General features: G+C 72.0%; 48 protein-coding genes, 1 tRNA gene and 1 pseudogene (2 of these 50 running past the window's edge). 32 read left to right on the top strand and 18 right to left on the bottom strand.

Annotation, left to right across the window (positions count from 1 at the left end):
* On the bottom strand, positions 1-581 hold the 5' portion of the coding sequence (locus ACFPP6_RS10785; protein WP_382039561.1) for a phenylalanine 4-monooxygenase. Its footprint begins 343 nt before the window's first position; the window shows 581 of its 924 coding nt (coding positions 1-581); it begins with the start codon at positions 579-581; its stop codon lies off the left edge, out of view.
* A 141-nt stretch (positions 582-722) separates the two neighbouring features.
* Here ACFPP6_RS10785 and ACFPP6_RS10780 point away from each other — a divergent pair, with 141 nt between their 5' ends.
* The 7 genes and pseudogenes from ACFPP6_RS10780 to ACFPP6_RS10750 all read left to right on the top strand — a co-directional run.
* Complete coding sequence (locus ACFPP6_RS10780) at positions 723-998, top strand: DUF1876 domain-containing protein (protein WP_382039558.1); 276 nt, start codon at positions 723-725, stop codon at positions 996-998.
* 282 nt (positions 999-1,280) lie between these two features.
* Positions 1,281-1,688, top strand: coding sequence for a pyrophosphohydrolase domain-containing protein (locus ACFPP6_RS10775; RefSeq protein ID WP_382039555.1), 408 nt, complete (start codon positions 1,281-1,283; stop codon positions 1,686-1,688).
* A gap of 416 nt (positions 1,689-2,104) precedes the next feature.
* On the top strand, positions 2,105-3,130 hold the full coding sequence (sbnA, locus tag ACFPP6_RS10770; protein WP_382039552.1) for a 2,3-diaminopropionate biosynthesis protein SbnA: 1,026 nt from the start codon (positions 2,105-2,107) through the stop codon (positions 3,128-3,130).
* A gap of 2 nt (positions 3,131-3,132) precedes the next feature.
* Complete coding sequence (gene sbnB / locus ACFPP6_RS10765; RefSeq protein WP_382039549.1) at positions 3,133-4,140, top strand: 2,3-diaminopropionate biosynthesis protein SbnB; 1,008 nt, start codon at positions 3,133-3,135, stop codon at positions 4,138-4,140.
* A gap of 131 nt (positions 4,141-4,271) precedes the next feature.
* The gene (locus ACFPP6_RS10760) at positions 4,272-6,215 is read left to right on the top strand and encodes an FAD/NAD(P)-binding protein (RefSeq protein WP_382039546.1); all 1,944 of its coding nucleotides are present in this window, start codon (positions 4,272-4,274) and stop codon (positions 6,213-6,215) included.
* Positions 6,212-7,777, top strand: a complete 1,566-nt coding sequence (locus tag ACFPP6_RS10755; protein ID WP_382039543.1) for an L-lactate permease — start codon at positions 6,212-6,214, stop codon at positions 7,775-7,777. The genes ACFPP6_RS10760 and ACFPP6_RS10755 overlap by 4 nt, the downstream gene beginning before the upstream one ends.
* 31 nt (positions 7,778-7,808) lie before the next feature.
* Positions 7,809-8,747: pseudogene (locus ACFPP6_RS10750) on the top strand (hydroxyacid dehydrogenase); the annotation flags it as partial.
* Between the two features lie 227 nt (positions 8,748-8,974).
* Here ACFPP6_RS10750 and ACFPP6_RS10745 read toward each other — a convergent pair.
* The 3 genes from ACFPP6_RS10745 to ACFPP6_RS10735 all read right to left on the bottom strand — a co-directional run bounded on the left by ACFPP6_RS10745 (position 8,975) and on the right by ACFPP6_RS10735 (position 10,847).
* Positions 8,975-9,048: transfer RNA gene (locus ACFPP6_RS10745), tRNA-Pro, on the bottom strand.
* Between the two features lie 45 nt (positions 9,049-9,093).
* Complete coding sequence (locus tag ACFPP6_RS10740; protein ID WP_382039540.1) at positions 9,094-9,852, bottom strand: Pr6Pr family membrane protein; 759 nt, start codon at positions 9,850-9,852, stop codon at positions 9,094-9,096.
* A 68-nt stretch (positions 9,853-9,920) separates the two neighbouring features.
* Positions 9,921-10,847, bottom strand: coding sequence for a metallophosphoesterase (locus ACFPP6_RS10735; protein ID WP_382039538.1), 927 nt, complete (start codon positions 10,845-10,847; stop codon positions 9,921-9,923).
* 235 nt (positions 10,848-11,082) lie between these two features.
* Here ACFPP6_RS10735 and ACFPP6_RS10730 point away from each other — a divergent pair, with 235 nt between their 5' ends.
* Complete coding sequence (locus tag ACFPP6_RS10730; protein ID WP_382039535.1) at positions 11,083-11,547, top strand: GatB/YqeY domain-containing protein; 465 nt, start codon at positions 11,083-11,085, stop codon at positions 11,545-11,547.
* 111 nt (positions 11,548-11,658) lie between these two features.
* On the opposite strand, the gene ACFPP6_RS10725 is transcribed toward ACFPP6_RS10730, so the two are convergent.
* Positions 11,659-13,890: a transglycosylase domain-containing protein gene (locus ACFPP6_RS10725; protein ID WP_382039533.1), complete on the bottom strand. Its 2,232-nt coding sequence runs from the start codon at positions 13,888-13,890 to the stop codon at positions 11,659-11,661.
* A gap of 384 nt (positions 13,891-14,274) precedes the next feature.
* Here ACFPP6_RS10725 and ACFPP6_RS10720 point away from each other — a divergent pair, with 384 nt between their 5' ends.
* Positions 14,275-14,610, top strand: coding sequence for a WhiB family transcriptional regulator (locus tag ACFPP6_RS10720; protein WP_058045538.1), 336 nt, complete (start codon positions 14,275-14,277; stop codon positions 14,608-14,610).
* Between the two features lie 79 nt (positions 14,611-14,689).
* Here ACFPP6_RS10720 and bagB read toward each other — a convergent pair whose 3' ends face one another.
* Both bagB and bagA read right to left on the bottom strand, forming a co-directional pair.
* Positions 14,690-16,270, bottom strand: a complete 1,581-nt coding sequence (gene bagB / locus ACFPP6_RS10715; RefSeq protein WP_382039529.1) for an ArsA family ATPase — start codon at positions 16,268-16,270, stop codon at positions 14,690-14,692.
* Positions 16,267-17,259 carry an ATPase BagA gene (bagA, locus tag ACFPP6_RS10710; protein ID WP_382039526.1) on the bottom strand — a complete coding sequence of 331 codons (993 nt, stop codon included), beginning with the start codon at positions 17,257-17,259 and terminating at the stop codon, positions 16,267-16,269. Before bagA ends, bagB begins: the two co-directional genes overlap by 4 nt.
* 159 nt (positions 17,260-17,418) lie before the next feature.
* Between bagA and ACFPP6_RS10705 the strand changes: the two genes are divergently transcribed.
* The 4 genes from ACFPP6_RS10705 to ACFPP6_RS10690 all read left to right on the top strand — a co-directional run bounded on the left by ACFPP6_RS10705 (position 17,419) and on the right by ACFPP6_RS10690 (position 19,891).
* Positions 17,419-17,577 (top strand): DUF4177 domain-containing protein, encoded by a 159-nt coding sequence (locus ACFPP6_RS10705; RefSeq protein WP_086785308.1) that lies wholly within the window; start codon positions 17,419-17,421, stop codon positions 17,575-17,577.
* Positions 17,574-18,038, top strand: coding sequence for a RidA family protein (locus tag ACFPP6_RS10700; RefSeq protein WP_058045540.1), 465 nt, complete (start codon positions 17,574-17,576; stop codon positions 18,036-18,038). Before ACFPP6_RS10705 ends, ACFPP6_RS10700 begins: the two co-directional genes overlap by 4 nt.
* Positions 18,039-18,170: 132 nt before the next feature.
* Positions 18,171-19,061 (top strand): NUDIX hydrolase, encoded by an 891-nt coding sequence (locus ACFPP6_RS10695; protein ID WP_382039523.1) that lies wholly within the window; start codon positions 18,171-18,173, stop codon positions 19,059-19,061.
* Complete coding sequence (locus ACFPP6_RS10690) at positions 19,058-19,891, top strand: MBL fold metallo-hydrolase (RefSeq protein WP_382039520.1); 834 nt, start codon at positions 19,058-19,060, stop codon at positions 19,889-19,891. Before ACFPP6_RS10695 ends, ACFPP6_RS10690 begins: the two co-directional genes overlap by 4 nt.
* Positions 19,892-20,094: 203 nt before the next feature.
* On the opposite strand, the gene ACFPP6_RS10685 is transcribed toward ACFPP6_RS10690, so the two are convergent.
* A complete protein-coding gene (locus ACFPP6_RS10685; RefSeq protein WP_030367278.1) occupies positions 20,095-20,769 on the bottom strand; it encodes a Crp/Fnr family transcriptional regulator in 675 nt (224 codons plus the stop codon).
* A gap of 250 nt (positions 20,770-21,019) precedes the next feature.
* Between ACFPP6_RS10685 and nth the strand changes: the two genes are divergently transcribed.
* The 3 genes from nth to ACFPP6_RS10670 all read left to right on the top strand — a co-directional run bounded on the left by nth (position 21,020) and on the right by ACFPP6_RS10670 (position 23,904).
* A complete protein-coding gene (gene nth / locus ACFPP6_RS10680; protein ID WP_382039516.1) occupies positions 21,020-21,943 on the top strand; it encodes an endonuclease III in 924 nt (307 codons plus the stop codon).
* The gene (locus tag ACFPP6_RS10675) at positions 21,940-22,623 is read left to right on the top strand and encodes an NUDIX hydrolase (RefSeq protein WP_382039513.1); all 684 of its coding nucleotides are present in this window, start codon (positions 21,940-21,942) and stop codon (positions 22,621-22,623) included. Before nth ends, ACFPP6_RS10675 begins: the two co-directional genes overlap by 4 nt.
* 81 nt (positions 22,624-22,704) lie before the next feature.
* Positions 22,705-23,904 (top strand): MarP family serine protease, encoded by a 1,200-nt coding sequence (locus tag ACFPP6_RS10670; protein WP_382039510.1) that lies wholly within the window; start codon positions 22,705-22,707, stop codon positions 23,902-23,904.
* 147 nt (positions 23,905-24,051) lie between these two features.
* Here ACFPP6_RS10670 and ACFPP6_RS10665 read toward each other — a convergent pair whose 3' ends face one another.
* The 6 genes from ACFPP6_RS10665 to ACFPP6_RS10640 form a co-directional block, all read right to left on the bottom strand.
* Positions 24,052-24,264: a hypothetical protein gene (locus ACFPP6_RS10665; RefSeq protein ID WP_168093686.1), complete on the bottom strand. Its 213-nt coding sequence runs from the start codon at positions 24,262-24,264 to the stop codon at positions 24,052-24,054.
* 206 nt (positions 24,265-24,470) lie between these two features.
* The gene (locus ACFPP6_RS10660; protein WP_382039505.1) at positions 24,471-25,502 is read right to left on the bottom strand and encodes an alpha/beta fold hydrolase; all 1,032 of its coding nucleotides are present in this window, start codon (positions 25,500-25,502) and stop codon (positions 24,471-24,473) included.
* Positions 25,499-25,966, bottom strand: coding sequence for a phage holin family protein (locus tag ACFPP6_RS10655; protein WP_058045547.1), 468 nt, complete (start codon positions 25,964-25,966; stop codon positions 25,499-25,501). Before ACFPP6_RS10655 ends, ACFPP6_RS10660 begins: the two co-directional genes overlap by 4 nt.
* Before the next feature lie 66 nt (positions 25,967-26,032).
* Positions 26,033-27,430 (bottom strand): Na+/H+ antiporter NhaA, encoded by a 1,398-nt coding sequence (gene nhaA / locus ACFPP6_RS10650; RefSeq protein ID WP_382039503.1) that lies wholly within the window; start codon positions 27,428-27,430, stop codon positions 26,033-26,035.
* 190 nt (positions 27,431-27,620) lie between these two features.
* On the bottom strand, positions 27,621-29,588 hold the full coding sequence (gene acs / locus ACFPP6_RS10645; RefSeq protein WP_382039500.1) for an acetate--CoA ligase: 1,968 nt from the start codon (positions 29,586-29,588) through the stop codon (positions 27,621-27,623).
* A 171-nt stretch (positions 29,589-29,759) separates the two neighbouring features.
* A complete protein-coding gene (locus ACFPP6_RS10640) occupies positions 29,760-32,126 on the bottom strand; it encodes a SulP family inorganic anion transporter (RefSeq protein ID WP_382039498.1) in 2,367 nt (788 codons plus the stop codon).
* Positions 32,127-32,411: 285 nt separating this feature from the next.
* Between ACFPP6_RS10640 and ACFPP6_RS10635 the strand changes: the two genes are divergently transcribed.
* Positions 32,412-33,641 (top strand): polysaccharide deacetylase family protein, encoded by a 1,230-nt coding sequence (locus ACFPP6_RS10635; protein ID WP_382039495.1) that lies wholly within the window; start codon positions 32,412-32,414, stop codon positions 33,639-33,641.
* Here ACFPP6_RS10635 and ACFPP6_RS10630 read toward each other — a convergent pair.
* Positions 33,622-34,611, bottom strand: a complete 990-nt coding sequence (locus ACFPP6_RS10630) for an ATP-binding protein (RefSeq protein WP_382039493.1) — start codon at positions 34,609-34,611, stop codon at positions 33,622-33,624. The two genes, ACFPP6_RS10635 and ACFPP6_RS10630, sit on opposite strands and share 20 nt — an antisense overlap.
* A 101-nt stretch (positions 34,612-34,712) precedes the next feature.
* Between ACFPP6_RS10630 and ACFPP6_RS10625 the strand changes: the two genes are divergently transcribed.
* On the top strand, positions 34,713-35,534 hold the full coding sequence (locus tag ACFPP6_RS10625; RefSeq protein WP_382039491.1) for a Fic family protein: 822 nt from the start codon (positions 34,713-34,715) through the stop codon (positions 35,532-35,534).
* Positions 35,535-35,842: 308 nt separating this feature from the next.
* Here the strand turns inward: ACFPP6_RS10625 and ACFPP6_RS10620 are convergent, their stop codons facing one another.
* A complete protein-coding gene (locus tag ACFPP6_RS10620; RefSeq protein WP_382039488.1) occupies positions 35,843-36,694 on the bottom strand; it encodes an HAD family hydrolase in 852 nt (283 codons plus the stop codon).
* 455 nt (positions 36,695-37,149) lie between these two features.
* On the opposite strand from ACFPP6_RS10620, the gene ssd reads away from it, so the two are divergent.
* From ssd to ACFPP6_RS10585, 7 genes are all read left to right on the top strand, one after another.
* Positions 37,150-38,262, top strand: a complete 1,113-nt coding sequence (gene ssd / locus ACFPP6_RS10615; RefSeq protein ID WP_382039486.1) for a septum site-determining protein Ssd — start codon at positions 37,150-37,152, stop codon at positions 38,260-38,262.
* Positions 38,259-39,416 carry a TadA family conjugal transfer-associated ATPase gene (locus ACFPP6_RS10610; protein WP_382039483.1) on the top strand — a complete coding sequence of 386 codons (1,158 nt, stop codon included), beginning with the start codon at positions 38,259-38,261 and terminating at the stop codon, positions 39,414-39,416. The genes ssd and ACFPP6_RS10610 overlap by 4 nt, the downstream gene beginning before the upstream one ends.
* A 62-nt stretch (positions 39,417-39,478) precedes the next feature.
* Positions 39,479-40,351 (top strand): type II secretion system F family protein, encoded by an 873-nt coding sequence (locus ACFPP6_RS10605; RefSeq protein ID WP_382040128.1) that lies wholly within the window; start codon positions 39,479-39,481, stop codon positions 40,349-40,351.
* Between the two features lie 146 nt (positions 40,352-40,497).
* On the top strand, positions 40,498-41,145 hold the full coding sequence (locus tag ACFPP6_RS10600) for a type II secretion system F family protein (RefSeq protein ID WP_382039480.1): 648 nt from the start codon (positions 40,498-40,500) through the stop codon (positions 41,143-41,145).
* Positions 41,146-41,147: 2 nt separating this feature from the next.
* Positions 41,148-41,492 carry a DUF4244 domain-containing protein gene (locus ACFPP6_RS10595; RefSeq protein ID WP_382039477.1) on the top strand — a complete coding sequence of 115 codons (345 nt, stop codon included), beginning with the start codon at positions 41,148-41,150 and terminating at the stop codon, positions 41,490-41,492.
* Entirely contained in the window at positions 41,479-41,877 is a 399-nt protein-coding gene (locus ACFPP6_RS10590; protein ID WP_382039474.1) for a TadE family type IV pilus minor pilin, read from the top strand. Before ACFPP6_RS10595 ends, ACFPP6_RS10590 begins: the two co-directional genes overlap by 14 nt.
* Before the next feature lie 7 nt (positions 41,878-41,884).
* Positions 41,885-42,253: an Rv3654c family TadE-like protein gene (locus ACFPP6_RS10585; protein ID WP_382039471.1), complete on the top strand. Its 369-nt coding sequence runs from the start codon at positions 41,885-41,887 to the stop codon at positions 42,251-42,253.
* On the opposite strand, the gene ACFPP6_RS10580 is transcribed toward ACFPP6_RS10585, so the two are convergent.
* Positions 42,228-44,672: a DEAD/DEAH box helicase gene (locus ACFPP6_RS10580; RefSeq protein ID WP_382039469.1), complete on the bottom strand. Its 2,445-nt coding sequence runs from the start codon at positions 44,670-44,672 to the stop codon at positions 42,228-42,230. The two genes, ACFPP6_RS10585 and ACFPP6_RS10580, sit on opposite strands and share 26 nt — an antisense overlap.
* Before the next feature lie 54 nt (positions 44,673-44,726).
* On the opposite strand from ACFPP6_RS10580, the gene bldG reads away from it, so the two are divergent.
* The 5 genes from bldG to ACFPP6_RS10555 all read left to right on the top strand — a co-directional run bounded on the left by bldG (position 44,727) and on the right by ACFPP6_RS10555 (position 51,076).
* A complete protein-coding gene (gene bldG, locus ACFPP6_RS10575) occupies positions 44,727-45,068 on the top strand; it encodes an anti-sigma factor antagonist BldG (protein WP_030367299.1) in 342 nt (113 codons plus the stop codon).
* 116 nt (positions 45,069-45,184) lie between these two features.
* Positions 45,185-45,631 (top strand): ATP-binding protein, encoded by a 447-nt coding sequence (locus ACFPP6_RS10570; RefSeq protein WP_382039466.1) that lies wholly within the window; start codon positions 45,185-45,187, stop codon positions 45,629-45,631.
* A 549-nt stretch (positions 45,632-46,180) separates the two neighbouring features.
* Positions 46,181-48,586: a sodium-translocating pyrophosphatase gene (locus ACFPP6_RS10565; protein WP_382039464.1), complete on the top strand. Its 2,406-nt coding sequence runs from the start codon at positions 46,181-46,183 to the stop codon at positions 48,584-48,586.
* Between the two features lie 272 nt (positions 48,587-48,858).
* On the top strand, positions 48,859-49,431 hold the full coding sequence (locus tag ACFPP6_RS10560) for a small secreted protein (protein ID WP_382039461.1): 573 nt from the start codon (positions 48,859-48,861) through the stop codon (positions 49,429-49,431).
* 118 nt (positions 49,432-49,549) lie between these two features.
* The gene (locus ACFPP6_RS10555; protein ID WP_382039458.1) at positions 49,550-51,076 is read left to right on the top strand and encodes a DUF7059 domain-containing protein; all 1,527 of its coding nucleotides are present in this window, start codon (positions 49,550-49,552) and stop codon (positions 51,074-51,076) included.
* Between the two features lie 25 nt (positions 51,077-51,101).
* On the opposite strand, the gene ACFPP6_RS10550 is transcribed toward ACFPP6_RS10555, so the two are convergent.
* Positions 51,102-51,845: a hypothetical protein gene (locus ACFPP6_RS10550; protein WP_382039456.1), complete on the bottom strand. Its 744-nt coding sequence runs from the start codon at positions 51,843-51,845 to the stop codon at positions 51,102-51,104.
* 520 nt (positions 51,846-52,365) lie between these two features.
* Here ACFPP6_RS10550 and topA point away from each other — a divergent pair.
* Positions 52,366-55,227, top strand: coding sequence for a type I DNA topoisomerase (gene topA / locus ACFPP6_RS10545; protein WP_382039454.1), 2,862 nt, complete (start codon positions 52,366-52,368; stop codon positions 55,225-55,227).
* Between the two features lie 236 nt (positions 55,228-55,463).
* A protein-coding gene (gene tmk, locus ACFPP6_RS10540) for a dTMP kinase (RefSeq protein ID WP_382039452.1) crosses the window boundary here: on the top strand, positions 55,464-57,329 show its 5' portion. It continues 1,545 nt past the right edge of the window; the window shows 1,866 of its 3,411 coding nt (coding positions 1-1,866); it begins with the start codon at positions 55,464-55,466; its stop codon lies beyond the right edge, outside the window.

The following is a 57,329-nucleotide window of genomic DNA, read 5'->3' as shown; positions in this document are numbered from 1 at the left end:
ATGACGTCGAGGGCCTCGGGCGTGGTCAGCCGCGTCGCCGTGCGGCCGAACATGCGGTAGAGCTCGGCGAAGCCGGGCGACGCCAGGTGGATGCCGTGGCCGAACACGTCGTGGATCACATCCGGTTCGGGCGTGTACAGCGGCACCGACGGATGGCGGACGAACTGCACGGCGTGGAAGTAGCCGCGCTCCATCGACCCGAGGAAGCGCCGGTTCTCCACGAACCCGCCCGCGAGCGTGAACTCGAACCCCGTGAGCGGCTTCAGCCGTGCCCCGACCTCCGCGTGCTGCGGTACGTGGTCGGCCGGCACGGGGGCCGCCTCCGCGGCGTCCAGCACCTCCCGGCAGGCGTGCGCCCGGTGCGCCCTGCCCAGCGCGCCGTGGACCGTGCGCCACGTCGCGTGCTCGTCCTCGGTGTAGTCCACCGTCGGCGACGGGTCGCCGACACGGTGCCCGCGGGCCAGCTCCACCAGGGTTTTCCGCCGCTGCAGGTACCGGCTGTCGCACCGCCCCGGGTGCTGCGCCGCCGGGCCGAGCCTGCCTCCCGGCGTCACCGGCGTGCGTGACCAGAGTTGACTCATGGAACACAGGGTGCCCAGGGGAGAGCAGAGGGTAACCTCCTCCGCTCGGGTGGGGCCCTGAGATGCGGCGGAGCCCTACCGGTGCCAGCGTGGACAGTGGGCCCAGGTGTGTGCTCTGCGCTCTGGTACAGGAGGTTTGCCATGACGACCAAAACGGCGTGGAACGCCCAGATCGACATCACCGAAGAGGGCCGTAAGGTCACCGCCGATGCCACGCTGATCGGCAAGGGCGGGGAGCGGCAGCTGGTGGGTCATGGCGTCGCCCGGTGCAATCCGGCCGACCAGAACGACCCCGCCATAGGCGACGAACTCGCGGCGGCCCGCGCCCTTTCCGACCTCACCAACAAGCTGCTCGACAACGCGGCCCGCGACATCGAGTCGCACACCCACCAGCCGGTCAAGGGATCGCTCGGCTAGCCCCTGAACCCGGACCGGGCGCTTCGAATCCGGACGTTTCGAATCCGGACGCTTCCCGAATCCAGGCGCTTCCCGAACCCGGATGTTCCCGAACCCGGCCTCCCGGCCGTAGAAACCCGCCCCGGCTCCGCACCGGGGCGGGTTTCTGGATACCGTGACGAAAGGCGGCTCAAGTCCGCACCCGAATTGTCGGCAGTGCGAGGTGAATTGAGAGGCCGTCCGCCCCTGCAGCAGCGTCCGTCCTGGACGTCCGCCGACTCGCCAACTCGTAGGCTCGGGCGGATGAAGCCTTCACCTGCCTCATCAGTGCGCGAGTTCCACCTCGCCTTCGGGCTCGATGCACGTACGATCCCCACAGAGGTCCCCGCCGATCTGGCCGCCCACCGCCAGGAATTGCTGGCCGAAGAGGTGGCCGAAGTCGCCGAGGTCGCCGTCGAAGGCCCGCTCGACAAGCTCGCGCACGAGCTGGCCGACGTCGTCTACGTCGCCTACGGCACGGCCCTCGTGCACGGCATCGACCTGGACGCGGTGATCGCAGAGATCCACCGTTCGAACATGACCAAGCTGGGCCCCGACGGCCAGGCGTCCCGCCGGGCCGACGGAAAGGTGCTCAAGGGAGAGCACTACCGGGCACCGGACGTGTCCGCGGTCCTGCGCAGCCAGGGCTGGCCGGACCGGTCCGGGGGATGACGTCGGCCTGACGCCGTCCTGAGCCGGCCCGGACCCGCACCCCATCACGTACACACGCAACGCACGCCCGTACACCCGCACATACACCCGCACGTACACCAGCCGCTCACAGCGAAGTGACCGGCCGCCCGACCCCGGGCGGCCGGTCGTTTTCGTGGCGCACCGCGCCCGCCCCGGCCCCCTGTCAGGACCAAACGGCCCGACGGGGGTGACGACAAGTCGCCGACGACTTCTCGCCATGGACATCTCATGGTCAACAAGGTCCTACCCGGGCAGAGTTGGACGCAGGGAGTGGCGGCCCGGCCTGCCACCGCGAGACCCCCTTCCCCCGAGCGCCCCAAGGAAAAGGCTCCGGAAAGTTGTCGGGGTGCCGTCGTTTCCCGTGCCCACCCGCGGAAATACGAGGCGATCAATCAATGATCTATCAGAGCACGCACGAGATGATCCTGGACGACGTCTTCCTCGACCTGTCCGGTTTCATTTCGGGGGTCGATGTCCTGCTCAAGCTGGAGGGCTTCAATCCGGCCGGATCCATCAAGATGAAGGCCGCGGTCGGCCTTCTCGAGGACGCGGAGAGCCGCGGGGTCCTGCGCCCCGGAGGCCACGTCATCGAATCCTCCTCCGGCAATCTGGGAATTGCGCTGAGCTCGGTGTGCGCGGCCCGCGGCTACCGCTTCACCTGTGTCGTCGACCCCAACACGTCCGCCCTCAGCATCGCGCTGATGAAGGCCTTCGGCGCACAGGTCGTCTCGGTCGACCAGCGGGACGCCAACGGCGGCTTCCTGCAGTCCCGCATCGACTACATCCACCGGCGGCTCGCCGAGGACCCCGGACTGGTCTGGCCCAACCAGTACGCGAACCCCGCCAACCCCAAGGCGCACTACGAGCGCACGGCGGCCGCCATCGTCAAGCAGGGGCTGGACGTCGACTACCTCTTCGTCGGCGCCGGGACCACCGGGACGCTGATGGGCTGCGTCGCGTACTTCCGGGAGCACTCCCCGCACACCCGCGTGATCGCCGTCGACACCGTCGGCTCGGTCACCTTCGGGAACCCGCCCGGCAGGCGGTACATACCGGGGCTGGGCACCAGCCGCCGGCCCGAGATCTTCGACCCGGAGCAGATCGAGCACACCGTCATGGTCCCCGAGGCCGAGGCCGTGCGCATGTGCCGCCGCCTCGCCGCCCAGCGGGGCATCGTGGCGGGCGGCTCGACGGGGTCGGTGCTGGCCGCCGTCGAAAGCCGGCGGGACGAGATCCCCTCAGGCGCCCGCGTCGTGGCCATCGCGCCCGACTTCGGCGACCGGTACCTCAGCACCATCTACGACGACACATGGGTCCAGGAACGGTTCGGCGCCGACGTCACGGTGCCGAATCAGCGCGGTCACTCTGCCACCACACCGAATCCGATTCCCGGCACCGGCGTGCCGGCCCTGAAGGGATAACAATGTTCGAGTTCAGCGTCATCGGCGGAAAGACCGCCCGCGACATCATCGGCCGCACGCGGCAGCAGATCGTCACGGAGGTGCGCGAGACCTATCTGACCCACCACGCGGGCGAGTCGGTCAACCCCAACAGCTACTTCCTGCGCTTCCCCGACAAGCCCGACAGCCGCATCATCGCCCTGCCCGCCTACCTGGGCGGCAAGACGGACGTGGCCGGCATCAAGTGGATCAGCAGCTTCCCCGGCAACATCGACAAGAGCTTCCCGCGCGCCTCGGCCGCCCTGCTGCTCAACGACTACGAGACCGGCTACCCCTTCGCCTGCCTCGAGGCCTCCCAGATCAGCGCCGCCCGCACCGCCGCCTCCGCGGTCCTGGCCGCGGAGCAGCTGACCGGCGGGCGCACCGCCCGGCGGCTGACCATCGTCGGCGCCGGCATCATCGCCCGCAACATCCTGGAGTTCTTCACCGCCCAGGAGTGGGCCGTGGAGGAGCTGGTCATCCACGACCGGCTGCCCGAGTACAGCAAGGCCTTCGCCGAGTACGCCGGCTCGTCCCTGGGCTACCGGACCACGACCGAGGACGACCTGACGGCCGCCCTGACCGGCTCCGACCTGATCGTCTTCGCCACGACGGCCGGCGAGCCCTACGTCACCGACGCCGCCACCTTCACCGCCGGCCAGGTCGTGCTGAACGTCTCGCTGCGCGACATCGGCCCGGAGATCATCCTCGGTGCGCAGAACATCCTCGACGACATCGGCCACTGCATGACGGCCAACACCTCCCCGCACCTGGCCGAGCAGAAGTACGGGCACCGCGACTTCATCGACGGCACGCTCGCGGAGGTCATCCTCGGCGACGTCGAGCCCGACCGCGACCGTCCGGTGATCTTCTCCCCGTTCGGTCTGGGCGTCCTCGACCTGGCCGTCGGCATGCACGTCTACCGCACGGCGCGGGAGAGCGGCGAGACCGTCGACGTCCCGGACTTCTTCGGCGAGACGCGGCGGTGGTGACGATGACGCTGCCGTCCTCTTCTCCTTCCTCTTCTTCTTCCTCACTCTCTTCTTCTGCTTCCACGGTGACTTCGCCTCTGCCGACCATGTCCACGTCGTCCACGTCGTCCACGTTGTCCACGTCGTCTGGGTTGTCCACGTCGCCCTCCGCCCCCGCTGCCACGGCCCTCGGCGCCTGCATCATCGGCTTCGGCTCCCGCGGCCTCGGCGTCCTGGAGCGGATCGTCACGCTCACCTCGGCCCCCGCATGGGGCGAGCGGCCGTTCACGGTCGACGTCGTCGACCCGCTGTGCGACGCCACGGGCATCCACGACCCGGCCCAGCCCGACTACCTGTTGCTCAACACCACCTGCAACCAGGTCTCGCCGTTCCCGGAGGAGGCCACCGTCGGCGACACCGTCGGCGACCGCGGACCCACCCTCTACGAGTGGGTCCGCGAGCGGGGGCTCCGGCTGGCCGAGGACGGGTACACGCTCGGCCCCGTAGGCCGCGAGATACGCGAGGACGACTACCTTCCCCGCCGCATACTCGGCGAGTACCTCTCCTGGTTCCTGCGGCGGGTCGTGGACCGCGCCCCCGACCACCTGGAGATCCGCTTCCACACGGGCGAGGCCACCGAGCTGACCGTCCTGCCCGACGGCAACCGCCGCATCGTCCTCGACGACGGCGGTGTGCTGACGGCGCCGTTCGTCTTCCTCACCACAGGCCACACCCCGCCGCCCGCCCCGCCCGCGCCGGAGCAGTCGCCAGGGGAGCACCGCAGGGTCCGGGACATCTACCCGCCGAAGAGCCGCTTCGCGGACATCCTGCCCGGACAGACCGTCGCCCTCGGAGGCACGGGACTGTCCGGCATGGACGCCCTCGCCGCGCTCACCCTCGGCCGCGGCGGCCGCTACACCACCGTCGACGGGACCCTGCAGTACGTCCCCAGCGGCTCGGAGCCCAGCATCCTGCTGTACTCCCGCACCGGCCTGCCGTTCCGCGCCCGCCCCAGGGCCAACCGCCAGGGTCCGCTGTACGAGTCACTGGTGCTCACCCCGGAGTCCGTCGACCGCCTGCGGGCCGACGCGCCGGGGGAGGGCATGAGCCTCCACGGCGACCTGCTGCCGCTGGTCCGCACCGAGATGCGCGTCGCGTTCCACCTGCGCTGCGCCGGGCTGCTCGGCGGCGACGAGGCCGAGACGCGGACGGCCGCCACCCTGCGCGAGGCCCTCGCGGCGGGACGGCTGGAGACCGAGCTGGACCGGCTGGACGACGCGCACCGGGAGGACTTCGGCGTCCTGGACCCCGAGGCGCTGCTCTTCCCCGAGACGGGCGAACTCCCCGACAGCGGCGCCTACCAGGACTGGTACGCCGGGCGCATCGCCGCCGACCTGGAGCAGGCGGAGCTGGGCCTGTCCGGCAGCCCGCTCAAGGCGGCGCTGGAAGTGCTGCGCGACCGGCGCGAACTGCTCCGCCGCGCCGTGGACTTCGCGGGCCTGGACGAGAAGTCCCACGAGGAGTTCTACGGTTCCTTCACCGCCGTCCTCAACCGGTCGGTGACCGGACCGCAGCTGGACCGCCACCAGGAGCTGCTCGCCCTGCTCCGGGCCGGCGCCGTCGCCGTCCCCTTCGGCCCCGAGCCGGAACTCGCCTGGGACGCGCAGGAGGAGCGCTGGAGGCTGTCCTCCACGCGGCTGGACACGCCGTACTCCGCCACCGCCGACTGGCTGGTCCACGCCACCTCCGGCCAGCCCGACGTCGAGCGCACCGGCAGCCCGCTGCTCGCGGACCTGGTCCGCAACGGCGCCATCCGCAGGCACCGCCCCGCCGTTGCCAGCAGCAGGGGCGTCGACCTCACCCGCGACCTGCACCCGGTCGGCCGCGACGGCGAGACGGACGAGCGCATGTGGGTGCTCGGCCCGCTGTCCGAAGGCACCACCTTCTACAACCACTACGTGCCGTCGCCGGGCGGCTTCTCACGGGCCCTGATGGACGCCCACCGCAGTGTCACCGCCATGCTCGAAGCAGCGCAGCGCCTGTCCGAACTGCCCCTGACGACTGCAGAGATGGCATCTGCAAAGGTGGCCACGTGAACGCTGCTCTCGCAACCCTCCCCATCCTCGTCACGCTGGGGCTCCTCGCCCTGGGCGTGCGTGCCCTGTACGCAAGCCTGGCGGCCCTGGCGACCGCTCTCGTCATCACGGCCACCTCGTTCCGCACCCCCCTGGGCGACCTCGGCGACGCCCAGCTGCACATGCTGCCGACCATCGTCGAACTGGGCGCGATCCTCTTCGGAGGCATCCTGCTCAGCGAGCTGATGACCCGCACCGGCGCCCAGTCCCGCATGGGCAACTGGATAGGCAGCGCCTGCAGTTCCCCCAGCCGCGCGGTGCTGCTGGTGATGCTCGGCGTGACGCCGTTCGCGGAGTCGCTCACCGGCTTCGGCATCGGCGTCATCGTGGCCATCCCGCTCCTGCGCCAGCTCGGCCTGCCACCGGCGAAGGCCGCCGTGGTCGGCCTGCTGGGCCTGGTCACCGTGCCGTGGGGCTCCCTGGCCCCGGGCAGCCTCGTCGCCGCCGAACTCGGCGACGTCGACTTCCAGCAGCTGGGCATCGACTCCGCCCTGCTGTCCGCGCCCGTCTTCCTCATCTGCGGTGCCGCGACGCTGGTCGTCGCCCTCGGCGTGCGCCGGGCGCTGGCCTCGGCCGGCGACCTGCTGCTGGCCGTGGCAGCGCTCTGGGGCACCGTCTGGGCCGTCAACACCTTCATCGGCGTGCCGCTGGCCGGCGTCCTCGGCGGACTCGTCACCATGGTCGTCCTGCTGGTGGTCTCCCGGATGCTGGAGCGGGACGGCGCGGAGGGCAAGCGCGAGCCCATCGGCCGCACGCTCTCCCCGTACGCCTTCCTCGTCGCCGGCCTCCTGGTGAGCCGGCTGATCCTGGAGTCGGCGGGCGTCAAGGAAGGCTGGTGGACGGTCGTCGCCGGCCCCGGCGGCTGGCTCCTGGTGACCGCCGCCCTCACGCCGAAACTGCTCGGCGCCGGGGAACCCGTCCTGGGCACCGCCGCCGTCGCCGCCCTCGGCCGCTGGTGGCAGGTGACCCTGACGACCGTCGTCTTCCTCACCCTGGGCACCGTGCTCACCGTGACCGGCATGAGCCGGGAGCTCGCCGAGGCCTGCGCCACGATCGGCTCCTCCTACCTCGTGCTCGCCCCCTGGATCGGCGCCGTCGGCGGCTTCCTCGCCGGCTCCAACACCGGTGCCAACGCGATGTTCGCCGCCAGCCAGGCCAACACCGCCGAGGCGCTCGGCTACTCCACCGGGCACCTCGTCGCCGTGCAGAACGTCAGCGCGGCCCTGGCCTCGGGCGCCTCCAGCGCCCGCGTGGTCCTGGCCGCACAGCTGGCGCAGAACGCCCCGGGCCCGGCGGCGCCGCCCAAGGCACCGCAGCCCGCCGGAACGTCCGCACCGTCGTCCTCGCCTTCGGGAACGGCGACCGGGACGATCACCACCCCCGTGGTGCAGACGGCCGCGAACGCGGACACGGAGAGGGAAGCCGACCGCCCCGTGGACACCCGATGGGTCCTGCGCACGGTGCTCTCCGTGCACGCCCTCGTGTTCCTCACGACGGGAGCCATCGCAGTCATCTGGCAGTGAGACCCGAGAGAACCCGACAGAAAGAACGGTCATGACCCACCCCGTTGTGCTGATAGCCGACCAGCTCTCACCCGCAGCAGTCGACGCCCTGGGCGAAGGGGTCGAGATCCGCCACTGCGACGGTACGGACCGCGCCGCCCTCCTGGCGGCCGTCCCGGACGCCGACGCCCTGCTCGTCCGCAGCGGCACCCGCGCCGACGCCGAGGTCATCGCGGCCGGAACCCGTCTCAAGGTCATCGGCCGGGCGGGCGTCGGCCTCGACAACGTCGACGTCGGCGCGGCGACCCGCGCCGGCGTCCTCGTGGTCAACACGCCCACCGCCAACATCGTCAGCGCCGCCGAGCTGACCTGCGCCCTGCTCCTGGCGGCCGCCCGCAACGTCCCGCAGGCCGGCCACTCCCTGAAGCAGGGCTCCTGGGAGCGCAGCCGCTTCACGGGCACCGAGCTCTCGGGCAAGGTGCTCGGCATCGTGGGCCTGGGCCGCATCGGCGCGCTGGTGGCCGAGCGGATGGCGGCGTTCGGCATGGAGATCATCGCCTACGACCCCTACGTGACACCCGCGCGCGCCACGGAGCTCGGCATCGGGACGGCCGGCCTCGACGACCTCCTCACCCGCGCCGACTTCGTCACCGTCCACCTGCCCAGGACGCCCGAGACGATCGGCCTCATCGGCAAGGAGGAACTGGCGAAGGCCAAGCCCACCGCGTACTTCGTCAACGTCGCCCGCGGCGGGATCATCGACGAGACCGCCCTGGCCGACGCCCTCCGCGCCGGCCGCATCGCGGGCGCGGCCCTGGACGTCTTCGAGACCGAGCCCCCCGTGGACTCCCCCCTCCTCGCCCTGGACAACGTGGTGGCCACCCCCCACCTGGGCGCCTCCACCCACGAGGCCCAGGAGAAGGCGGGAACCCAGGTGGCAAGATCAGTGATCCAGGCCCTGACGGGCACCCCGGTCCCGGACGCGGTCAACGCTCCGGAACCCCGCCCCTTCGCGGCCGTGGGCAGCTGAGACCGGGATACGCAGGCACGACGGGTGGGGCCGCTCTCCTTATAGGAGGAGAGCGGCCCCACCCGCCGTACGGCGAATGTGCCCCGGATCACCGCCCATGCGGTCCATGCAGTCCGGGCATGCCAAAAACAGGTCAGGCCTGGTTTCTCTCAGAGAGAGAAACCAGGCCTGACCTGCTGTTTCCGAAGTCGGGGTGGCGGGATTTGAACCCACGACCTCTTCGTCCCGAACGAAGCGCGCTGCCAAGCTGCGCTACACCCCGATGCTCTCCGGTTCCCTGCTTCGCAGGTCTCCGGCGCAACGAGCTCTACTTTAGCGGACCGGAGCCCAGAGGCGAAATCCGATTCCGGGGGCCGCGCAGGTGGGGCCGTATGCGGTCGAGGAGGACCAGGGTGAGGGCCAGTCCGTAGAAGGCCAGGCCGAAGACCACGGCGTTGATGGCGATCCCGTCGTAGCCGTGGAGGTCGATGTCCAGGAAGGGGTACGGGTAGCGGCCGTCGGTGCCGGGGGCGAGGAGGGCGCCTCGGACCAGGGCGAAGGGGAGGTAGAGGAGGGGGTAGACCAGCCACTGCCAGGCGTGGCGCAGCAGGAAGCCGCCGGGCGCCGTGAGCACGAGCCAGTCGAGGGCGGCCGCGAGCGGGGTCACGGTGTGGAGGAGCTGGTTGGCGACCGATTCCAGAGGCGTGCGCTCGCTGGTCATGGAGAAGCCGCTGGAGTCGTTCGAGAGCACGAAATGGAAGACGAGGCCCGTGATGGAGATGAAGAGCAGCGCCGCGCCCGTGATGCGTGGGGGGAGGGCGGGGCGCGCGGTCCAGGCACGGTGGGCGGCCCAGGCGAAGGAGACCGCCACCAGGACGTTGGACTGGATCGTGAAGTAGCTGAAGAGCCGGCCCAGGTCGTCGGAGTCGATCGAGTCCAGGACGATGCCGGTGAGCGCGGCCAGAGCCACGAGCGCGCGGAAGGCCGCCGCGAAGGGGCGGCGGCCGGCCGGGACGATCGCGGACGCGGGAGCGCCCACCGCGCTGGGCGCGCCGCGCCGGGTGGTGGAGGGGGTCGTTTCGGGCATTCCCCCACCGTACGGGTGGGCTCCGGAATCCCGTCGGGCGCAGATCCCCCGACCCGGGCCCGCGCGGCTCAGTCGCGGGCGACGAGGGTGAGGAGGGTGGCCTCCGGGGGGCAGGCGAAGCGGACCGGGGTGTAGCGGTTCGTGCCGCAGCCTGCGGAAACGTGCAGGTAGGAGCGGTGGCCGCCGGCCTTGTGGGTGGAGAGGCCCTTGACCCGCTCGGGGTCGATGTCGCAGTTGGTGACCAGTGCCCCGTAGAAGGGGATGCACAGCTGGCCGCCGTGCGTGTGCCCGGCGAGGATCAGCGGATAGCGGTCGGCGGTGAAGGCGTCGAGCACCCGCAGGTAGGGGGCGTGGACGACGGCCATGGAGAAGTCGGCGTCCTCGCGGGGGCCGCCGGTCACCTCCGCGTACCGGTCGCGCTTGATGTGCGGGTCGTCGAGGCCGGTGAGGGCGATGTCGTAGCCGGCGACCTTGAGGGCGCCGCGGGTGTTGGTGAGGTTCACCCAGCCCGCCGAGTCGAAGCCGTCGCGCAGCTCTTCCCAGGGGTTGTGGATCGCGCCGACCACCGGGGCGTTGCCGTTCAGGCCGTGCTTGCCGCTCGCCCGCTCCAGCAGATAGCGGGCGGGGTTGCGCAGCTTGGGGCCGTAGTAGTCGTTCGAGCCGAAGACGTAGGCGCCCGGGAACTCCATCAGCGGGCCCAGGGCGTCCAGCGTCTCGGGCACGCCCTCCGGGTCGGAGAGGTTGTCGCCGGTGTTGATCACGAAGTCCGGGCGGAGCCCGGCGAGGGACTGCAGCCAGCGCTGCTTCTTGCGCTGCCCGGAGACCATGTGGATGTCGGAGACCTGGAGCACCCGCAGCGGCCGCATCCCGGCCGGCAGCACGGGCACCGTCACCCGCCGCAGCCGGAAGGACCGGACCTCGAAGCCGGCGGCGTAGGCGAGGCCGGCTGCGCCGACCGCCGCGATTCCCAGGGGTACTCCGTATCGAGCGCGCATGGGGTACATGGTCGCAGACCGCCGGCCTCACCCCGTCACGGGCTGTGGATATCTCCCGGACGGCTCGGACCGGCGCCCGGGCCGGACCTGGCCCGGCCCGGGCCGGTGCCGCGGGCCGCATCGGTGGCCGTGTCCCGAACCGATGTCGCGGGCGCCCCGCGGGAGTTGTCGCCGCCCCGCCGCCCCACGGCGTTAATGCGGGGCGCCATCCCCCGCCGAATGCGAAGATTGCGGCATGACCACGCTCAAGTCCACGCTGCACGACGACCTCACCGCCGCCATCAAGGCGCGTGACGAGCTGCGCTCCTCCACCCTCCGCCTCACCCTCTCCGCCGTCGCCTACGAGGAGACCGCGGGCAAGTCCGCCCGTGAGCTCTCCGACGACGAGGTGCTGAAGGTGATCACCCGCGAGGCGAAGAAGCGCCGCGAGGCCGCGGACGCGTTCGACAAGGGCGGCCGCCCCGAGCAGGCCGAGCGGGAGCGCGCGGAGGGCGAGGTGCTCGCCGCCTACCTGCCGAAGCAGCTGTCGGACGAGGAGCTCGCCGCGATCGTCGCCGAGGCCGTGGCCGAGGCCAAGGCCGGCGGTGCCGAGGGGCCGAAGGCCATGGGCGCCGTCATGAAGATCGTGAACCCCAAGGTCGCCGGCCGTGCCGAGGGCAGCCGCGTCGCCACGGAGGTCAAGCGGCTCCTCGCGGGCTGACCGCCGTACCTCTGCACGGACACATGGAAGGGGCGCCCGGACCGATTCGGTCCGGGCGCCCCTTCTCCATTCGCTCACCAGCTGCGGATCACCGGGCATTCGGGCACCGCCTCAGCGGCCGCCGTCCTGGCCCGTCCCCGGCTGGCTGTTCCGCCCGGTGATGCCACCGGTCTTGCCGGTGCCGCCCGGCTTGCCGTTCCCGCCGCCCTGCTTGTTGCCGCCGGTGCCCGGCTTGTTCTTGCGCCCGCTGCCGGTGTTGCCGCCCTTGCCGGAGTCGCCGCGCTCGCCGCCGCCGACCGCCACGGTGTCGAAGGTCGGGGCCTCCTTGCCCTCCAGGGCGCCCGCCATGGCGTCGCGCCAGATCGGGCCGGGGGTGTCGCCGCCGTAGACCTTGTCGTGGTACTGGCCGCCGATGGTGATGTTCTCCATCTCGACGTCCTTGCCCGGGCCGCCGACCCAGACCGCACCGGCCATGTTGGGCGTGTAGCCGACGAACCAGGCGGCCTTGCGGCCGTCCGTCGTACCGGTCTTGCCCGCGCTGTCGCGCCCGTCCAGACCGGCCTCCTTGCCCGTACCGTCCTCGACGACGCCCTTGAGGAGCGTGTTGACCGTGTCGGCGGTCTGCTCGGACATGGCGCGCGAGCACTTGCTCTTCGGGACCGGCAGGCTCTTGCCGTTCGGGCCGGTGGCCGCGTTGATCAGGACGGGCGTGCAGTACGTGCCGCCGTTGGCGAAGGCCGCGTAGGCGGCGGCCATGGTGAGCGGGGACATGCCCTGCGTGCCGAGCGCGATCGAGGGCACCTGGTCCATGTCGGCGCCGGAGGCCGGCTCGAGGCCGAGCTTCGCGGCCATCTTCGTCACCGGGCAGGTACCGATGTCACCGATCATCTGGATGAAGTAGGTGTTGACCGACTTGGCGGTCGCCTCCCGCATCCCGTACGGGCCGACCTCGCTGCGGTTCTCGTTGCTGACGGTCTCGCCGCCGGAGTTCTTCCAGGTGCCCGAGCACGTGTCCACGGAGTCCGGGTAGGGCATCTGGTACGGCGACGAGTACGACTTGTTGGGCGAGATGCCCTCCTCCAGGGCTGCCGCCGCCAGGATCGGCTTGAAGGTGGAGCCGGTCTGGAAGCCGAAGTTCGACCCGCCCCGGTTCTTGTCGGCCGAGAGGTTGATCTGCGTCTGGTGATCGCCGAAGCCGTACGGGCGGGACTGGCCCATGCCGAGCACCTTGCCGGTGCCGGGCTGCACGATCGAGATCGCGGTGGCCACCGGGTCGGACTGGTAGACGTGGTCGGTGATCGACTTCTGGACGGACTTCTGCGTCTGCGGGTCGAGGGTGGTGCGGATCGTCATGCCGCCCTCGTTCCAGCGCTTGGCCCGCGCCTCCTTGGTCTTGCCGAAGGCCGGGTCCTTGAGGAAGACCTCGCGGACGTAGTCGCAGAAGAAGCCGGCGCCGTTCACGGCGGTGATGCAGCCGCTCTTGGGCCGGGTGACCTTGAGCTTGAGGGGCTCGGCCTTGGCGGCCGCGGCCTCCTGTGGGGTCACGACCTTGAGCTCGGCCATGCGCTGCAGCACGGTGTTGCGGCGCTTGGTCGCCTCGTTCGGGGCGTTCACGGGGTCGTAGCGGCTCGGCGACTGCACGATGCCGGCCAGCATCGCCGACTCGGCCAGGGTGAGGTCCTTCGCGCGCTTGCTGAAGTAGCGCTGGGAGGCGGCCTCGACGCCGTAGGACTGCTGCCCGAAGAAGGTGATGTTCAGGTAGTTGTTGAGGATCCGGTCCTTGCCGAGCTCCTTCTCCACCTGGATGGCGTACTTCAGCTCCTTGACCTTGCGGCCGAGGGTCTGCTGGGTGGCCACGGCGACCTTGTCGGGGTCGTCGCCGGCCTCCTCCACGAAGATGTTCTTGATGTACTGCTGGGTGAGCGTGGAGGCGCCCTCGGAGACGCCGCCCGACTGCGCGTTCTTGTTCAGCGCCCGGAGCACGCCCTTGAGGTCGATCGCGCCGTGCTCGTAGAACCGCGCGTCCTCGATGGCGACGATCGCCTTCCGCATGTACGGGGAGATCTCGTTCAGCGGTACGACCGTACGGTCTCTGGAGTAGACCTTGGCGATTTCACCGCCCTCGGCGTCCAGGATTGTGGTGCGCTGGCTGAGCGGTGGGGTCTTCATACTGGCCGGGATCTCGTCGAACCCCTCGACCGACTCCTTGGCCACTAGGCCGAATGCCCCGACGGCAGGCAGGGCCAGGCCCGCCAGAACCGCTCCGGAGAGCACGCTGACACCGAGGAATTTGGCGGCCATCCGGGTCCTGTTGGACCCCTCGCCCGAGCGCTTCTTACCCATGGAGGGAAGCCTACGTTCTCATTCGGCGGACAGACGCCCGTGTGTTCGCCTACGCTGTTTCACGCCAGTCACTGCGGTGTGATTCGGCATCATCTCCGCTCTCACTCTTGTGGGTGATGAGAGGTGTCCGTATTGCCGTCGGTGTCACCCTCTGGGTTATGCGACCCGGGTGACCTGCCCCGATATGACGAGTTGGTCGGTAATGTCGTCCGCTCACTCCGTTGGGTGATCTGCCGCGTACGCATAGTCCGTTCGGGCCATCCAAGATTGGGCCCGAAGGGGGTGTTGCCCCCTGCCCGCCTTCCGTAACGTCCTCAACTGGCAACGGTGAATATGCCGCTGCCGCCGTGGGGGAGCCCCGATTCGGGAGAGGACGGCGCCAGCATGGGCTGGGTAACCGACTGGAGTGCGCAGGCAGCCTGCCGCACTACCGATCCGGATGAACTATTCGTTCAGGGCGCTGCACAGAACAGGGCCAAGGCGGTATGCACCGGGTGCCCGGTGCGCACGGAGTGTCTGGCGGATGCGCTGGACAACCGCGTCGAGTTCGGCGTGTGGGGCGGGATGACCGAGCGCGAGCGCAGGGCGCTGCTGCGGCGCAGGCCGACGGTCACCTCCTGGCGCAGGCTCCTGGAGACCGCCCGCACGGAATACGAGCGCGGGGCGGGCATCCTGTCCCTCGGCGACGACGAGTACGGCGACTACGCCGCCGTCGGGTAGTCCTCGGCCGGACGGCGGACCTTTCCGCAGACGCAGGGCATCCGCAGCCCGCACGTGAGGGGCATCTGCAGCGCTCGGCTCACTCCGCGTCGACGGTGCTCGCTTCGGCGCCCGACGGGCCCGTAGAGGCGCCCTCGGAGGCATCCACGGAGGCGGTGGCGGCAGGCTGGACGGCGAGGCGCTCGCCGATCTCCCGCAGTCCCGCCAGGTCGTGCACATCACCGGGCAGGGCGGCCACTTCCGCCACCGCGACCTCCGGGTGCAGAGCGGTGAAGCGGTCACGCGTGCGCCGCTCGCGGGCGAGCACCTGCATGCGCTCGGCGTGCAGCCGCAGCAGACCGGCCGCGGTCCTCGAAGCGTCGTCGGCTGAAGCATCGTCGGCCGCTGAAGCCGCTGAAGCTACTGAGACCGCTGAAACTGCTGAGGCTGTGTTCGGATCTGTGCCCGGATCTGTGTCCGGATCTCCTGAGGATGCCGGCTGGGGGAGGCCGCTCTCGGGAGGGGACGGGACCGTGGGAGCGCCGGTTCCTGCGACGCGGGCGGTACGTGAGCCAGCTTGCCCGCTCTCACGATCCACAATGCCGCCGTCGGCAAGATTTTCCGATGTTCCTTCCGGGGGTGTGCCCGCAGTCGCGTCCGGGGTCGCCTCCGGCGCCTTCGCAGGCCGCTCGGGGAGCCCTTCCGCCAGGGCCTCGGCCGCGGCGAGCGCCCGGTCCGCCGGGAGCTGATCGGCCGCACTGCCGTGCACCCGGTTGAGGACGAGCCCCGCCAGCGGCATCCGTTCCGCGGCCAGCCGCTCCACGAAGTACGCCGCCTCGCGCAGCGCGTCCCGCTCCGGCGCCGCGACGACAAGGAAGGCCGTACCGGGGGCCTGCAGCAGCCGGTACGTGGCATCCGCGCGCGTGCGGAAGCCGCCGAACATGGTGTCCATGGCCGCCACGAACGTCTGCACGTCCCGCAGGAGCTGGGCCCCCATCAGCTTGTTCAGCGGCCCGCTCATCACGGACATGCCGACGCCCAGGAACTTCATCCCGGCCCGCCCGCCGAGCTTCGCCGGAGCGACCAGCAGCTTGATGAGCTTGCCGTCCAGGAACGACCCGAGGCGCCCGGGAGCGTCCAGGAAGTCGAGCGCGGAGCGGCTCGGCGGGGTGTCCACGACGATCAGGTCCCACTCGTCGCGGGAGCGCAGCTGGCCGAGCTTCTCCATGGCCATGTACTCCTGCGTGCCCGCGAAGCCGGCCGACAGGGACTGGTAGAAGGGGTTCTCGAGGATCGCCCGGGCGCGCTCCTTGTCGGAGTGGGCCTCCACGATCTCGTCGAAGGTCCGCTTCATGTCGAGCATCATGGCGTGCAGCTCGCCGCCGGCGGACGTGTCGATGCCGGGCACCCGGCGGGGCACGTTGTCGAGCTCCTCGATGCCCATCGACTGCGCCAGCCTGCGCGCCGGGTCGATCGTCAGCACGACGACCTTCCTGCCGCGCTCCGCCGCCCGCAGGCCGATGGCCGCCGCAGTGGTCGTCTTGCCGACGCCGCCGGAGCCGCAGCACACGACGATGCGCGTGCGGGGATTGTCCAGGACGGGGTCGACGGCGAGGACGGACGCGGCGTCCAGGCCCTTACGCGGGGCCGGCACCTGGGCTGCTGCCAACGGGGCTGTCAACGGGCCACTCCTTGCTTCCGCAGTTCGCGCGCCATGCGGTACAGCCCCGCCAGGTCAACGCCGTCGCCGAGCAGTTCCAGTTCGTACGTGGGGAGGCCGAGCTCCGCTATGCCGGCGCGGCCGCGGTGCTCCAGGGCGAGCCGCTCGATGTGCTCGCGGGCCTCGGCCAGCAGGGGATCGACGAGCTGCTCGGCGAGGCCGGGGTTGCGCGCGCCGCCGAAGCCGGTGCGCTCCAGGGAGTGCGACAGGGCGTGGGCCACGGCGGCCCGCTGTCCGTTCGCGGCGGCCTCGACGGCCGCGGCGTCCAGGATCTCCGGCCGCACCATGTTGATGACGACGCCGCCCACGGGGAGGCCCGCCGCGCGGAGCTCCGCGATGCCGTCGCACGTCTCCTGGACGGGCATCTCCTCCAGCAGCGTCACGAAGTGCACCGCCGTCTCGGGCGACTTGAGCACCCGCATGACGGCCTGCGCCTGGTTGTGGATCGGGCCGATCCGGGCGAGGCCGGCCACCTCGTCGTTCACGTTGAGGAAGCGGGTGACGCGGCCGGTGGGCGGGGCGTCCATGACGACGTGGTCGTAGACGAAGCGCCCCGTGCGGTCCTTGCGGCGCACCGCCTCGCAGGCCTTGCCGGTGAGCAGGACGTCGCGCAGCCCGGGCGCGATGGTTGTCGCAAAATCGATGGCGCCGAGCTTCCTCAGCGCCCGGCCGGCGCTGCCGAGCTTGTAGAACATCTGGAGGTAGTCGAGCAGAGCCCGCTCGGCGTCGATGGCCAGGGCGAACACCTCGCCCCCGCCCGGAGCCACCGCGATCTTGCGCTCCTCGTAGGGCAGCGCTTCCGTCTCGAACAGCTGGGCAATGCCCTGCCGGCCTTCCACCTCCACCAGGAGAGTGCGTTTGCCCTCGGCGGCGAGGGCAAGCGCGAGTGCCGCGGCGACCGTGGTCTTGCCGGTTCCGCCCTTGCCGCTGACGACATGGAGCCTGCTCATGATTCGGAGCCTAATTCCTTTGCGACGGCCTTGTGGCGGCAGGTGGCGACATGAGGCTGTTCGAACGGTGGGGGTGCGCGGTGCCCGGCCGCGCCCGCATGGACGACCCCGTGGACGGGCCCGGCGGGGGCTGTCGGCGCGAGGCATTACAGTCGGCCTATGACCAAATGGGAATACGCCACCGTGCCGCTGCTCGTGCACGCGACCAAGCAGATCCTGGACACCTGGGGCGAGGACGGCTGGGAGCTCGTCCAGGTCGTGCCGGGGCCGAACAACCCCGAGCAGCTGGTGGCCTACCTCAAGCGGCCGAAGCCGTGAGCGCCGTCGAGAGCCGGCTCGCCGAGCTCGGCCTGACCCTGCCGGACGTCGTGCCGCCGATCGCCGCCTACCAGCCGGCCGTGCGGTCCGGGGCGTACGTGTACACGGCGGGCCAGCTGCCCATGGTCAAGGGCTCCATCCCCGTGACGGGCAAGGTCGGTGCCGAGGTCAGCGCCGAGCAGGCCAAGGAGCTCGCGGCGACCTGCGCGCTCAACGCCCTGGCCGCCGTCAAGTCGGTCATCGGTGACCTGGACCGGATCGTGCGCGTGGTGAAGGTCGTCGGCTTCGTCGCGTCCGCCCCCGACTTCACCGCCCAGCCGGGTGTCCTCAACGGCGCCAGCGAGCTGCTCGGCGAGGTGCTCGGCGAGAAGGGCGTGCACGCCCGCTCCGCCGTGGGCGTCGCGGTGCTGCCGCTGGACGCGCCGGTCGAGGTCGAGATCGTGGTCGAGGTCCGGGACTGATCCGGGGCCGGCTCCCGAGCGGGCGGGCAGCCGGGTAGCGGCCGGAGCGGGTCCGGAGCCGCGCCGGCCGCGCCGGTCCGCTACGGGCCTCGTCCCCTCGAACATCCGCGCGCGAGCGCATAGCATCCGGCCATGTCGACTTCGAACGGCCAGTGGTACCCGCCGGAGTGGCCGGACCGGATCAGAGCGCTCACGCGCGGGGAGCTCCGCCCCGTGAGCCCCCGCCGCGCCGCGACCGTCCTGCTGCTGCGCGACGGAGCCGACGGCCCCGCCGTCCACATGCTGCGCAGACGCGCCTCCATGGCCTTCGCCGGAGGCGCGTACGCGTATCCGGGCGGCTCCGTGGACCCGCGCGACGAGCGGGGGGACGTGCCCTGGGCCGGACCGGCCCCCGCGCAGTGGGCCCGGAGCCTGGGCGTCGACGCCGCCTCGGCCCAGGCCATCGTGTGCGCCGCGGTCCGGGAGACCTTCGAGGAGGCCGGGGTGCTGCTCGCCGGGCCCACCCCCGGCACGGTCGTCGCGGACACCACGGGCCCCGAGTGGGAGGCCGAGAGGGCCGCCCTCGTCAGCCGTGAGCTGTCGTTCGCCGACTTCCTCGTGCGGCGCGGCCTGCTGCTGCGCAGCGACCTCCTGGGCGGCTGGGCGCGCTGGATCACGCCCGAGTTCGAACCGCGCCGCTACGACACCTGGTTCTTCGTCGCCGCGCTCCCCGAGGGGCAGCGCACCCGCAACGCCTCCACGGAGGCGGACCGTACGGTGTGGATCCGCCCCGCCGACGCGGCCGACGGCTTCGACCGCGGCGAGCTGCTGATGATGCCGCCCACCATCTCCACGCTGCGCGAGCTGCGCCCGTACGGCAGCGCCGCCGAAGCGCTGACCGCCGCGCGTGACAGGGATCTCACCCCCGTCCTGGCCCGGGCGCGGCTCGACGGGGAGGAGATCGTGCTGAGCTGGCCCGGACACGACGAATTCACCCGGCGCGTCGCCGGCAAACCCTCGGGACCTTCGGAGGCCGACCGATGACATCCGCGACCGAACTCCCCGGCCGCCCGCGCGCAGGGGCCATCGGCGGTCCGGCGACCGCCCGCGCGACCTGCGTCCTCGCGCCCAACCCCTCCGCCATGACGCTCGACGGCACCAACACCTGGATCGTCGCGGAACCGGACTCCGACCTCGCCGTCGTCATCGATCCCGGGCCGCTGGACGACACCCACCTGCAGGCCGTGATCTCGACCGCGGAGGCCGCCGGGAAGCGCGTCGCCCTCACCCTGCTGACCCACGGTCACCCCGACCACTTCGACGGCGCCGCGCGCTTCGCCGAGCTGACCGGCACCCGCGTACGGGCCCTGGACCCGGCGCTGCGCCTGGGCGGCGAGGGCCTCGGCATCGGTGACGTGGTCACCACCGGGGGCCTGGAGCTGCACGTGCTCTCCACGCCCGGCCACACCGCCGACTCGCTGTGCTTCCACCTGCCCGCCGACCGGGCGCTGTTCACCGGCGACACGGTCCTGGGCCGCGGCACGACGGTCGTAGCCCACCCCGAGGGCCGGCTCGGCGACTACCTCGACTCCCTGCGCCGGCTGCGCGCGCTCGCCGTGGAGGAGGACGTGCGGACGATCCTTCCCGGGCACGGCCCGGTCCTCGACGACGCGTGCGGTGCCATCGACTTCTACCTCGTGCACCGGGCGAAGCGGCTGGCCCAGGTGGAGACCGCCGTGGAGAACGGCTACCGCTCGGCCGCGGAGGTGGTCGCCCACGTCTACGCGGACGTCGACCGCTCGCTGTGGCCGGCCGCGGAGCTGTCCGTACGGGCGCAGCTGGAGTACCTGGGGGAGCACGGGCTGATCCAGTGAGCGGCCTTTCGCGTGGCCGTCGCCGCCCTGTGAGCGCATGACGAGCGCATGACTCGTGACCGAGGCATGACTCGTGACCAGGGCATGCCGAAGGCCCCTGCCGTCGCCGGCAGGGGCCTTCCGAGCGTGTGGGCGCGCCGCAGGGCGCTCCCGTTATGCCGTGCGCCCGGGGCGTGCGGCGTGCACGCCCCGCACGGCTTGCGTCAGCGGGAGCGCTTCGCGAGCCGCTCGACGTCGAGGAGGATCACCGCACGGGCCTCCAGACGCAGCCAGCCGCGGCCGGCGAAGTCGGCGAGCGCCTTGTTGACCGTCTCGCGGGAGGCGCCGACGAGCTGGGCCAGCTCCTCCTGGGTGAGGTCGTGCACCACGTGGATGCCTTCCTCGGACTGCACGCCGAAGCGGCGCGACAGGTCCAGCAGGGCCTTGGCGACGCGGCCGGGGACGTCCGAGAAGACGAGGTCCGACATCGAGTCGTTGGTGCGGCGCAGCCGGCGGGCGACGGCGCGCAGCAGTGCGGTGGCCACCTCCGGGCGGGCGTTGAGCCAGGGCTGCAGGTCGCCGTGGCCGAGGCCGAGCAGCTTGACCTCGGTGAGGGCGGTGGCGGTGGCGGTGCGCGGCCCGGGGTCGAAGAGCGACAGCTCCCCGATGAGCTCACCGGGGCCCAGGACGGCCAGCATGTTCTCGCGGCCGTCGGGGGAGGTGCGGTGGAGCTTCACCTTGCCCTCGGTCACCACGTAGAGGCGGTCGCCGGGATCCCCTTCGTGGAACAGGGCGTCGCCCCTCGCGAGGGTGGCCTCGCCCATGGAGGCGCGCAGCTCAGCGGCCTGCTCGTCATCGAGCGCCGCGAAAAGCGGGGCGCGCCGCAGAACGTCGTCCACGAGTTCTCTCCTTGTCGACATGCACAGAGGACCGTGGTCCCCATGATGCCCGTCGGTAAAACTGTGTGATCAAACACAAGTGTCGCGCATCGTCGCCCGAAGCCCTACGGCAGGGGTCCGATTGGGCTGTGGTTTTCCTGCGTGAGGGCCGGATGTCAGTGGCGGGGCTTAGTCTGGCCGGGTGTCCAATACGCCGGTGAGAGCACAGGGCAAGGGGGCTGGAAGGGTGACTCCGCCTCGTAATTCTGCTGTGGGCGAACGCGCGCCTACGGGGGCGGCGAAAGTCGCAAGCAAGGGCAAAAAGGAAAGCGGAAGTGCATCTTCCGAATCTGCGGAATCCTCCACGTCTGCCGCAAAGACGCCGAAGCCGGTCACCAAGGCTGCGGCGAAGGCGGTCGCCAAGAAGCCGGAATCCCGCACTGCCCTCGTCCGCCGTGCCCGCCGCATCAACCGCGAGCTCGCCGAGGTCTACCCCTACGCCCACCCCGAGCTCGACTTCGAGAATCCCTTCGAGCTCCTGGTCGCCACGGTCCTCTCCGCCCAGACGACGGACCTGCGCGTCAACCAGACCACCCCGGCCCTCTTCGCCGCCTACCCCACGCCGGAGGACATGGCGGCCGCCGACCCCGAGGCGCTGGAGCAGCTCATCCGGCCCACGGGCTTCTTCCGCGCCAAGGCCAGGTCGCTCATCGGCCTGTCCGCCGCCATCCGCGACCGCTTCGGCGGGGAGGTGCCCGGCCGCATAGAGGACCTCGTCAGCCTCCCCGGCGTCGGCCGCAAGACCGCCCACGTCGTCCTCGGCAATGCCTTCGGCAGGCCGGGGATCACCGTGGACACCCACTTCGGGCGGCTCGTGCGGCGCTGGAAGTGGACCGACGCCACCGACCCCGAGAAGGTCGAGGCGGAGATCTGCGCGCTCTTCCCCAAGAGCGAGTGGACCATGCTCTCGCACCGCGTCATCTTCCACGGCCGCCGCATCTGCCACTCCCGCCGGCCGGCCTGCGGTGCCTGCCCGATCGCTCCGCTCTGCCCCTCGTACGGGGAGGGCGAGACGGATCCCGAGAAGGCCAGCAAGCTCCTGAAGTACGAGAAGGGCGGCAAGCCCGGTCAGCGGCTCAAGCCCCCGCCCGACTACCCGGGCCTGCCGGCCCCGCCGCTGGGAGGCGACGCATGACGAGCACGTACGGTCGAGGAGCCACGGTCACCGCCGAGGGGCTGCCCGGGTGGCTGGAGCCCGTGGCGCGCGCCTCGGAGACGATCGAGCCCCATCAGCTCAGCCGCTTCCTGCCGCCGGAGACCGGCGGCCGGCAGTCCGCCGTGCTCGTCCTCTTCGGCGACGGCCCCAAGGGCCCGGAGCTGCTCCTCCTGGAGCGGGCCGGCACGCTGCGCTCGCACGCCGGGCAGCCGTCGTTCCCCGGCGGCGCCCTCGACCCGGAGGACGGCGACCCGGCCTCCGGCGGGCTGGTGCGCGCCGCCCTGCGCGAGGCGGAGGAGGAGACCGGGCTCGACCCCTCGGGGGTCCAGATCTTCGGTGTCCTGCCCCAGCTGTACATCCCGGTGAGCGGCTTCGTCGTCACCCCCGTCCTCGGCTGGTGGCGCGAGCCGACCCCGGTCAAGCCGGTCGACAAGGCCGAGACGGCCCGGGTCTTCACCGTCCCGGTGGCCCATCTGACCGATCCGGAGAACAGGGCCACCGCGATACACCCGAGCGGTCACACCGGCCCGGCCTTCCTGGTCGAGGACGCCCTCGTATGGGGCTTCACCGCAGGCGTGATCGACCGGATCCTGCACTACGCCGGATGGGAGCTCCCCTGGGACCGCGAACGGCAGGTCCCGCTGGACTGGCGTTCCTGACGGGCATGAGACGGTGATCCCGGCCCCCGCCGTCCCCCGGGCCGGCGACACCGCAGACGACATCATTGCGAGGCATACCCGGTGAACGTGCTGGACATCGTGCTGCTGATCGCCGCCGTGTGGTTCGCCGTCGTCGGCTACCGCCAGGGCTTCGTGGTCGGTGTGCTGTCGGTGATCGGGTTCCTCGGCGGCGGTCTCGTGGCGGTCTATCTGCTGCCCGTCATCTGGGACAGCGCCACCGGCGAGGCCACCCCGGGCACCGCCGCCGCCATAGCGGCCGTCGTCATCGTCATCGTGTGCGCCTCCGTCGGCCAGGCCGCCACCACCCACCTGGGCAACAAGCTCCGCCGCCACATCACCTGGTCCCCGGCCCGCGCCCTGGACGCCACGGGCGGCGCGCTCGTCAACGTCCTGGCGATGCTGCTGGTGGCCTGGCTGATCGGCTCCGCCCTCGCCGGCACCTCCCTGCCGACGCTCGGCAAGGAGGTCCGCAACTCCAAGGTGCTGCTCGGCGTCGCCCGGGTGGTGCCCCCGCAGGCCAACACCTGGTTCGCGGACTTCAGCACCGTCCTCGCGCAGAACGGTTTCCCGCAGGTCTTCGCGCCCTTCTCCACCGAGCCGATCACCAACGTGCCCGCCCCCGACCCCGCGCTCGCGGGCAGCCCCGTCGCCACGGCGGCCCAGCGCAGCATCGTCAAGGTCGTCGGCACCGCGCCCAGCTGCGGCAAGGTCCTGGAGGGCACCGGTTTCGTCTTCGCCCCGCAGCGGGTGATGACCAACGCCCACGTCGTCGGCGGCGTCGACGAGCCCACCGTGCAGGTCGGCGGCCGGGGCCGGCAGTACGAGGCGAAGGTCGTCCTCTACGACTGGAAGCGCGACATCGCCGTGCTGGACGTGCCGGACCTGGAAGCGCCCGAGCTGCGCTTCGCCGAGGCCGATGCGGAGAGCGGCAAGGGCGCCATCGTGGCGGGCTTCCCGGAGAACGGCTCCTACGACGTGCGCGCGGCGCGCGTCCGCAGCCGCGTCCAGGCGAACGGCCCGGACATCTACCGCCGCGGCAACGTCCGCCGCGATGTGTACTCGCTCTACACGATCGTCCGCCAGGGCAACTCCGGAGGGCCCCTGCTCACACCGGACGGCCGGGTCTACGGCGTGGTCTTCGCCAAGTCCCTCGACGACGCCGAGACCGGCTACGCCCTCACGGCGGACGAGGTGCGTGGCGACGCCACCAGCGGCCGCCGGGCGACCGAGCGGGTCAACACCCAGGGCTGCGCCCTCTGAGGCCCTCCTGAGGAGCCTTCGGGGAGTTCGCTGCGGGTGCTGCCCGGGGGCGACCTGCTTGCCGGGGTCGCCCCGGGCCCACGCGCACCGGCCGGGCGAGGTGCACCGGCCGGGTGGTCAGCGGCTGCGCAGCCGGCGGCTGCGCGGTCAGCGGCTGCGCGGGTGATGGCGAAGCCGCGCCGACACCCAGCGGGCGCGGCGGCGGATGATGCGCGGAATGCCGATGCGCGGATCGTGCCCGGCGGACGGCCGGTGCTCACCCCTTCCGGCCCTCTCCGGCAGCTCGCTCACGATCAGCGCGGCGTCGCCCTCGGCGCCCCGCTCCTGAGTCACGTCACGGTAGTCGTGCGTCCAGCCCATACCGTGCTCTGTGCCCGGGCCGAAAGGTCGGTAATCGCCCAGGGGTCCCTCAGTTGGCCTATGCGCCGGGCAATTGGCCGTTCGAAGAACGGACGTTCCTGACCGCTGTGCGGTGCGGGGGACGTGCCCGGGCGGGCTGTCACCTGCCCGGAACCTGCCCGGAACCTGCCCGGAACCGGCCCGGCCGGAGGCCTTCCGGCCGCCCGCTACCGGTCCGGCTCGGGGTCCTTGAGCCAGTTCACGAGCTCCGTCGAGAACGCCACCGGATCCTCCTCGTGGGGGAAGTGGCCCAGCCCGTCGAACAGCCGCCAGCGGTACGGCGCCTCCACATACTCCCCGGAGCCCGCGGCGCTGCGCGTACGCATCACCGGATCGAGGGAACCGTGCAGATGCAGCGTCGGCACCCGTACGGGCCGCTTCATGCGCCGGTTGAACTGGATGCCGTCCGGGCGCGCCATCGACCGCACCATCCAGCGGTACGGCTCGATCGAGCAGTGCGCCGTCGACGGGATCGTCATCGCCCGCCGGTAGGTGTCCACGGCCTCGTCCTCCGGCTGACCCGGTCCCGACCACTCCCGCACCAGGCGTCCCACCAGTGCCGCGTCGTCGGCGACCAGCCGCCGTTCCGGGATCCACGGCCGCTGGAAGCCCCAGATGTGGCTGCCGGCCGAGCTCTGCTTGGGGTCGGCGAGCATCGCCGAGCGCCAGCGGCGCGGGTGCGGCATGGAGGAGACCGCGAGCCTGCGGACCAGCTTGGGCCGCATCACGGCCGCCGTCCACGCCAGGTAGCCGCCGAGGTCGTGGCCGACCAGCGCGGCGTCCGGCTCGCCCAGGGAGCGGATCACGCCCGTGATGTCGAGGGCGAGGTTGGCCGGGTCGTAGCCCCGCGGCGTACGGTCGCTGCCGCCCACCCCGCGCAGGTCCATGGCCACGGCCCGGAACCCCGCCTCGGCGAGCGCGGGCAGCTGGTGGCGCCACGTCCACCAGAACTGCGGGAAGCCGTGCAGCAGCAGGACCAGCGGCCCTTCGCCCATCTCGGCGATGTGGAACCGCGCGCCGTTCGCCGCGACGTCCCGGTGGGCCCAGGGCCCCTCGGGACGTACGACCGAGGTGGCGGAACCCCCCGGGACGCCCGTCGGAACCGGCCCCCGCAGGGCCGGGCCCGCCGGGCCTGCCGGGGAGACCGGGGAAGCGGGGTCGGGCGACGCGGTCGCTGCGGGGGTCTCGGGCACCGTCATACGGTCGAGCGTGTCACAGATGCGTCGGCGGGGCTCGTGTCGGTGAGAGGACGCGGGTGCGGTTTGACGGTGCCCAGCACCGCGGCCGTCTGCTTCGCCGAGGCGATGCTCTTCTCGGGCTTGCTCACCTTCTTGAACTTGGCCACCGCCAGCAGCCCGAGCAGCGCCGCGATCAGCAGGAACGCACCACCGACGATCAGGAACGACCAGGCGAGCCCGAGGCCCAGGTTGTGGATGCCGTACGCGGCCGCGAAGCTGAGCACGGGCAGTGAGAAGAGCGCGAGCGTCCCGGCCGCGCCGATCGCGCCACCGCCGATGCCGACCCGCTTGACGTCCTGCCGCAGCTCGGCCTTGGCCAGTGCGATCTCGTCGTGCACCAGCGCGGACAGCTCGGTGGTGGCCGTAGCCACCAGCTGGCCGAGAGTGCGGTTCGCACCGTTCGCACCGTCGTCGGCTGCGCTCATCGGCTGCTCCCTCATCTTCGTCGCCACGTCATCCGCGGGCTTTCGGCGGATGTAAAGACTCTCAGATCATGCCGGACCATCGTCACGGGTGGTGTGCCCGGAGGCGACTTCGGCCAGCCTGCGGTGCTCGGCGGCCTTCGCCTCCAGGATCGCCGCCATCCGCAGGTGGTAGGCCGGGTTGTCCTGTTCGTAGATGTCGGGGATGCCGTCCTGGTCGTCGTCGCGGTCCTCGTCCGCGCACAGTTTCTTGTACTTGTTGTCGCGCAGCTTGAGCAGGACGCTCGCCACGACCGCGGCGATCAGCGACCCGACGAGCACGGCCGCCTTGACCTCGTCGGCCAGGACCGGGTCCGTGCCGAAGGCCAGCTCGCCGATCAGCAGCGAGACCGTGAAGCCGATGCCCGCGAGCGAGGCGACGGCCAGCACGTCGGGCCACTTCAGGTCCGGGTTGAGCTCGGCCCGGGTGAACCGGGCCGCGAGCCACGTCCCGCCGAAGACGCCGACCGCCTTGCCGACCACCAGACCGAGGACGACACCCAGCGTCTCGGGCTTGGTGAAGACGTCCGACAGCGCGCCGCCGGAGACCACCACGCCCGCCGAGAACAGCGCGAAGAGCGGCACCGCCAGCCCCGCCGAGAGCGGGCGGACGAGGTGCTCGATGTGCTCGCCGGGGGAGTGCCGCTCGCCCTCGTGGCGGTGGCAGCGCAGCATCAGGCCCATGGCCACGCCCGCGATGGTCGCGTGGACGCCGCTGTTGTACATCAGGGCCCAGTTGACGACCGCCAGCGGCACGTAGACGTACCAGCCGCGGACGCCCTTGCGCAGCAGGAGCCAGAAGACGGCCAGGCCCAGCACGGCGCCGCCGAGGGCCGCGAAGTTCAGGCCCGAGGTGAAGAAGACCGCGATGATCAGGATCGCGAACAGGTCGTCGACGACGGCGAGGGTGAGCAGGAACGCGCGCAGCGCCGAGGGCAGCGCCGTGCCGATGACGGCCAGGACGGCCAGGGCGAAGGCGATGTCGGTGGCGGTGGGCACCGCCCAGCCGGCCGTGGAACCGTTTCCGCCGGCGGCGACCGTGAGATAGACGATCGCGGGCATGGCCATGCCGCAGATCGCGGCGACGACGGGCAGCACCGCCGCCTTGGGATCGCGCAGCTCGCCGGCGACCAGCTCGCGCTTGAGCTCGATGCCCGCGACGAAGAAGAAGACGGCGAGCAGGCCGTCGGCCGCCCAGTGCTGGACGGAGAGGTCCAGCCCCAGCGAGCCCGGCCCGAAGTGGAAGTCGCGCACGGTCTCGTAGCTGTCGCGCAGCGGGGTGTTCGCCCAGATCAGCGCGGCGACGGCGGCGACGAGCAGGAGCACGCCGCCCACGGTCTCGGTACGCAGGGCGTCGGCGAGGAAGTTCCGCTCGGGCAGCGGCAACCGGCCGAGGAATACGGAACGGCGGTTCTTGGGCGCGGCCACGGCGGGGGACCTCCAGGGTCGTCGGGTACACGTGTGCTGTGTGCCGACCAGACTTCCCGGCGCGCCTCTGATTCTTGTCGCATTTTTTACGCGACCACTCCTTACCTTAACCGGAACGAGTGACTCGAAACGAGCGAAAGGGCGCCCGGCTGCCGCCGGGCGCCCTTCCTGAGGACCACTGTTCCTCCGGTCAGTCCTCGCTGGAGGCGGCGGGGAGCTGGGACTGGATGAGGTCCATGACCGAGGAGTCGGTCAGGGTGGTGACGTCGCCCAGGGTGCGGTTCTCCGCGATGTCGCGCAGGAGCCGGCGCATGATCTTGCCCGAGCGGGTCTTGGGCAGCTCGGCGACCGGGAGGATCCGCTTGGGCTTGGCGATCGGGCCGAGCTGCTTGGCGACGTGCGCCCGCAGCTCCTCGACCAGCCCTTCCTCCCCGGCGTCGGCGCCGCCGCGCAGGATGACGAAGGCGCAGATCGCCTGGGTCGTCTGCGGGTCGGCAGCGCCGACGACGGCCGCCTCGGCGACCTTCGGGTGCGAGACGAGGGCGGATTCGACCTCGGTGGTGGAGATGTTGTGGCCGGAGACGAGCATGACGTCGTCCACGCGGCCGAGCAGCCAGATGTCGCCGTCGTCGTCCTTCTTGGCGCCGTCGCCCGCGAAGTACTTGCCCTCGAAGCGGGACCAGTAGGTGTCGAGGTAGCGCTGGTCGTCGCCCCAGATGGTGCGGAGCATCGAGGGCCACGGCTCGGTGAGGACGAGATAGCCGCCGTGGCCGTCGGGCACCTCGTGGGCCTCGTCGTCGACGACGGTGGCGGCGATGCCGGGGAGCGGGACCTGTGCCGAGCCCGGCTTGGTCTCGGTGACGCCGGGCAGCGGGCTGATCATGATGCTGCCGGTCTCCGTCTGCCACCAGGTGTCGACCACCGGGGTGCGGTCGGCGCCGATGTGCTTGCGGTACCAGACCCAGGCCTCGGGGTTGATGGGCTCGCCGACCGAGCCGAGGATGCGCAGGCTGGACAGGTCGAACTTGGCCGGGATGTCGTCGCCCCACTTCATGGCGGCGCGGATCGCGGTCGGCGCGGTGTAGAGGATCGTGACGCCGTACTTCTGGACGATCTCCCACCAGCGACCCTGGTGCGGGCTGTCGGGCGTGCCCTCGTAGAGCACTTCGGTGGCGCCGTTGCTGAGCGGGCCGTAGACGATGTACGAGTGGCCGGTGACCCAGCCGACGTCGGCGGTGCACCAGAACACGTCCGACTCGGGCTTGAGGTCGAAGACGGCGTGGTGGGTGTACGACGCCTGGGTGAGATAGCCGCCGGTGGTGTGCAGGATGCCCTTCGGCTTCCCCGTGGTGCCCGAGGTGTAGAGGATGAAGAGCGGGTGCTCCGCGTCGAACGCCTGCGGCGTGTGCTGCTCGGGCTGGCGGTCGACGAGGTCGTGCCACCACACGTCACGGCCCTCGGTCCAGCCGATGCCGTCCTGGCCGGTGCGCCGGACCACGAGGACGCTGCGGACGTTCTCCGTGCCGGGGCGCGTGAGGGCCTCGTCCACGGCGGGCTTGAGGGCGGAGGGCTTGCCGCGGCGGTAGCCGCCGTCGGCGGTGATGACGACGCGGGCGTCGGCGTCGTTGATGCGCGTGGCGAGGGCGTCGGCGGAGAAGCCGCCGAAGACCAGCGAGTGCGGGGCGCCGATGCGGGCGCAGGCGAGCATCGAGACGACGGCCTCGGGGATCATCGGCAGGTAGATGGCGACCCGGTCGCCCGCCTTCACGCCCAGCTCGGTGAGGGCGTGGGCGGCCTTGGAGACCTCGCGCTGGAGGTCGGCGTAGGTGATGGTGCGGGTGTCGCCGGGCTCGCCCTCGAAGTGCAGCGCGACGCGGTCGCCCAGGCCGTTCTCCACGTGGCGGTCGACGCAGTTGTACGCGACGTTGAGCTTGCCGTCGGCGAACCACTTGGCGAACGGGGGGTTCGACCAGTCGAGGGTCTCGGTCGGCTCGGTCTCCCAGCTCAGGCGGCGGGCCTGCGCGGCCCAGAAGCCCAGCCGGTCAGCCTTCGCCTGCTCGTACGCCTCCGCGGTGACGTTGGCGCTCGCGGCCAGGGCGGCAGGCGGTGCGAAGCGGCGCTCCTCCTTCAAGAGGTTGGCCAGGCTCTCGTTGCTCACAACATCTCCCTTTCCCAGGGTGCCCGTTGGGTGACCGTGCTGTGCCCGGTGGGTGCCCGTAGTGTCCCGGGGCATAGCTCACCAGCCCGGGGCACGCCCTGACAAGGGCTGTTGGTAAAAATTGGTTTAGACCTGTAGAAAGCCTGACGGTCGGGCCGGGCGGCGCAGGGATCAGACGGCGTCGAGGACCTCGGGGCGTACCGCCGTGAAGGTGCGCGAGGGCGGGTCCAGTACGTAGGCCTGGGCCTCGCCCACGTGGAAGTACATGCCGTGGAGCTGGAGCGAGCCCTCGGCCACCCGGCGGGCGACGCAGTCGTGGGCCATCAGGTGGTCGAGCTGCTGCATCACGTTGACGAGCGCGAGCCGTTCGAGGGCGTCCGCCACGGGACGGTCCGCCATCGCCACCTCGCCGCGGCCGAGCCGCCCGATCCGCTGCATTCTGGCCAGGCTCGGACGGCCGTGCCGCAGCCAGCGCACGAGAGGCGTCTGCGGGTCGGCAGGGGCTTTACTGCGGGAGGCCGCGGCGCCGGGTGCCATGCCATCGCCGCCGCGGCCCGCGGCACTCCGGCCCGTGGTGCCCTGGACGGCCGAGTCGAGCAGCGCCTGCATCGCGCCGCACCCCGAGTGCCCGCACACGGTGATGCTGCTGACCTTCAGCACCTCGACCGCGTACTCCACTGCGGCGCCGACGGAGTCGCAGGAGCCGTCCGTGGCGGGCGGCGGGATCAGATTGCCCACGTTGCGCACGGTGAAGAGGTCGCCCGGACCGCTGGAGGTGATCATGCTGGTGACCAGCCGGGAGTCGGCGCAGGTGAGGAAGAGCTGCGTCGGGCACTGGCCCTCGCGGGCGAGCCGCGCCAGCTCGTCCCGTACGAGCGGGGCGGTGTTGCGCTGGAATGCGCTCACTCCGCCCAGAAGTTGCTGCCCGCCGCCCGGCGCGGGGGCGTCCACCGGAACGGCGGGCCGGGTGCAGTGGTGATTGCGCCACGGCGTCCAGGGGCGGCACGCGTGCGTGCTGACGGGCTCGGCGATCGGCCGCCCGCCGCGGCCCCTGAGCGTGACCCATCCGCCCCGCGCGCGATGGGCATTGGTCCACGACTGCAGCGTGTCGTACGCGGTGTGGTCCATGAAGGAGCCGCCCAGCTCGACGATCACTACGGCTCCCGCCGGGATCTGGGCGAGCGCGCGGCTCAGCCGCGGAACCGCCAGGAACGTCAACTGACCGCTGACGCGGACCATGTGGGCGGCGCCGTCCTGCTCCACGGTGATGCGCGTGTAGGCGAGCCGCCGCAGGGAGAAGAACGCCGTGACCACGATGCCGGCGGCGACCCCCTGCAGGACGCCGAACAGCACCACGGCCCCGAGCGTGGACGCGTACATGGGGAACTCGCGGTGCCGCTGTACGTGCTTGATGTGCGCGAAGCTCACCATCTTCACTCCCACCACCATGACCAGAGCGGCCAGGGCCGCCAGCGGGATCAGCTCCAGGACCGTCGTGAGCAGGCCTGCGCAGAGCAGCACCCACAACCCGTGCAGCACGGTGGACTTGCGGGAGGCGGCACCCGCCTCCACGTTCGCCGATCCGCGGATCGCGCCGCCGGCGATCGGCAGGCCGCCCAGGAGCCCGGAGACGACGTTGGCGGCGCCCTGGCCGGCGAGTTCGCGGTCGAGGTCGGCCGGGCCCTCCTGCATGCCTGCGCGCTCGGCGCGCAGCCGGTCCACGGCCACGGCGGACAGCAGGGATTCCATGCTCGCCACGAGCGTCACCGTCAGCACGGCCGCGAAGATGCCCAGCACCGGCCCGTCCGGCAGGGCGGGCAGCGCCTGCAACCGCCACTCGGGGAGGGAGACGCGGGGCACGGGCATGCCGGTGCTCACTCCGGTGGCGGCGGCCACGGCGGCGAGGGGGGCGGGGACCGTGCGCAGCCACTGCCCGGCCCGGCCGGGCAGCCGGGGCCAGGCCACCAGCACGGCCGCGGTGACGGCTCCGACCAGCAGGGCCGGAGGGTGCGGATGGCTCAGCTCCGAGGGGAGCGCGGCCAGATTCTCCAGCGCGGAGCTGTTCGGGGTGTCGCCCAGGACGACGTGGAGCTGGCCGAGCGCGATCGTCACGCCGATGCCCGCGAGCACGCCGTGCACGATTGCCGGGCTGACCGCCAGTGCACCGCGAGCCACCCGGGCGGCGCCGAGGGCGAATTGCGTCAGGCCCGCGAGGGCCGTGATCGCGCAGGTGGCCCGCCAGCCGTACTGCCCGACCAGCTCGGCGGTCACCACGACCAGGCCTGTTGCGGCACCGCTGACCTGGAGCGGCGCGCCCCCCAGCAGGCCCGCGACGATGCCGCCGACCGCCGCCGCCACCAGCCCGGCCTGGAGCGGGGCGCCGGTGGCCAGCGCAATGCCCAGGGAGAGCGGGACGGCGATGAGGAAGATGACGAGGGAAGCGGACAGATCCCGGCGCCAGGTGGACTGGTCGGGGGCCTGCGGGCCGCTGCCTTCGGCTGCCGGCGGACGGTGTGTCGATGGGGGCTGAGGCTGCATGATCGTTCCCGTCTTCGTCGGGCGGCGCGAATGCGGTGAAGACGCGGCCGTGGACACGGCGCGCAGCGGCGGGAGCGGCTGCGGTGGCGGGCGTTAACTCAACTCTCGGTAAACGAATCGTAATGGAGAGTAAAGAGACAAGGAAAGTGTGACGGCTCGAATAAAGGCGCGGTTCCGTCTATCGAGTGAATTCGTCATTTCATCTGCTTGTCATTCCCGCGTGTTGGCTCCCCACGTGCGACGTTGAAGCGCCGAACCGGGCAGCAGCGAAGGCAGAGGTGGCTGATGGCCGCTGGATGGAAAGTGGCGCTGGGCGCTCTCGCGGCCCTCGCCCTGGTGACGGGTTCGGCCGGCTGCTCGGGCAATGCGGAGCCCGGGGAGCTGCGCGGCTCAGTGGACCCGGAGGCCGCCCGGCGGCCCGTCCGCCTCATCGGTGACGGCTCCACCGCGGACACGGGCCCCCAGCCCGGCCAGCCCGCCCCCGACCGTCTGCAGCCCGGCCACAGGCCGCCGCAGTTCGTCGTCTTCTCCTGGGACGGCGCGGGCGAGGACGGGCAGCACCTGTTCTCGCACTTCCGCCGCGTCGGCCAGAAGTACCACGCCACGATGACGTACTTCCTCAGCGGCGTGTACATGCTCCCCGCCGGGAAACGGCGGGTCTACAAACCGCCCCGGCACCGCGCCGGAGCCTCGGACATCGGCTTCAACACCGTCAAGGGCGTCAAGGACACCGTCGAACAGCTCCGCGGCGCGTGGCTGGACGGCAACGAGATCGGCACGCACTTCAACGGACACTTCTGCGGGCCCGACCGGGGCGTCGGCACCTGGTCGCCCAAGGAGTGGGGGAGCGAGATCCGGCAGGCGCGCTCCCTCGTCCGGCGCTGGAAGACCAATACGGGCCTGAAGGAGGAGGAGCCGCTGCCCTTCGACTACGCCAAGGAGCTCGTCGGCGGCCGCGCCCCGTGCCTCGAAGGCCAGCGCAACCTCATCAAGGCCGCGAGGACCATGGGCTTCCGCTACGACGCGAGCTCCGTGGGCGGCCGTCAGGTCTGGCCGCACAAGATCGAGGGCCTCTGGGACTTCCCCCTGCAGGACATCCCGGTCCCCGGGCGGGGCTTCGAGACCCTCTCGATGGACTACAACTTCCTTGCCAACCAGTCCGGGACGACACGCGGCGACCGTGCCCTCCACCGCGCCTGGGGCAAGCAGATGCGCGACGGCCTGCTCTCGGGATTCCGCCGCGCCTACCGCGGCAACAGGGCGCCCTTCTTCATCGGCGACCACTTCGAGTCCTGGAACGGCGGCACCTATATGCGGGCGGTGGAGAGCACCATCAAATCCGTCTGCACGAAGGAGGAGGTGCGCTGCGTGTCCTTCAGGCAACTGGCCGACTGGCTCGATGCGCAGGACAGCAGGCTCCTCGCGGAACTGCGCAAACTCGACGTGGGCAAGGCGCCCAAGGGCGGCTGGGAGCGCTTCCCCGCCGCCCAGCGCGTCAGGCGGGCTGCGGGCTAGTCGCCCAGCGCTCGTCCAGGACGAAGGCGGGGTCGACCTGAGCCGCCAGGTCGGCGCCCGTCTTCGCGTTGCCCCAGCTCTCCGCGTTCTTCAGGTGGAAGTGCACCATCTGGCGGGTGTAGCGCTGCCAGTCCCGCAGTTCGTACGAGCCGTCCGCCGTCTCGCGCAGGGTCCGCAGCGCCTGGTGGTTGTGCTCTTCGAGCAGGCCGAAGCGGGGCGGCCGGCCCTTCTCCATCGCCCGCACCCAGTCGGAGTGGCCGAAGGTCACCAGCAGGTCCTCGCCCACCTCCTCGCGCAGGAAGTCGACGTCGTCCGGGCCCTGGACCTTGTTGCCCACGACCTTCAGGCAGACGCCGAAGTCGCGTGCGTACTCCTTGTACTGCCGGTAGACGGACACGCCCTTGCGGGTGGGCTCCGCGACCAGGAACGTCATGTCGAAACGGGTGAACATGCCCGAGGCGAAGGAGTCGCTTCCGGCCGTCATGTCGACCACGACGTACTCGCCGGGGCCGTCCACCAGGTGGTTCAGGCACAGCTCGACCGCCCCGACCTTGGAGTGGTAGCAGGCGACCCCGAGGTCGGATTCGGTGAAGGGACCCGTCACCATCAGCCGCACGGCGCCGCCGTCGAGCTCGACGGGCCGGGCGCACGCGTCGTAGACCGGGTTGTCCTCACCGATCCGCAGCAGGCGCGAGCCCTCGCCCGGAGGAGTCGTTTTGATCATGGTCTCGGCGGAGGTGATGCGCGGATTGCTGCCGCGCAGATAGTTCTTGATCAGGGGCAGCTGAGCGCCCATCGCGGGCAGTGCGGAGGTCTCCTCCTCGTCCAGCCCGAGCGCCGCGCCGAGGTGCTGGTTGATGTCGGCGTCCACGGCGACGACGGGGGCGCGGTCAGCGGCGAGGTGGCGGATGAACAGCGAGGACAGCGTGGTCTTGCCGCTGCCGCCCTTCCCTACGAAAGCGATCTTCATGTTCACCAAGCGTAGGTGTGAGGGTGCACGGAGTGAGAGCTGCGCGTGAAGAAGACCACTCGTTCGAGGGGTGTAGACCCGAAGTGCGTACTGTCTTACGCATGAGTACGACTGCCGATCCGCTCGCCGCCCTGGCCTCGCTCCCCGGAGTGGCCGACTCCGTGGACTCCGTGCGCAAAGCCGTGGACCGCGCCTACGGGCACCGGGTGATGCGCCGCCGCAGCAACGAGATCACCTCCGAGGCCGCGCTGCGCGGCGCGCGCGGCTCGGCCGCGCTGTCCGGCGCCGACTGGGCGCTCGAAGAGGTGCGCCGCCGCACCGACTTCGGTGTCGAAGGCGAGGCGCGGACCGTGGGTGCGGCCCTCCGGCTGACCGCCGAGGCCGGGCAGCTGCTGAGCGTGTGGCGGCAGTCCCCGCTGCGGGTGCTGGCCAGGCTGCACCTGGTGGCCGCGGGCGGGACGCGGCCGGACGAGACGGTGGGCCGCCCCCGGCTGGCCGGTGAGCCGGTCGAGGAGCCGCTGGTCCGGCTGGCGGTGCCCAGCGCGTCGGAGGTGGCCGGGCGGCTGGAGGGCCTGGCGGGGCTCCTCCTCGCGGGGACCGAGGCGCCCGCGCTGGTGACGGCGGCCGTGGTGCACGGCGAGCTGCTCGCCCTGCGCCCCTTCGGTTCGTGCAACGGACTCGTGGCCCGGGCGGCCGAGCGGATCGTGCTGGTGGGCAGCGGCCTCGACCCCAAGTCGATCTGCCCGGCCGAGGTGGGCCACGCCGAGCTCGGCGCGGAGGCGTACATGACGGCCCTCGACGGTTATGCCTCCGGGACGCCGGAGGGCGTCGGGGCCTGGATCGCGCACTGCGGCCGCGCGGTCGAGCTCGGCGTGCGGGAGAGCACGGCGGTGTGCGAGGCGCTCCAGCGCGGGGCCGCCTGAACGGCGGAAGGCGCCGGACATGGTTGCGGCGGTACCGGTCAATTCCGGTACCGCCGCTGGCATGTTCGCCGGGTTACCATGCGTGCACGATGTTTGCCCATCAGGTCGGGAACTTCGCCCGTCACCTGGTGCGGCTGGCCCGTAATCGACGGGTCGGCGTCGCGTGGGTGCCCGACGTTCATGCTTCGGTCCGTGGGGCCGTGGTGCGTGAAGGGCGTCCTCCCGGATGTCCCTGGTCTCGCGGGCCGTTAAGTCCTTTCTACTCCTGTAGCTGCTGAAGTGGAAGGCTGAGCCGCAGATCTTTGTATTTAATGCTGAATCTGGGCAATGCGGACACCCGGTTCGCGGCGCCTGCCGGCCAGCCAGACGAGACCCGCCGTGGCTGCGGCGGCGCCGACCGCCGCCGCGGCGACGAGGGCGGGACGCGAGGGCATCGACAGGGCGGGCACCCGCTGCTTGAGCCGCACCGGGCGGTTGAAGGTGAGAACCGGCCAGTCGCGTGCCGCGGCTTCGCGGCGCAGCGCCCGGTCGGGGTTGACCGCGTGAGGGTGGCCGACCGTTTCGAGCATGGGGATGTCGGTGATCGAGTCGCTGTAGGCGTAGCAGCGCGACAGGTCGTATCCCTCGGATTCGGCGAGCTCCTTGACGGCCTCGGCCTTGGTGGGGCCGTAGGCGTAGTACTCCACTTCGCCGGTGAAGGCGCCGTTCTCGACGACCATGCGGGTGGCGACCACGCGGTCGGCGCCCAGGAGTTCACCGATGGGCTCGACGACCTCGGCGCCCGAGGTGCTGACAATCACCACGTCGCGCCCGGCGGTGTGGTGTGCTTCGATGAGGGAGGCGGCTTCGTCGTAAATGATCGGGTCGATGAGTTCGTGCAGAGTCTCGGCGACGATCTCGCGGACCTGCTGGACATTCCAGCCCCTGCAGAGCGCGGAGAGATACTCGCGCATCCGCTCCATCTGATCGTGGTCGGCTCCGCCGGCGAGGAAGACGAACTGTGCGTACGCGGTGCGCAGCACGGCACGCCGGTTGATCAAGCCACCTTGGTAGAACGACTTGCTGAAGGTGAGCGTGCTCGACTTCGCAATGACCGTCTTGTCCAGATCAAAGAACGCGGCTGTCCGGGGCAACGAGTGGTTTTCCACGATGCCGAGCATAGGCGCCCTCCATTCGGCGTAAGCTGAGGCGTGTGGGTTTGCCTGAGAAGGCTCTCGGGTACACCATGGAAGTCACGGATCGTTCGCGACCGTGTCTAACCCGGTCCGACTCCTCCCCCCCCCGAGTCGGCCGTGGGGACGACCCCCGCTCTCCCCCCCGGCGGGGGTCGTCGCATGTCCGGATGCTTTTTGCAGAGCCTCATCCGGCATTCCTCCCTCCCGCGCCGCCCGCTCGGCGGCTGCCTCCCCTCCTTCATACACGCTACGCAGCGTAATCGGCGAGCTGCTCTCCGGAAGTCACCGGTATAGGTGACCGGGATATTCACAGCGGTTGAGTTGTCCACAGTTTTTGACCAAGATCCACATTATTTTCCAGTTCCCTGCACGGTGATTCCCCCGCGCTCTTCCGCGATGTCCGCGGATGCGAGAGCGCGCAGTGAGACGGGGAGGACGCCGTGGCCGGATCCAGCGCATCCGATTGGCCGCCCGCCGCCGGCAGGAGGCGGCGCGGACCACTGATCATCGTCGAGGACGAGGAGCTGCTCGATGACCTGTTGCGCCTGTGCGCGGCGGCCGGAGCAGTGCCCGAAGTGGCGCACGGGGCACCGGCGCGCCGAGGTGCGGGGCAGGATCCGCCGCTGATCCTGGTCGGCGAGGACTGCGCCCGCCGGCTGCGCGGCTCCCGCCTCGCGGCGCACGGGGAGGCGGTGCTGCTCGTCGGCCGGGACCGCGGCGACGCCGGGGTGTGGCGGCTGGCCATGGAGATCGGCGCCCGGGACGTGGCGCTGCTGCCCGGCTGCGAGGGCCGGCTCGTGGAGCGGATCGCCGATGCCGTCGAGGGGGCCGGGCGGCCCGCCCTCACCGTCGGGGTGATCGGCGGTCGGGGCGGCGCGGGGGCGAGCACGCTCGCGTGCGCGCTCGCCGTCGGTGCGGCCGGCGCCGGGCGGCGCACCATGCTCATCGACGGCGACCCCTTGGGTGGCGGCCTCGACGTCCTGCTCGGAGGTGAGAGGGCCGAGGGGCTGCGCTGGCCGGCCTTCGCCGACTCCCGGGGCCGGGTGGCGTGTCACGCCCTGGAGGAGGCCCTGCCCGAGCTCCACTCGCTGCGCCTGCTCAGCTGGGACCGGAGCCCGTGCACGGCCGTGCCGCCCGATGCGATGAAGGCCGTGCTGGCCGCAGCGCGCCGCCGTGGCGGCGCGGTCGTCGTCGACCTGCCGCGCAGGCTGGACGAAGCGGCCCTCGAAGCCCTCGGGCAGCTGGACGCGGGCTTGTTGGTGGTGCCTGCCGAGCTGCGGGCCGTGGCCGCGGCCCACCGCGTCGCCGCCACCGTCGGCGCCGTCCTCGGCGATCTGCGGGTGGTCGTCCGCGGCCCGCGCGCCTCCGGGCTCGACGGAGAGGAGATCGCCCGCCTCCTCGGCCTGCCCCTCGCAGGCGACCTCCCGCCGGAGACGGGCCTGCAGGCCGCGCTCGCGGCAGGCAGACCGCCGGGCGGCGAGCGTGGCCCGCTGGCCCGGTTCTGCACCGACTTCTGGGCCTGCTTCGAGGCCGCTCAGGGGGCGTCGGCATGAGCCCCGGACTGCTGGACGCCGTACGGCTGCGGCTGGCCGAGAGCGGAGCCGATCCCACGCCCGCCAGAGTCGCCGAGGCCCTGCGCCAGGAGGGGCGGCTGCTGGGGGACGCCGAGATCCTCGGCGTCGCGGCCCGGCTGCGCTCCGAACTGATCGGCGCCGGCCCGCTCGAGCGGCTGCTCGCCGAGTCCGATGTCACCGATGTCCTGGTCACGGCGCCCGACGAGGTCTGGGTCGACCGCGGCGCCGGCCTGGAGCGCGCGGACGTGATCTTCCCGGATGCGGCAGCGGTGCGCAGGCTCGCCCAGCGGCTCGCCGCGATCGCGGGCCGCCGGCTGGACGACGCCCGTCCCTGGGTCGACGCGCGGCTTCCCGACGGGACCCGGCTGCATGCGGTGCTGCCTCCGATCGCCGTCGGCTCGACGTGCCTGTCCTTGCGTGTCGTCAGGCCCCGCGCCTTCACCCTGGCGGACCTGACGGCTGCCGGGACCGTGCCGACGGGCGGGGAGCGGCTGCTGCGGGCGGTGCTGGAGGCGCGGCTGTCGTTCATCGTGAGCGGTGGTACGGGCTCCGGCAAGACGACGTTGCTGACCACTTTGCTGGGGCTGGTGGCGCCGGACGAGCGGATCGTCCTCGCAGAGGATTCGGCCGAACTGCGCCCGGACCACCCGCATGTCGTCCGGCTGGAGACCCGTCCGGCGAACCAGGAGGGCATGGGTCTGGTCACCTTGCGGGACCTGGTGAGGCAGGCCCTGCGGATGAGGCCGGACCGGCTGGTGGTGGGCGAGGTCCGCGGACCGGAGGTCACGGACCTGCTGGCCGCGCTCAATACGGGCCACGAGGGCGGCTGCGGCACGGTGCATGCGAACGCCGCGGCGGACGTGCCCGCCCGGCTGGAGGCGCTCGGCTCCACGGCGGGGCTCGACCGTGCCGCGTTGCACAGCCAGTTGGCGGCCGGGCTGTCGGTCGTGATCCACCTGGTGCGGGAGCGGAGCGGCCGTCGGCGGGTCGCCGAGGTGCATGTGCTCGAGCGGGACGGCGCCGGGTTCGTCACCACGGTGCCCGCCGCCGTATGGGGGGCCGCCGGCTTTCAGGAGGCGCGCGGCTGGGCCCGGCTGGCGGAGCTGTGCGAGCGGGGCGGAGTGACGCCGTGACGGCCGCCGGGACGATGCCGCCGGCCACGCTCGCGGGCGTTGCCGCGCTGGGTGCCCTGTTCATGGCCTGGCCGCCGGGCGGTTCCGGGAGGGAGCTGCGCCGCGCCCGGCTGATGTTCGCAGGCGGCGGGTCGCTCGTACCCCCTGCGCCTTGGCCGCCCGCCCTGGTGGGCGAGTGGGGTGCCCGCCTGCGGCGCTGGGCGCGGGCCCGGAAGGAGTTGGTGTGCCTCCCGCTCGGCGGCGCCGTGGCTCTGCTGGGAGGGTCGGTGCTGCCGCTGCTGGCGGCGCTGGCGGCCGTGCCGCTCGTACGCAGGTGGCTGGCCGCCCGCGGAGAGCAGCGCGCAAGGGAGCGGCGGGAAGCGGCCGTGATCGAGCTGTGCGGGACCGTCGCGGGCGAACTGCGGGCCGGCCGGCAGCCCGGCCAGGCGCTGGCCGGTGTGCCCGCGGGGGACTTGGGGCCGCAGTGGACGGCGGTCTCGGCGGCGGCGAGGTTCGGCGGGGACGTGCCGGAGGCACTGAGGGCCGTGGCCGCCCATCCCGGGGCCGAGGGGCTGCACGGTGTGGCCGCCTGCTGGCGCGTCGCCGTCGACGGGGGTGCGGGGCTTGCCACCGGGCTCGACCGGGTCTCTGCGGCCCTGAGCGCCGAGCGGGACCAAAGGGAGGAGCTGCGCTCGCAGTTGGCGGGCGCGCGGTCCACCGCGGTGATGCTGGCCCTGCTGCCCGTGCTCGCCCTGCTGATGGGCAGTGCGCTGGGCGCGGCGCCGCTGCGGGTGCTGCTGCACACCCCGGCCGGGCTGTGCTGTCTGCTCCTCGGCGGGCTCCTGGAGGCCGCCGGCATCGCCTGGACCGGGCGGATCGTACGGGCGGCGGCGGGGGAGCGAGGAAGGGCCGTCGGCCCCGGCGCGCCCGGCCCGGCGGAAGGGAAGGCGTCGTGAGGGAAAATGTTATCCACAGCCTGTGGATGATGATTCTTCCGGGAATCGCTTCCTTCGCTGCAGTGGTGGTGGCGGTCCGTGTGCGCAGGAGGCGGACGGTACGCCGCCGGATCACTGCTCTGTTCGGCGGGGCGCCGGCGAGGGCTGTGAAGGCGCAGCGACTGCGTGCCCTGGCCGGTCGGCTGCCGGGGCTCCGGGACGGGCTGTTCGCAGCCGGGGCCGGAGCCGCAGGGGTCATCCTTCTCGGTGGAGCCGCAGGCTGCGCAGCGGGACTCGCCGCCGCGTACGGCATGTGGCGGTGGCTGCGGCGCCGGAAGCGGGACGGCGGGCCCGACGGCCTTCCGGTCGAAGAGGTCGAGCGGCAACTTCCGCTGGCCGCCGACCTCATGGCGGCGTGCCTGGCCGCCGGGGCCGGGCCGAGGGAGGCCGCCGATGCGGTCGGCGTGTCGCTGGGCGGCCCGGTGGGCGAGAGGCTCGCCCGCGCCGCGGCGGAGGTCCGGCTCGGCGGAGACCCGGCCACGGCCTGGAGCCGGCTGGGCGGCCTCCCCGGCGCCCGAGGGCTCGCCCGCTGCCTGGAGCGGGCCCAGGCGACGGGAGTGCCCGCAGTGGAGCCCATGTCCCGGCTCGCGGGTCATCTGAGGGCTCAGCGCGGCAGGACGGCCGGCATACGGGCCCGGCGCGCGGGCGTCCTGGCGACGGCCCCTCTCGGGCTGTGCTTCCTGCCCGCGTTCCTGACGGTCGGTGTGGTGCCCGTGGTGATCGGGCTGGCGAGCGGTCTGACGAAAGGACATTGACGGTGAGTGGAGTGAAGGTCGTGGCCGTACGGACGGGGGAGAACGTGATGGTCCTGCGAGGGATGCCGGGGCGCAGAGTCTGGCGGGCGGCGCCGCGGTCGCGGCAGGGCGCGGGGAGCGTACGGCGGCGGGTGCCGGCCAGGCCGCGCCTGTGGCCGGCGGCCTGGCCGAACGGGCGTCCGCGGGCCCTTGCCGGCGCCGATGCGGGCATGTCGACTGCCGAGTACGCCGTGGGCACCGTGGCCGCCTGTGCGCTCGCCGCGGTGCTCTACAAGGTGGTCACGAGCGGCGCGGTCAGCGCGGCGCTGCAGGGACTCATCGGGAGGGCGCTCAATGCGCCATTCTGACGGCCTGTCGGGCGCGGAGCCTGATGCGGCGTCCAGCCGCCCACCCGGCAAGGGCACTGACGGCGGCTATGTGACCGCCGAGGCCGCGATGGCGCTCCCGGCCCTGATCCTGTTCGGTGCGGCCCTGATCTGGGGGCTGATGGCGGCCGGCGCGCAGATCCAGTGCGTGGACGCCGCCCGGGCAGGGGCCCGGGCGGCGGCCCGGTCCGATCCTGTGGGCGTCGCGGTCGCGTCGGCGCGGTCCGCCGCGCCGCCGGGTTCCCGCATCGCCGTGATGCGCGAGGGCGATCTCGTACGGGTGCGGGTCGAGGCCAGGGCGGCCGGCCCGCTGGCTCTCAGGCTGGGCGGAGAGGCGGTGGCCCTTGCGGAGGAGACGGTGCGGTGACCGGGGCGTGGCGACGGTGTGGGTGGCGGTCGCGGCCGCCGCGCTCTGCGCGGTGTTCGCGGTGCTGCTGGCCATGGGGCAGGCAGTGGTGGCCCGCCATCGCGCAGGCGGTGCGGCGGACCTGGCGGCGCTGGCGGCGGCCGACCATGCCCTCGACGGGCAGGAGACCGCGTGCGGCCTCGCCCGGCGGGTGGCCGCCGCCCAGGGGGCGAGAGTGGTGCGCTGCGCCGTGAGCGGCGAGATCGCCGAGGTCGCGGCCGAGGCGAGGGCGGGGCCGTACGCCGTCCGGGTGCGGTCGCGGGCGGGGCCCGCGGAGGCGGCGGGGATCGAGCCCGTTGCGTCCGTGCGGCTCACCCGTCCTTCGGGGCGTCCTTGAGGAGCCGGGCCAGGAGGCGTATGGCGGCCCGCTTGTCGAGAGGGTCGTTGCCGTTGCCGCACTTGGGGGACTGGACGCAGGAGGGGCAGCCGGTGTCGCACTCGCAGGCGGCGATCGCCTCGCGCGTGGCGGTGAGCCAGCCCGCGGCGGTGTGGAAGGCCCTCTCGGCGAAGCCCGCGCCGCCGGGGTGGCCGTCGTAGACGAAGACGGTCGGCAGGAGCGTGTCGGGGTGCAGGGGGACGGAGACGCCGCCGATGTCCCAGCGGTCGCAGGTGGCGAAGAGGGGGAGCATGCCGATGGAGGCGTGTTCCGCGGCGTGCAGGGCGCCTCCGAGGGCCTCGGGGGCGATCCGGGCCTCCTCGAGCTGGTCCTCGGTGACGGTCCACCACACGGCGCGGGTGCGCAGCGTACGCGGCGGCAGGTCCAGCTTGGACTCGCCGAGGACCTCGCCGGTGATGAGCCGGCGGCGGAGGAAGGAGACGACCTGGTTGGTGACCTCGACCGAGCCGAAGCACAGCCGCGCCTCGCCCCAGGGGATCTCGGCGCTGGTCTCCAGGATGGAGACGGCCGTCGTGTCGCGGGCCGTCGTCGAGTACGGCGGGTCGGCCTGCTCGACGAGGGCGACGGAGTCCTCCAGGTCGAGCCGGCGGACGAGGTAGGTCCGGCCCTGGTGGAGGTGGACCGCGCCCTCGTGGACGGAGGTGTGGGCGGCGCCCGCGTCCACGGTGCCCAGCAGCCGCCCGGTGCCCTCTTCGACGACCTGGACGGGGCGGCCCCCGCCGCCCCGGATGTCGGTGAGGTCGGCGGCGCGCTCGCGCCGGGTCCAGTGCCAGGCGGCGCCGCGGCGGCGGAGCAGCTTGCGCGCTTCGAGCTGGGCGAGCAGGCCCGGCGTCTCGGGCCCGAACAGGGACAGGTCGGCCTCGGTGAGCGGCAGCTCGGCGGCCGCGGCGCACAGATGGGGGGCGAGGACGTAGGGGTTGTCGGGATCGAGGACGGTGGATTCCACGGGCTGCCGGAAGAGCGCCTCGGGGTGGTGGACGAGATAGGTGTCCAGGGGGTCGTCGCGGGCGATCAGCACGGCGAGGGCTCCCCGGCCCGTACGGCCCGCGCGGCCGGCCTGCTGCCACAGGGAGGCCCGCGTGCCCGGATAGCCGGTCAGGAGGACGGCGTCGAGGCCGGCGACGTCGACGCCGAGCTCCAGGGCGGTCGTCGCGGACAGGCCCAGCAGTTCGCCGCTGTGCAGGGCGCGCTCGATGGAGCGGCGCTCCTCGGGGAGGTAGCCGCCTCGGTAGGCGGCGACACGCCCGGGCAGGGAGCGGTTTACGGCCGCGAGGCGCTCCTGGGCGATCAGGGCGATGAGCTCGGCGCCGCGCCGTGACCGCACGAAGGCGACGGTGCGGACGCCCTGGACGACGAGGTCGGTGAGGAGCTCGGCGCTCTCGGCGGTGGCGGTGCGGCGCACGGGGGCCCCTCGCTCGCCGTGGAGCTCGGTGAGGGGCGGCTCCCAGAGGGCGAAGACCAGCTCGCCGCGCGGAGAGGCGTCATCGGTGATCTCCACCACCGGAACGCCCGTCAGCCGGCCGGCGGCGGTGGCCGGATCGGAGGAGGTGGCCGAGGCGAGGAGGAAGACCGGATCGGCCCCGTAGCGGGCGCAGACACGCCGGAGCCGGCGCAGGACCTGGGCGACGTGCGAGCCGAAGACGCCCCGGTAGGTGTGGCACTCGTCGATGACGACGTAGCGCAGGGCACGCAGGAAGGAGGACCACTTGGGGTGGGCGGGCAGGATCGAGCGGTGGAGCATGTCGGGGTTGGTGAGCGCGTAATTGGCGTACTGGCGCACCCACTCGCGCTCCTCGACGGGGGTGTCCCCGTCGTAGACGGCGGGCCGCACGCCCTTGCCCAGGGGCTCGGCGAGGGCCTTCACGGCGCGCCGCTGATCGGCGGCGAGGGCCTTGGTGGGGGCGAGGTACAGCGCGGTCGCCCCGCGGCCGTTCGGGGCCTCTGAGCCGTCCAGCAGGGCGCTGAGGACCGGTGCCAGGTACGCGAGGGACTTCCCGGAGGCGGTTCCGGTGGCCACGACCACCGATTCGCCGCGCAGCGCGTGCTCGGCGGTGAGCGCCTGATGGGCCCACGGCCGCTCGATGCCGGCCGCCCGGACGGCCTCCACCACTTCCGGCCGGATCTTCTCAGGCCAGGGGGCATGACGTCCGGGACGCGGGGGCAAGTGCTCCGTATGAGTGATGCGTGCAGCCCTGTCCGCCCCGGTGGTCAGTCGGTCGAGGACTGTCCGGGGAGCGGGATGTACGCCCGCCTCCGGCGGGAGTTGATCGTTGGCCATCGGCACCGAGTGTGTCACTGGCGTGACGGACAATGGCGTCAAGGCGTCGTGCGCGCCTGCCGGTAAGTGATTGAATGCCATCGCGGCTGCCGATCCATGGGGGGCGACCGCTCGATGCAAGGTGCTGGAGGATCCGTGGACCTGTCCCTGTCGACCGAGACCGTAGGCGACCGTACGGTTGTCCGGGTCGGTGGCGAGATTGATGTGTACACCGCGCCCAAGCTGCGTGAGCAGCTGGTCGAGCTTGTCAACGACGGCAGCTATCACCTCGTCGTGGACATGGAGGGCGTCGACTTCCTCGACTCCACCGGGCTCGGCGTCCTGGTCGGCGGGCTGAAGCGGGTGCGTGCCCATGAGGGCTCGCTGCGCCTGGTCTGCAACCAGGAGCGCATTCTCAAGATTTTCCGTATCACCGGCCTCACCAAGGTGTTCCCCATCCACACCTCGGTCGAGGACGCGGTGCAGGCGACCGACTGAGGTCGCCGGGGAAGACTGTCACGCGGGGGGCACCCGGGCTCACGGGTCCGGCCCCCTCGTGAGTCCGCCCTTTTCCGGATGAGGGGGAGAGGGCACGTACGACCGAGGGGGATGGCATGGCCACCGTCGAACTGCTCTTCAGTGCCCTTCCCGAGCATGTCCGGACCGCTCGGCTGGTGGCGGCCGCGGTGGCGCGCCGTGCCGGTGTGGACGAGGCCGTGCTGGACGAGGTCCGGCTCGCCGTGGGCGAGGCCTGCTCACGCGCGGTGGGGCTGCACATCAGCAATGAGGTGACCACCCCCGTCCGGGTGACGCTGATCGAGGACGAGAAGAAGTTCTCCATCGAGGTCGGGGACGACGCCCCCGCACCGGAGGCGCTCGCTGCCGCGAACGGCTCGGAGCGCGCCTCGGGCGGCCCCGAGGAGGGCGCTGCCGACAACGAGGACGACATGGGCCTCGCGGTCATCAGCGGCCTGGTCGACGACGTCGAGGTGACGGCGGACGAACGCGGCGGCCTGATCCGGATGAGCTGGCCGATCGCTCCCGCGGCCGTGGCGCCGTAGCCCGTCCGGGCGTATCGCCGTATCCGGCCCTCCTCGGACGGCCGTAACTCCCGGCTGCCCTGTCCGGCCGTTCCGATGAGGCCCGCTGGATGGCCGTCGCACGATCCACCGGCTTCCTGTGCACCGAGCAGCCATAATTCTGCGATCTTTTCTCCGCCCTCCTGCATCCGGCGGCGCCTCGTGGCCGGCGAGCGCCGCGTGCCCCGTGGATCGTTCCTTCCGGGCCAATCGATCTTCCGGCTGATTCCGGTGATTCCGGCGATCTTCCGGAATGGATCTCGCGGCGGTCCCCATTTCCCGATCACTGCTGATCGCCATTGATCGCCGTTCCGGATCTCCGCCCGCGATCGTTTATCCGGCCGATCATTCACTCGATCTTCACTTGCACAGGCCAATTCCATTTGCCGCGCTCTGTTTTGATCTCGCCATGCTCCCTACAATCCGTCCATCTTGAGCTCAGGACGCCTGAGCGTGGCTGCTGTTCCGTGATCTCCCTTTCGTGATCGCGGATCAGCTGCGCGCCCATGTGCCAAACGTCAGGGAGGACGAATGGCGGGGCCCTTCACCCCTCGACAGGTGGACTTTCAACAGCTCGACTTCACCCGGAATCTCGCGGCCGAACTCACCCAGGGCAACCGCACCATGGTGATCGTGATCGCGGCCGTCGCACTCGCGGCGCTCGTGGTCGCCGTCGCCCTGGTGCGGCAGGTCCTCGCGGCGGGCGAGGGAACCGACAACATGAGAAGGATCGCGGCGGCCGTGCAGGAGGGCGCGAACGCCTATCTCGCACGGCAGTTGCGCACCCTCGGCGTATTCGCCGTGGCGGTGTTCTTCCTCCTGATGCTCCTGCCGGCCGACAACTGGTCGCAGCGCATCGGGCGTTCGGGCTTCTTCCTGATCGGAGCGCTCTTCTCGGCGGCCACCGGCTATATCGGCATGTGGCTCGCCGTGCGCAGCAACGTGCGGGTCGCCGCGGCGGCCCGCGAGGCCACTCCGGCACAGGGCGAGCCCGAGAAGGACCTGACGGCCGTTTCCCACAAGGCCATGAAGATTGCGTTCCGGACGGGTGGCGTCGTCGGGATGTTCACCGTGGGGCTCGGCCTGCTGGGCGCCTCCTGCGTGGTGCTCGTGTACGCGGCCGACGCGCCCAAGGTGCTGGAGGGGTTCGGCTTCGGCGCGGCGCTGCTGGCGATGTTCATGAGGGTCGGCGGCGGCATCTTCACCAAGGCGGCCGACGTCGGCGCCGACCTCGTCGGCAAGGTCGAACAGGGGATCCCCGAGGACGACCCGCGCAACGCCGCCACCATCGCGGACAACGTGGGGGACAACGTCGGCGACTGCGCGGGCATGGCCGCCGACCTCTTCGAGTCGTACGCCGTGACACTGGTCGCCGCGCTGATCCTCGGCAAGGCCGCCTTCGGCGACGCGGGGCTCGCCTTTCCCCTGCTCGTCCCCGCGATCGGCGTGCTCACGGCGATGGTCGGCATCTTCGCGGTCGCGCCGCGCCGCGCCGACCGCAGCGGGATGACCGCGATCAACCGCGGGTTCTTCATTTCGGCCGTCATATCGCTCGTGCTGGTGGCCGTTGCGGTGTTCGCGTACCTGCCCTCCAGCTACGCCGACCTCAAGGGCATCGGGGACGAGGCGATCCGCGGCCACGCGGGCGACCCGAGGGTGCTCGCGCTCGTGGCGGTGGCCATCGGCATCGTCCTCGCCGCACTCATCCAGCAGCTCACGGGGTACTTCACGGAGACCAGCCGGCGGCCCGTGCGGGACATCGGCAAGTCGTCCCTGACCGGACCGGCGACGGTCGTCCTCGCCGGCATCTCCATCGGCCTGGAGTCCGCCGTCTACTCGGCCGTGCTCATCGGGCTGGGCGTCTACGGGGCGTTCCTGCTCGGCGGCACGTCCATCATGCTGGCCCTGTTCGCCGTCGCGCTCGCCGGCACCGGCCTGCTGACCACGGTGGGCGTCATCGTCGCCATGGACACCTTCGGTCCGGTCTCCGACAACGCCCAGGGCATCGCCGAGATGTCCGGCGACGTCGAGGGGGCCGGCGCGCAGGTGCTCACCGACCTCGACGCCGTCGGCAACACCACCAAGGCCATCACGAAGGGCATCGCCATCGCCACGGCCGTCCTGGCGGCGTCGGCGCTCTTCGGCTCGTACCGCGACGCCATCGCCACCGCGGTGAAGGACGTGCACGCGAAGTCCGGTGAGCTGGGCCTGAGTCTGGACATCTCGCAGCCCAACAACCTCGTCGGTCTCATCCTCGGAGCCGCCGTCGTCTTCCTGTTCTCCGGACTGGCGATCAACGCCGTCTCGCGGTCGGCGGGCGCCGTGGTCTACGAGGTGCGGCGGCAGTTCCGCGAGCACCCCGGGATCATGGACTACAGCGAGAAGCCGGAGTACGGCCGCGTGGTGGACATCTGCACCAAGGACGCGCTGCGCGAACTCGCCACGCCCGGCCTGCTGGCCGTGATGGCGCCCATTGCCGTCGGGTTCTCGCTCGGCGTCGGCGCGCTCGGCTCGTACCTGGCGGGGGCCATCGGCACCGGCACCCTGATGGCCGTCTTCCTCGCCAACTCCGGTGGCGCCTGGGACAACGCCAAGAAGCTGGTGGAGGACGGCCACCACGGCGGCAAGGGCAGCGAGGCGCACGCGGCGACGGTCATCGGCGACACGGTCGGCGACCCGTTCAAGGACACCGCCGGGCCGGCCATCAATCCGCTGCTGAAGGTGATGAACCTGGTGGCGCTGCTGATCGCCCCTGCGGTGGTCAAGTTCTCCTACGGCGTCGACGCCAACAAGGGCCTGCGGATCGGGATCGCGGTGCTGGCGATCGTCGTCATCGTCGGTGCGGTGTACGTCTCCAAGCGGCGCGGGGTCGCGGTGGACGACGACGGGAACGCCGAGCGGACGGCGAAGCCCGCCGATCCGGCGGTGGTGTCGTGAAGAACTGATGCTCCGACACCTCGGGCCCGGGCCGGCGGCGTGCGCTGACGCTGCCGGCCCGGGTGCGCGTCGGCCCCGGTAGGTGCCGGCCCGGGTGCGCGTCGGCTCACGTGGACGTCGGCCCGGTTCCGGCACCCCCGCGGGTGCGGTGAATGCCACGCTGCGCTTGGTGCAAATGGCTTCAAAAGGAGGCATATGGTGTGCTCGCCTCCTGGGTGGTCCCGCTCGGACGTGTAAGTTCCGGGCCGAGAGCCATCGAAGGGACCGATCCGGTGAACAAGAAGCTTGCGGCCGTACTGTCCGGCGGTACGGCGCTCCTGCTGGCGCTGACCGGCTGCGGCAGCGACGACGAGGGCAACAAGAAGCTGGACGACTGGGCCAAGAAGGTCTGCGACCAGATGCAGCCCCAGGTGAAGAAGATCCTGGACGCCAACCAGTCGATCGCGAGCGTCCAGACCGAGGAGGACTCCAAGAAGGTCCAGCAGACCGACTCCGCCGCCTTCCAGGTCAGCGTCGACGCGTACAAGGCGCTCGCCAACGCGGTGCAGGACGCGGGCGCGCCGCCCGTCAAGGACGGCGAGACCAGCCAGAAGAACGCCGCCAAGGCGCTCAACGACCTCTCCACGGCGTACGCGAACCTGAAGAAGCGCAGCGACGCCCTCGACACCGGCGACAAGACCAAGTTCGGCGAGGGGCTCAGGGGCATCGGCGGGGACGTCGCCAAGCTCAGCGGCCAGAGCTCCGAGGCGCTCAAGAAGCTGCAGTCGGGCGACGTCGGCAAGGCCATGGCCAAGCAGCCGGGCTGCCAGAAGAACTCGCTCTCCCCGTCGCCCGCGAAGAGCTGACCCGGAGGACCGGGGCCCGGCCGCACGAACGGCGGGGTGCGGCGGCGCGTCCTCACGGACGCGACGCCGCACCCCGCCGCTTTCGTCGTTTGCCGGTGCCGCCCCCGACAATGGTCCCGTGAGTACGCTCCTTCCCGCCGCCGACCGCGCGCGCACCTCCCGGCTGCGCGACGCCCTGCTCGCCGCCGCCTTCACCGCCGACGGCCTCCTCGACCTGCTGGGCGCCCCCGCCTACGCCGCGCTCGCCCGCAGCGAGACCGTGCCCGCCTTGCGCGCCACGCGCGGCGACAGCCCGCTGGAGACGCTCGTCCGGCTCTTCCTGCTGCAGCGCCCGGCCCCGTACGCGCGCGCCGCGGCCGCACTGCCCGTCGACGACTGCCTCGCCGGAGGCTGGCTCGTCCGCGACGGGGACTCCGTGCGCGCCACCGTGGACGTGCGCCCGTACGGCGGCCCGGAGGGGGAGGACTGGTGGATCGTCTCCGACCTCGGCTGCGCGGTCGGCGGCGCCGGCGGCATCGCCGGGGGCGGGACCGGCCCCTCGGGAGTCGACCGCTCGCAGCTCGTCCTCGGCGTCGGTGGCGCCTCGACGACCCTCGCCGGGCTCACCGTCCGCACGCCCGTCGCGAGCGCCCTCGACCTGGGCACGGGCTCCGGCATCCAGGCGCTGCACGCGAGCCGGCACGCCACGCGCGTGACCGCTACGGACCTCAACCCGCGCGCCCTGCACATCACGCGGCTCACCCTGGAGCTCTCCGGCGCCGCCGAGGCCGACCTGCGCGAGGGCTCGCTCTTCGAGCCGGTCGCCCAGGACACCTTCGACCTGATCGTCTCCAACCCGCCGTTCGTCATCTCGCCCGGCGCTCGCCTGACCTACCGCGACGGCGGCATGGGCGGCGACGACCTGTGCCGCACCCTCGTCCAGCAGTCGGCCGACCGGCTCAACGACGGCGGCTACTGCCAGCTGCTCGCCAACTGGCAGCACGTGGAGGGCGAGGACTGGCGCGAGCGGCTCTCCTCCTGGGTGCCGCGCGGCTGCGACGCCTGGATCGTCCAGCGCGAGGTGCAGGACGTCGCCCAGTACGCCGAGCTGTGGCTGCGCGACGCGGGCGACCACCGCGCCGGCCCGGAGGAGTACGCGGCCCGCTACGACGCCTGGCTGGACGAGTTCGAGGCCCGTAAGACCAAGGGCATCGGATTTGGCTGGATCACGCTGCGTAAGTCGGGTGCCGACCGGCCGTCCGTCGTCGCCGAGGAATGGCCGCACCCGGTCGAGCAGCCGCTCGGCCCGGCCGTCAGCGCCCACTTCGACCGGCAGGACTTCCTGCGCAGGCACGACGACGCCGGGCTGCTCGCCGCCCGCTTCGCCCTGGCCGGCGAGGTCGTGCAGGAGCAGGTAGGCCTGCCGGGCGCGGAGGACCCCGAGCACGTGGTGCTCCGCCAGAACCGCGGCATGCGGCGGGCCACCAAGGTGGACACCGTGGGCGCGGGCTTCGCGGGCGTGTGCGACGGCTCCCTGAGCGCGGGGCGGATCCTCGACGCCATCGCCCAGCTGATCGGCGAGGACCCGGTGCTGCTGCGGGACCGGACGCCGGAGTCGATCAGGATGCTGGTCGAGCAGGGCTTCCTGACGCCCGTGGCGGAGTAGCGGCCCGGCGGTGGCTGTTGCCTGATCAGGGCGTGTTTTCGGTCACGGCCACCGGTCGCTGTGCGGCGCCGGCAGCCGTGACCGGGAAGCCCAGGGCGGCGGCCTCGGCGGCGACGGCGGCGAAGTCCGCCGAGGGGTTGAGCGCGGCGACGACGGCTGCCGTGAGCGGCTCGCCCGCGAGGACGGACGCCACGGCGGGGCGGCCCACGGGGCGTTCCCAGTAGTCCTCGGCGTCCTCCGCGTAGGCCTCCGCACGCGCTTCCAGGGTGCCGTCCGCCAGCAACTCGAAGAGCCAGGCGCCGTCCGTCCCGCCGTCCTCGAACACCACCGGGCCGCACTGCCACGCGGCGGCGCCGGTCTCGCGCCAGGCGCAGAGCGTGGCGTCGAAGAATCCGTCGAAGAGGAACGCCTCCTCGGCCGGGTACGCGGCGAGCGCGGCGGGCAGGCCGTCGAGCAGCCCGGGCCAGTGGGCGCGGGGCTCCTCGCGCCACGGCGTGGCCTCGCACTCGTGGTCGAAGGCGTACAGGAACACGCCCGCCGGGCCGAAGGCGATCGCGTAGAGATCGCCCGAGCCGTTGTCCATCGAGGCCAGCGCCGTGCCGTCACCCCAGTGGGGGTCGAAGGCGTGCGTCCGGTGCCCCGGGGTGTCCCGTTCCATGACGAGGTCCAGCACGGCGACGGCCCTGCAGTGCGCCAGGAGCGCCTGCGGATCCGGGAGCCTCGGTATGAGGTCGTGGACGGTTGCGAGCTCGGCGGGGGCTTCGGTCATGCCCGCATTGAAGCGCCCGCCACTGACAATGCCCGCCACTGGCAAAGCCCGCGGACGGCCGGTGCCCCGTGGGCCACGTGACGGGTCCCACGCCCCGCCGGTGTTTGCGGACCGCAATTCTGGACATCGTTTTCAGGACAACCTGTTGCCCGCGGTCCGTCCGGACGCATATGCGTCCGACGCCTCGGGCAGGGCCATGTCAAGGATCGTCCGGGGCTTCCGTGACTCTTTCGGGTCCAAGCCCGCGCCCTTGTGGCGCGCGGCCCGCCGTCCGGCCCTCCGCCGTCACACCCTTGGCCAGGGCCCTGTGAAGCGCGGCATCGGGGGCGGAGTGGACGTAGCCTTCATTACGACCCTAAGAGTGTGATGTTGGATACCGTGCTGGTTAGAACGTACATCGGGTTACCGTTCGAGTGGCGTTGCGGGCTTTTTCCGTTTGACACGGGGGCGGGATGTACCGTCACACTCCGCAGCGTCACCGCAGCGCCCACACCGAGTGCCGACCGGAAGAAGAGCGAAGTTGTCCCCGACCAGCGAGACCGCAAAGGGCGGCCGCCGACTCGTCATCGTCGAGTCGCCTGCCAAGGCGAAGACGATCAAGGGCTACCTCGGCCCCGGATACGTTGTCGAGGCGAGCGTCGGGCACATCCGTGACCTGCCGAACGGGGCCGCCGAGGTCCCGGCGAAGTACAAGGGCGAGCCCTGGGCCCGCCTCGGCGTCAACGTCGAGAAGGACTTCCAGCCGATCTACGTCGTGAACCACGACAAGAAGGACCAGGTCAAGAAGCTCAAGGAGCTGCTGGCCGAGTCCGACGAGCTCTTCCTCGCCACCGATGAGGACCGCGAGGGCGAGGCCATCGCCTGGCACCTGCAGGAAGTCCTCAAGCCCAAGGTCCCCGTCCGCCGCATGGTCTTCCACGAGATCACCAAGGACGCGATCCAGGCCGCCGTCGCCAGCCCGCGCGAGCTGAACAAGAAGCTCGTCGACGCCCAGGAGACCCGCCGCATCCTCGACCGCCTCTACGGCTACGAGGTCTCGCCGGTCCTGTGGAAGAAGGTCATGCCGCGGCTGTCGGCCGGCCGTGTGCAGTCCGTGGCCACCCGCCTCGTCGTCGAGCGGGAGCGCGAGCGCATCGCCTTCCGCTCCGCCGAGTACTGGGATCTCACGGGCACCTTCGGCACCGGCCGCTCCGGTGACAACAGCGACCCCGCGACCCTCACCGCCCGCCTGGCCTCGGTCGACGGCCGGCGCGTGGCCCAGGGCCGCGACTTCGGCTCGAACGGTCAGCTGAAGGACGCCGCCCAGGTGCTCCACCTGGACGAGGCCAACGCCCGTGCGCTGGCCGCGGCCCTCGCCGACACCTCGTTCTCGGTGCGCTCGGTCGAGTCCAAGCCGTACCGCCGCTCGCCGTACGCCCCGTTCCGCACGACGACGCTGCAGCAGGAGGCCTCGCGCAAGCTGGGCTTCGGCGCGAAGGCCACCATGCAGGTGGCCCAGAAGCTGTACGAGAACGGCTTCATCACCTATATGCGTACGGACTCCACGACGCTGTCCGACACCGCCGTCAAGGCGGCCCGTGCGCAGGTCACCCAGCTCTACGGCGCCGACTACCTGCCGGAGAAGCCGCGCACGTACGCCGGCAAGGTCAAGAACGCCCAGGAGGCGCACGAGGCGATCCGGCCTTCGGGTGATCGTTTCCGCACGCCCGCCGAGACCGGGCTGACCGGCGACCAGTTCCGTCTCTACGAGCTGATCTGGAAGCGGACCGTCGCCTCCCAGATGAAGGACGCGACCGGCAACTCGGTCACCGTCAGGATCGGCGGCCTGGCGAGCGACGGCCGGCAGGCAGAGTTCAGCGCCTCCGGCAAGACCATCACCTTCCACGGCTTCATGAAGGCCTACGTGGAGGGCGCGGACGACCCGAACGCCGAGCTCGACGACCGCGAGCGCCGCCTCCCGCAGGTCACCGAGGGCGACCCGCTGGCGGCCGAGGAGATCACGGCCGACGGCCACGCCACCAAGCCCCCCGCCCGCTACACCGAGGCCTCGCTGGTCAAGGAGCTGGAGGAGCGGGAGATCGGCCGCCCGTCGACCTACGCGTCGATCATCGGCACCATCCTCGACCGCGGCTACGTCTTCAAGAAGGGCACGGCGCTCGTCCCGTCCTTCCTGAGCTTCGCCGTCGTCAACCTGCTGGAGAAGCACTTCGGCCGGCTCGTCGACTACGACTTCACCGCCTCCATGGAGGAGGACCTCGACCGCATCGCCCGCGGCGAGGCCCAGGCCGTGCCGTGGCTGCGCCGGTTCTACTTCGGCGAGGGCACCGAGGGTGCCGCGGGCGGCGCCGCCGAGGCCGGCAACGGCGACGGCGACCACCTCGGCGGCCTCAAGGAGCTCGTCACCGACCTCGGTGCGATCGACGCCCGCGAGGTGTCCTCCTTCCCCGTCGGCAACGACATCGTGCTGCGCGTCGGCCGCTACGGCCCGTACGTCGAGCGCGGCGAGAAGGACGCCGAGGGCCACCAGCGGGCCGACGTCCCCGACGACCTCGCGCCCGACGAGCTGACCGTCGAGTACGCCGAGGAACTGCTCGCCAAGCCCAGCGGGGACTTCGAGCTCGGCACCGACCCCGGCACCGGTCACCAGATCGTCGCCAAGGACGGCCGCTACGGCCCCTACGTCACCGAGATCCTCCCCGAGGGCACCCCGAAGACCGGCAAGAACGCGGTCAAGCCGCGCACCGCCTCGCTCTTCAAGTCCATGTCCCTGGACACGGTCACCCTCGACGACGCGCTCCGGCTGATGTCGCTGCCGCGCGTGGTGGGCACCGACGCCGAGGGCGTCGAGATCACCGCGCAGAACGGCCGCTACGGCCCGTATCTGAAGAAGGGCACCGACTCGCGGTCGCTGGAGACCGAGGACCAGCTCTTCAGCATCACGCTGGACGAGGCCCTCGCCATCTACGCCCAGCCCAAGCAGCGCGGGCGCGCCGCGGCCAAGCCGCCGCTGAAGGAGCTGGGCACCGACCCGGTCAGCGAGCGCCCGGTCGTGGTCAAGGACGGTCGCTTCGGCCCGTACGTGACGGACGGCGAGACCAACGCCACGCTGCGCCGTGACGACGACGTCGAGACGATCACGCCCGAGCGCGGCTACGAGCTCCTGGCGGAGAAGCGCGCCAAGGGCCCGGCGAAGAAGACGGCCAAGAAGGCCGCTGCGAAGAAGGCGCCGGCGAAGAAGACCGCCGCCAAGAAGACGGCTGCCAAGAAGACCGCGGCGAAGAAGACGACGACCGCGAAGAAGACGACGGCCACCAAGACGGCCGCCAAGAAGACGACCGCCGCGAAGAAGGTGGCCGCGGCCGCCCAGGCCGCCGACGAGTGACCGGCTGACGGCGCGGGCGGACGCTGCCCCGGCGTGGCGTCTGCCCGCGTCCGTCCGCGTTCGCCCGCTTTCGTCAGCGTTTGCTTGTGTTCGGCCTTGCTTGTTTCCGTCCCCTTCCGGCAGTCGCCGGGGGAGGGCCGGGCCGGGGTCCGTCAGCGCCGGTGGGCCATCCATTCGTTCGGGCGCATGTTCGGGCAGAAGCGCGGAAGCCCGGACAGGCCGGATAGGCTGGCAGGATGACGCGAGCCGAGCAGCCAACCGTGGTGACCTCCACCTCCGGCGCCCTAGCCGCGGACTCCCGCGAGCGTGCCATCCGGTCCCTGCTGCGCTTCCCCCCGCTGCGGCGGCTGTGGAACGCCCAGTTCGCCGGCGGTGTCGGAGACTCCCTCGCCCTCCTCGTGCTCCTGCTGCTGTCGCTGCAGGCGGCCGCCGCGGAGGGCTCCTTCGGGGGCGGCTACCGGGGCGCGGCCCTCGCCGTCGCCGCGGTCCTCGCGGCACGCCTGCTGGCGACCCTCCTCTTCGGCGCGGTCCTGCTCGGGCCGCTCGCCTCGCTCATCGCCCCGGACGGTCCCCTCGACCGCCGGTGGACCATGATCGGTGCGGACGGGGTCCGGGTCGGCCTGCTGGCCGTCGCGCCCCTGTGGCTCGACTGGACCGGCAGCCGTGCGCTCGCCTTCCTGCTGATCTCGGCCTTCGTGATCGGTGTCGCCGAGCGCGTGTGGACGGTCGTCAAGGACGGCGCGGCCCCCGCGCTCCTGCCCGCGCCCCCCGTCGAAGGCTCGGCGGTGCGCCCGCTGCCCGATCACTACGACGCGCTGCGGCGCCTCTCGCTGCGCACGAGCTTCGTCTCGCTGCCCCTCGCGGCCGCCGCGCTCCTCGCCGCCACGCTGATCGGCAACCTGCTCGGCGCCGGCATCGACTGGTTCCACCAGCACCAGGCGGCCCTCGGGTCGTTCCTCGCGGCCGTGCTGTTCGGCACCTCGGCCGCCATCCTCTACTTTCTGGCGCTGCCCGGTGCGAAGTCGCCCCGCGTGCGCTCCCCGCTGGAAGGCCTGCGCCGCCCCAAGACCACTCAGGGCCCGGACGCCGGGCGGACGCCGGACACCGGCCGTACGGGCGCCATCCCGGTGCTCGTCCTGGCCTGCGCGGCCGTCGCCGGTGCCATCGCCGCCGCCGTCGGCGTGGCCGCCCTCCAGGCCGTCGACCTCGGCGGCGGGCCGGTCGCCTTCGCGCTGCTCGTGCTCGCCCTCGCCGGCGGCCCCGTCATCGGCATCCGCAGCGCCGTCAAGGTGCTCCCCGGCTTCTCCCGGCGCCGCCTGCTCGCGCTGTCCATCGCGCTGACCGGCCTGGCGCTGCTCGCCGCGGGCCTCGTGCCCGACCCCACGACGGTGCTCCTGCTCGTGCTGCTCGCCGGCGTCTGCGCGGGCATCGCCGCCAACACCGGCCACGCCCTCCTCGACCAGGAGACGGAAGAGGCCCGCCGGCCCCGTACGACCGATCACCTGCACGCCGTCGTGCGCGTCACGGCCGCGCTGGGCGCGGTCGCCGCGCCGCTGCTCGCCGCCGCCATCGGGCCGCACCGGGTGGAGCGTGGCAGCTTCGTCTTCGCGCACGGCGGGGCGGCCTTCACGCTGATGCTCGTCGGCGCACTGCTGCTGCCCGTCGGTGCCCTCGTGCTCGGCAAGACCGACGACCGGCACGGCGTCCCCTTCCGCCGCGACCTGCTGGACGTGCTGCGCGGCGGCGACCCCGACCAGGCGCCCGCCGCGACCGGCTTCTTCCTCGCCTTCGAGGGCGGCGACGGCGCCGGCAAGTCCACCCAGGTACGGGCCATCGCCGAATGGATCCGCTCCAAGGGCCACGAGGTCGTCGTCACCCGCGAGCCCGGCGCCACGCCCATCGGGCAGCGGCTGCGCGCGATCCTGCTGGACGTCTCGTCGGCCGGCCTGTCCGACCGCGCGGAGGCGCTGCTCTACGCGGCCGACCGCGCCGAGCACGTCGACTCCGTCGTACAGCCCGCCCTCCAGCGCGGCGCGATCGTCATCTCCGACCGCTACATCGACTCCTCCGTCGCCTACCAGGGCGCCGGGCGCGACCTCTCG

It is taken from the genome of Streptomyces aureoversilis, from assembly GCF_042657885.1.
GTDB classification, from domain to species: domain Bacteria; phylum Actinomycetota; class Actinomycetes; order Streptomycetales; family Streptomycetaceae; genus Streptomyces; species Streptomyces aureoversilis.
Note: the sequence above shows the minus strand (reverse complement) of the source record. Positions and strands in the feature narration are given on the sequence as shown.

Bases quoted from the DNA above. Each gene is read 5' to 3' on its own strand.
- ACFPP6_RS10780 (WP_382039558.1), top strand. From the start codon at position 723: ATGACGACCAAAACGGCGTGGAACGCCCAGATCGACATCACCGAAGAG.
- ACFPP6_RS10775 (WP_382039555.1), top strand. From the start codon at position 1,281: ATGAAGCCTTCACCTGCCTCATCAGTGCGCGAGTTCCACCTCGCCTTC.
- sbnA (WP_382039552.1), top strand. From the start codon at position 2,105: ATGATCTATCAGAGCACGCACGAGATGATCCTGGACGACGTCTTCCTC.
- sbnB (WP_382039549.1), top strand. From the start codon at position 3,133: ATGTTCGAGTTCAGCGTCATCGGCGGAAAGACCGCCCGCGACATCATC.
- ACFPP6_RS10740 (WP_382039540.1), bottom strand. From the start codon at position 9,852: ATGCCCGAAACGACCCCCTCCACCACCCGGCGCGGCGCGCCCAGCGCG.
- ACFPP6_RS10735 (WP_382039538.1), bottom strand. From the start codon at position 10,847: ATGCGCGCTCGATACGGAGTACCCCTGGGAATCGCGGCGGTCGGCGCA.
- ACFPP6_RS10730 (WP_382039535.1), top strand. From the start codon at position 11,083: ATGACCACGCTCAAGTCCACGCTGCACGACGACCTCACCGCCGCCATC.
- ACFPP6_RS10725 (WP_382039533.1), bottom strand. From the start codon at position 13,890: ATGGGTAAGAAGCGCTCGGGCGAGGGGTCCAACAGGACCCGGATGGCC.
- ACFPP6_RS10720 (WP_058045538.1), top strand. From the start codon at position 14,275: ATGGGCTGGGTAACCGACTGGAGTGCGCAGGCAGCCTGCCGCACTACC.
- bagA (WP_382039526.1), bottom strand. From the start codon at position 17,259: ATGAGCAGGCTCCATGTCGTCAGCGGCAAGGGCGGAACCGGCAAGACC.
- ACFPP6_RS10705 (WP_086785308.1), top strand. From the start codon at position 17,419: ATGACCAAATGGGAATACGCCACCGTGCCGCTGCTCGTGCACGCGACC.
- ACFPP6_RS10695 (WP_382039523.1), top strand. From the start codon at position 18,171: ATGTCGACTTCGAACGGCCAGTGGTACCCGCCGGAGTGGCCGGACCGG.
- ACFPP6_RS10690 (WP_382039520.1), top strand. From the start codon at position 19,058: ATGACATCCGCGACCGAACTCCCCGGCCGCCCGCGCGCAGGGGCCATC.
- ACFPP6_RS10675 (WP_382039513.1), top strand. From the start codon at position 21,940: ATGACGAGCACGTACGGTCGAGGAGCCACGGTCACCGCCGAGGGGCTG.
- ACFPP6_RS10665 (WP_168093686.1), bottom strand. From the start codon at position 24,264: ATGGGCTGGACGCACGACTACCGTGACGTGACTCAGGAGCGGGGCGCC.
- ACFPP6_RS10660 (WP_382039505.1), bottom strand. From the start codon at position 25,502: ATGACGGTGCCCGAGACCCCCGCAGCGACCGCGTCGCCCGACCCCGCT.
- ACFPP6_RS10655 (WP_058045547.1), bottom strand. From the start codon at position 25,966: ATGAGCGCAGCCGACGACGGTGCGAACGGTGCGAACCGCACTCTCGGC.
- ACFPP6_RS10640 (WP_382039498.1), bottom strand. From the start codon at position 32,126: ATGCAGCCTCAGCCCCCATCGACACACCGTCCGCCGGCAGCCGAAGGC.
- ACFPP6_RS10635 (WP_382039495.1), top strand. From the start codon at position 32,412: ATGGCCGCTGGATGGAAAGTGGCGCTGGGCGCTCTCGCGGCCCTCGCC.
- ACFPP6_RS10630 (WP_382039493.1), bottom strand. From the start codon at position 34,611: ATGAAGATCGCTTTCGTAGGGAAGGGCGGCAGCGGCAAGACCACGCTG.
- ACFPP6_RS10625 (WP_382039491.1), top strand. From the start codon at position 34,713: ATGAGTACGACTGCCGATCCGCTCGCCGCCCTGGCCTCGCTCCCCGGA.
- ACFPP6_RS10620 (WP_382039488.1), bottom strand. From the start codon at position 36,694: ATGCTCGGCATCGTGGAAAACCACTCGTTGCCCCGGACAGCCGCGTTC.
- ACFPP6_RS10610 (WP_382039483.1), top strand. From the start codon at position 38,259: ATGAGCCCCGGACTGCTGGACGCCGTACGGCTGCGGCTGGCCGAGAGC.
- ACFPP6_RS10605 (WP_382040128.1), top strand. From the start codon at position 39,479: ATGGCCTGGCCGCCGGGCGGTTCCGGGAGGGAGCTGCGCCGCGCCCGG.
- ACFPP6_RS10590 (WP_382039474.1), top strand. From the start codon at position 41,479: ATGCGCCATTCTGACGGCCTGTCGGGCGCGGAGCCTGATGCGGCGTCC.
- ACFPP6_RS10580 (WP_382039469.1), bottom strand. From the start codon at position 44,672: ATGGCATTCAATCACTTACCGGCAGGCGCGCACGACGCCTTGACGCCA.
- ACFPP6_RS10570 (WP_382039466.1), top strand. From the start codon at position 45,185: ATGGCCACCGTCGAACTGCTCTTCAGTGCCCTTCCCGAGCATGTCCGG.
- ACFPP6_RS10565 (WP_382039464.1), top strand. From the start codon at position 46,181: ATGGCGGGGCCCTTCACCCCTCGACAGGTGGACTTTCAACAGCTCGAC.
- ACFPP6_RS10550 (WP_382039456.1), bottom strand. From the start codon at position 51,845: ATGACCGAAGCCCCCGCCGAGCTCGCAACCGTCCACGACCTCATACCG.